The sequence below is a fragment of the Mucilaginibacter ginsenosidivorax genome, assembly GCF_007971525.1.
GTDB lineage: Bacteria > Bacteroidota > Bacteroidia > Sphingobacteriales > Sphingobacteriaceae > Mucilaginibacter > Mucilaginibacter ginsenosidivorax.
The window spans coordinates 2933104-2990774 of sequence record NZ_CP042437.1 but is presented as its reverse complement, the minus strand read 5'-3'; the positions used below and the strand labels follow the sequence as shown (position 1 = coordinate 2990774).

The 57671-nt window shown below is 43.1% G+C and carries 46 protein-coding genes and 1 tRNA gene (1 of these 47 running past the window's edge); 23 read left to right on the top strand and 24 right to left on the bottom strand.

All coding sequences use genetic code 11. The features are described from left to right. A protein-coding gene (locus FSB76_RS12405) for a TonB-dependent receptor (protein ID WP_147053881.1) crosses the window boundary here: on the bottom strand, window positions 1–2660 show its 5' portion. Its footprint begins 76 nt before the window's first position; the window shows 2660 of its 2736 coding nt (coding positions 1–2660); the start codon lies at window positions 2658–2660; its stop codon lies off the left edge, out of view. Window positions 2661–3029: 369 nt separating this feature from the next. Here FSB76_RS12405 and acpS point away from each other — a divergent pair, with 369 nt between their 5' ends. Both acpS and FSB76_RS12395 read left to right on the top strand, forming a co-directional pair. Beyond that, entirely contained in the window at window positions 3030–3404 is a 375-nt protein-coding gene (gene acpS, locus FSB76_RS12400) for a holo-ACP synthase (RefSeq protein WP_147053880.1), read from the top strand. After that, a complete protein-coding gene (locus FSB76_RS12395) occupies window positions 3401–4690 on the top strand; it encodes a phenylacetate--CoA ligase family protein (protein ID WP_225976493.1) in 1290 nt (429 codons plus the stop codon). Before acpS ends, FSB76_RS12395 begins: the two co-directional genes overlap by 4 nt. Here FSB76_RS12395 and FSB76_RS12390 read toward each other — a convergent pair. The 13 genes from FSB76_RS12390 to FSB76_RS12330 form a co-directional block, all read right to left on the bottom strand. Further along, window positions 4671–6131: a cation:proton antiporter domain-containing protein gene (locus FSB76_RS12390; RefSeq protein WP_147053879.1), complete on the bottom strand. Its 1461-nt coding sequence runs from the start codon at window positions 6129–6131 to the stop codon at window positions 4671–4673. The two genes, FSB76_RS12395 and FSB76_RS12390, sit on opposite strands and share 20 nt — an antisense overlap. Further along, on the bottom strand, window positions 6128–6493 hold the full coding sequence (locus FSB76_RS12385; RefSeq protein WP_147053878.1) for a 3-hydroxyacyl-ACP dehydratase: 366 nt from the start codon (window positions 6491–6493) through the stop codon (window positions 6128–6130). The genes FSB76_RS12390 and FSB76_RS12385 overlap by 4 nt, the downstream gene beginning before the upstream one ends. A gap of 10 nt (window positions 6494–6503) precedes the next feature. Continuing rightward, the gene (locus tag FSB76_RS12380) at window positions 6504–7136 is read right to left on the bottom strand and encodes a hypothetical protein (RefSeq protein WP_147053877.1); all 633 of its coding nucleotides are present in this window, start codon (window positions 7134–7136) and stop codon (window positions 6504–6506) included. Beyond that, complete coding sequence (locus tag FSB76_RS12375) at window positions 7099–7740, bottom strand: LolA family protein (protein WP_225976492.1); 642 nt, start codon at window positions 7738–7740, stop codon at window positions 7099–7101. Before FSB76_RS12375 ends, FSB76_RS12380 begins: the two co-directional genes overlap by 38 nt. A 373-nt stretch (window positions 7741–8113) precedes the next feature. After that, window positions 8114–8371, bottom strand: a complete 258-nt coding sequence (locus FSB76_RS12370; protein WP_147053876.1) for a phosphopantetheine-binding protein — start codon at window positions 8369–8371, stop codon at window positions 8114–8116. Between the two features lie 7 nt (window positions 8372–8378). Beyond that, a complete protein-coding gene (locus tag FSB76_RS12365) occupies window positions 8379–9629 on the bottom strand; it encodes an NAD(P)/FAD-dependent oxidoreductase (protein ID WP_147053875.1) in 1251 nt (416 codons plus the stop codon). A 107-nt stretch (window positions 9630–9736) separates the two neighbouring features. After that, complete coding sequence (locus FSB76_RS12360) at window positions 9737–10246, bottom strand: acyl-CoA thioesterase (RefSeq protein ID WP_147053874.1); 510 nt, start codon at window positions 10244–10246, stop codon at window positions 9737–9739. Between the two features lie 15 nt (window positions 10247–10261). After that, on the bottom strand, window positions 10262–10924 hold the full coding sequence (locus FSB76_RS12355; RefSeq protein ID WP_147053873.1) for a hypothetical protein: 663 nt from the start codon (window positions 10922–10924) through the stop codon (window positions 10262–10264). 23 nt (window positions 10925–10947) lie between these two features. Further along, window positions 10948–11370 (bottom strand): 3-hydroxyacyl-ACP dehydratase, encoded by a 423-nt coding sequence (locus FSB76_RS12350; RefSeq protein WP_147053872.1) that lies wholly within the window; start codon window positions 11368–11370, stop codon window positions 10948–10950. Window positions 11371–11455: 85 nt separating this feature from the next. After that, window positions 11456–11713 (bottom strand): phosphopantetheine-binding protein, encoded by a 258-nt coding sequence (locus tag FSB76_RS12345; RefSeq protein WP_147053871.1) that lies wholly within the window; start codon window positions 11711–11713, stop codon window positions 11456–11458. Between the two features lie 13 nt (window positions 11714–11726). Continuing rightward, window positions 11727–12944 carry a beta-ketoacyl-[acyl-carrier-protein] synthase family protein gene (locus tag FSB76_RS12340; RefSeq protein ID WP_147053870.1) on the bottom strand — a complete coding sequence of 406 codons (1218 nt, stop codon included), beginning with the start codon at window positions 12942–12944 and terminating at the stop codon, window positions 11727–11729. A gap of 103 nt (window positions 12945–13047) precedes the next feature. Continuing rightward, window positions 13048–13776: a 3-oxoacyl-ACP reductase FabG gene (gene fabG, locus FSB76_RS12335; RefSeq protein ID WP_147053869.1), complete on the bottom strand. Its 729-nt coding sequence runs from the start codon at window positions 13774–13776 to the stop codon at window positions 13048–13050. A gap of 43 nt (window positions 13777–13819) precedes the next feature. Further along, complete coding sequence (locus FSB76_RS12330) at window positions 13820–15388, bottom strand: HAL/PAL/TAL family ammonia-lyase (RefSeq protein ID WP_147053868.1); 1569 nt, start codon at window positions 15386–15388, stop codon at window positions 13820–13822. A 389-nt stretch (window positions 15389–15777) separates the two neighbouring features. Here FSB76_RS12330 and FSB76_RS12325 point away from each other — a divergent pair, with 389 nt between their 5' ends. Together FSB76_RS12325 and FSB76_RS12320 are read left to right on the top strand one after the other, a co-directional pair. Then, window positions 15778–17130: a BamA/TamA family outer membrane protein gene (locus tag FSB76_RS12325; RefSeq protein ID WP_225976491.1), complete on the top strand. Its 1353-nt coding sequence runs from the start codon at window positions 15778–15780 to the stop codon at window positions 17128–17130. Between the two features lie 240 nt (window positions 17131–17370). Then, window positions 17371–17922 (top strand): VOC family protein, encoded by a 552-nt coding sequence (locus FSB76_RS12320; RefSeq protein ID WP_147053867.1) that lies wholly within the window; start codon window positions 17371–17373, stop codon window positions 17920–17922. 66 nt (window positions 17923–17988) lie between these two features. Here the strand turns inward: FSB76_RS12320 and FSB76_RS12315 are convergent, their stop codons facing one another. After that, on the bottom strand, window positions 17989–19122 hold the full coding sequence (locus FSB76_RS12315) for an acyltransferase family protein (RefSeq protein WP_147053866.1): 1134 nt from the start codon (window positions 19120–19122) through the stop codon (window positions 17989–17991). 365 nt (window positions 19123–19487) lie between these two features. On the opposite strand from FSB76_RS12315, the gene FSB76_RS12310 reads away from it, so the two are divergent. Together FSB76_RS12310 and FSB76_RS12305 are read left to right on the top strand one after the other, a co-directional pair. Beyond that, window positions 19488–20510, top strand: coding sequence for an SDR family NAD(P)-dependent oxidoreductase (locus FSB76_RS12310; protein ID WP_147053865.1), 1023 nt, complete (start codon window positions 19488–19490; stop codon window positions 20508–20510). Window positions 20511–20724: 214 nt separating this feature from the next. Further along, window positions 20725–21534: a helix-turn-helix domain-containing protein gene (locus tag FSB76_RS12305; protein WP_147053864.1), complete on the top strand. Its 810-nt coding sequence runs from the start codon at window positions 20725–20727 to the stop codon at window positions 21532–21534. Window positions 21535–21725: 191 nt separating this feature from the next. Here the strand turns inward: FSB76_RS12305 and FSB76_RS12300 are convergent, their stop codons facing one another. The 3 genes from FSB76_RS12300 to FSB76_RS12290 form a co-directional block, all read right to left on the bottom strand. Beyond that, on the bottom strand, window positions 21726–22628 hold the full coding sequence (locus tag FSB76_RS12300; protein WP_147053863.1) for a VOC family protein: 903 nt from the start codon (window positions 22626–22628) through the stop codon (window positions 21726–21728). 294 nt (window positions 22629–22922) lie between these two features. Continuing rightward, window positions 22923–23345, bottom strand: coding sequence for a hypothetical protein (locus tag FSB76_RS12295; RefSeq protein ID WP_147053862.1), 423 nt, complete (start codon window positions 23343–23345; stop codon window positions 22923–22925). After that, a complete protein-coding gene (locus tag FSB76_RS12290) occupies window positions 23342–23899 on the bottom strand; it encodes an RNA polymerase sigma factor (RefSeq protein ID WP_147053861.1) in 558 nt (185 codons plus the stop codon). Before FSB76_RS12290 ends, FSB76_RS12295 begins: the two co-directional genes overlap by 4 nt. 114 nt (window positions 23900–24013) lie before the next feature. Between FSB76_RS12290 and FSB76_RS12285 the strand changes: the two genes are divergently transcribed. From FSB76_RS12285 to FSB76_RS12265, 5 genes are all read left to right on the top strand, one after another. After that, complete coding sequence (locus FSB76_RS12285) at window positions 24014–24358, top strand: hypothetical protein (protein ID WP_147053860.1); 345 nt, start codon at window positions 24014–24016, stop codon at window positions 24356–24358. 106 nt (window positions 24359–24464) lie between these two features. Next, entirely contained in the window at window positions 24465–26897 is a 2433-nt protein-coding gene (locus FSB76_RS12280) for an outer membrane beta-barrel family protein (protein ID WP_147053859.1), read from the top strand. Window positions 26898–27210: 313 nt separating this feature from the next. Continuing rightward, window positions 27211–28296, top strand: coding sequence for an efflux RND transporter periplasmic adaptor subunit (locus FSB76_RS12275; RefSeq protein WP_158642890.1), 1086 nt, complete (start codon window positions 27211–27213; stop codon window positions 28294–28296). Beyond that, window positions 28297–29556, top strand: coding sequence for an ABC transporter permease (locus FSB76_RS12270; protein WP_147053857.1), 1260 nt, complete (start codon window positions 28297–28299; stop codon window positions 29554–29556). Beyond that, window positions 29556–30239: an ABC transporter ATP-binding protein gene (locus FSB76_RS12265; protein ID WP_147053856.1), complete on the top strand. Its 684-nt coding sequence runs from the start codon at window positions 29556–29558 to the stop codon at window positions 30237–30239. The genes FSB76_RS12270 and FSB76_RS12265 overlap by 1 nt, the downstream gene beginning before the upstream one ends. 217 nt (window positions 30240–30456) lie before the next feature. Here FSB76_RS12265 and FSB76_RS12260 read toward each other — a convergent pair whose 3' ends face one another. The 3 genes from FSB76_RS12260 to FSB76_RS12250 are packed head-to-tail and all read right to left on the bottom strand — an operon-like array spanning window position 30457 to window position 32933. Then, a complete protein-coding gene (locus FSB76_RS12260) occupies window positions 30457–31296 on the bottom strand; it encodes a hypothetical protein (protein WP_147053855.1) in 840 nt (279 codons plus the stop codon). Between the two features lie 37 nt (window positions 31297–31333). Then, window positions 31334–31933 (bottom strand): hypothetical protein, encoded by a 600-nt coding sequence (locus FSB76_RS12255; protein ID WP_147053854.1) that lies wholly within the window; start codon window positions 31931–31933, stop codon window positions 31334–31336. A 49-nt stretch (window positions 31934–31982) separates the two neighbouring features. Beyond that, a complete protein-coding gene (locus FSB76_RS12250) occupies window positions 31983–32933 on the bottom strand; it encodes a hypothetical protein (RefSeq protein ID WP_147053853.1) in 951 nt (316 codons plus the stop codon). Between the two features lie 470 nt (window positions 32934–33403). Between FSB76_RS12250 and FSB76_RS12245 the strand changes: the two genes are divergently transcribed. Continuing rightward, window positions 33404–36316 (top strand): sensor histidine kinase, encoded by a 2913-nt coding sequence (locus FSB76_RS12245; RefSeq protein WP_147053852.1) that lies wholly within the window; start codon window positions 33404–33406, stop codon window positions 36314–36316. A gap of 59 nt (window positions 36317–36375) precedes the next feature. Further along, window positions 36376–37014 (top strand): response regulator, encoded by a 639-nt coding sequence (locus FSB76_RS12240; protein WP_147053851.1) that lies wholly within the window; start codon window positions 36376–36378, stop codon window positions 37012–37014. A 123-nt stretch (window positions 37015–37137) separates the two neighbouring features. Here FSB76_RS12240 and FSB76_RS32115 read toward each other — a convergent pair whose 3' ends face one another. The 3 genes from FSB76_RS32115 to FSB76_RS12225 all read right to left on the bottom strand — a co-directional run bounded on the left by FSB76_RS32115 (window position 37138) and on the right by FSB76_RS12225 (window position 39178). Beyond that, on the bottom strand, window positions 37138–37599 hold the full coding sequence (locus tag FSB76_RS32115) for a CAP domain-containing protein (RefSeq protein ID WP_158642889.1): 462 nt from the start codon (window positions 37597–37599) through the stop codon (window positions 37138–37140). A 733-nt stretch (window positions 37600–38332) separates the two neighbouring features. Then, a tRNA-Met gene (locus tag FSB76_RS12230) sits at window positions 38333–38405 on the bottom strand. A 155-nt stretch (window positions 38406–38560) separates the two neighbouring features. After that, window positions 38561–39178 (bottom strand): C40 family peptidase, encoded by a 618-nt coding sequence (locus tag FSB76_RS12225; RefSeq protein ID WP_147053849.1) that lies wholly within the window; start codon window positions 39176–39178, stop codon window positions 38561–38563. A 135-nt stretch (window positions 39179–39313) separates the two neighbouring features. Between FSB76_RS12225 and FSB76_RS12220 the strand changes: the two genes are divergently transcribed. The 10 genes from FSB76_RS12220 (at window position 39314) to FSB76_RS12175 (ending at window position 57571) form a co-directional block, all read left to right on the top strand. Then, window positions 39314–40003, top strand: coding sequence for a DUF6436 domain-containing protein (locus tag FSB76_RS12220; protein ID WP_225976490.1), 690 nt, complete (start codon window positions 39314–39316; stop codon window positions 40001–40003). A gap of 10 nt (window positions 40004–40013) precedes the next feature. After that, window positions 40014–41567, top strand: a complete 1554-nt coding sequence (locus FSB76_RS12215; protein ID WP_147053848.1) for a PAS domain-containing protein — start codon at window positions 40014–40016, stop codon at window positions 41565–41567. Window positions 41568–41950: 383 nt separating this feature from the next. Then, on the top strand, window positions 41951–42775 hold the full coding sequence (locus tag FSB76_RS12210) for a M57 family metalloprotease (protein WP_147053847.1): 825 nt from the start codon (window positions 41951–41953) through the stop codon (window positions 42773–42775). Window positions 42776–42858: 83 nt separating this feature from the next. Then, window positions 42859–45654 (top strand): S8 family peptidase, encoded by a 2796-nt coding sequence (locus tag FSB76_RS12205; RefSeq protein ID WP_147053846.1) that lies wholly within the window; start codon window positions 42859–42861, stop codon window positions 45652–45654. Between the two features lie 148 nt (window positions 45655–45802). After that, window positions 45803–47227 carry an inorganic phosphate transporter gene (locus tag FSB76_RS12200; RefSeq protein WP_147053845.1) on the top strand — a complete coding sequence of 475 codons (1425 nt, stop codon included), beginning with the start codon at window positions 45803–45805 and terminating at the stop codon, window positions 47225–47227. Window positions 47228–47237: 10 nt separating this feature from the next. After that, window positions 47238–48059, top strand: coding sequence for a universal stress protein (locus FSB76_RS12195; protein WP_147053844.1), 822 nt, complete (start codon window positions 47238–47240; stop codon window positions 48057–48059). Window positions 48060–48156: 97 nt separating this feature from the next. Further along, on the top strand, window positions 48157–49263 hold the full coding sequence (locus FSB76_RS12190) for a metallophosphoesterase family protein (protein WP_147053843.1): 1107 nt from the start codon (window positions 48157–48159) through the stop codon (window positions 49261–49263). Window positions 49264–49357: 94 nt separating this feature from the next. After that, window positions 49358–51901, top strand: a complete 2544-nt coding sequence (locus FSB76_RS12185; RefSeq protein ID WP_147053842.1) for a Kelch repeat-containing protein — start codon at window positions 49358–49360, stop codon at window positions 51899–51901. Window positions 51902–52537: 636 nt separating this feature from the next. After that, a complete protein-coding gene (locus FSB76_RS12180; RefSeq protein WP_147053841.1) occupies window positions 52538–54715 on the top strand; it encodes a hypothetical protein in 2178 nt (725 codons plus the stop codon). A gap of 573 nt (window positions 54716–55288) precedes the next feature. Then, the gene (locus FSB76_RS12175) at window positions 55289–57571 is read left to right on the top strand and encodes a GH92 family glycosyl hydrolase (RefSeq protein WP_147053840.1); all 2283 of its coding nucleotides are present in this window, start codon (window positions 55289–55291) and stop codon (window positions 57569–57571) included. The last annotated feature ends 100 nt before the right edge of the window (window positions 57572–57671 follow it).

Genomic DNA, 57671 nt, shown 5'->3' with positions numbered 1-57671 from the left:
ACCGTAGTATGAGTATTTAAAAGATTATTTAATTTGGTGAATACAGTAAAGTGTTTGCCAATTGCCTTATCGGCCGAAAATGCCAGTGTTGATAATGGCTGTTGAATGTAGTTATCGCCATTATTAGGATAAGTAGCTACTAAGGTTTTACCCAGGTATTGGTAGGCAACCTGCGCATTTAATCTGGCCCTGGTGTTGCGGTATAAAAATGACAGGTTAAGGTCATGCACTGCCGCACCGGTTAGCATCCGGTGCTCAATAACAATATTAGGATTGCCATTTACCGATGGATTATTACGATCTATCTTATTGCTGGCCACATCCGAATGGTTGTAAGCATAATTGCCACTCACTCCGTAATTACCCCAAAACTGGGTATAAGCCACCTCGAAACCGGCAACCGTAGCGCTTGGCGGGTTTTGAGGTTTAAAAATTGAATTGGCGCCACTGTTGCTGCTGTATGAATATTCAATAGGGTTGGTTAGTTGTTTGTAATACAGCCCTACAAAAAACTGCTCATCTGCTTTAGGAAAAAGCTCATACCGTAAATCGAAGTTGTTGGATGTGGTGTGTTTTAAATCGGGATTGCCTGTAATTGTAGTACCACCGGTGCTTGGGGGCGATGTTGGCACCAGCTCATAATAAGCAGGCCGGGCAATTGATGAAAAATAAGCCAGCCTTAGGTTGGTTTTATCGTTTAGGATATATTTAAAAGAGATGCTGGGCAGCACATCAGTATAATTTTTATTTACATCAGATGCGTTGGTAACATCCTGCCTTACGTGGTAGCCTTGAGAAGTAACCTCGGTGCGTACTCCGCCAAATATATCTAACCGGGGCAGGCTTAGTTTAAACTCGCCGTAATAGGCTGTAATATTTTCAAATGCATTGTAATTGTTGATATTAAAGTCGCCCGCGCCAAGCGGGGTGTAAACATTCCATTGCGCCGAGTTGATATCTGTAAATGTAGGTTTGCCGCCATTGGCATCAGGCACGGGGCGTAATATATACTCGTCTTCATAATTGTACCTGGTTTTATGGCGATATAGGCCGCCTGCTTTTAATACCAGTGCCGAATTGCTGAAAAAGGTTTTGTAGCTGATGTTGGCTGCGCCGTTATAATCTTTATCGTTATTATGCGCCCATATCCTGTCAATATTATCAAAATAATTAGGTGTTTTGGTATATACCCGTGTAGCCGGATCATAGGTGATCAGCAGGTTGGTATTGATGTCTGCCTGATCTGGGGTTCTTACAAACGCGTCAGAAAAAGCGCCGTACCAGTTAACCTGAAAATGTTTGTCCAGTATATGGTCGCCGGCGATTTTTAAATTTTCAATATACTGGCTGGTAAGGGTTGATTGATATACGGTATTAACAGGGCCGGTGCCTGGTACGGTGCGGCCCCCGTTGCCGCCTGTAATAGAAGTATCGGCAGTAACCGACGCCTCGGCAAGGCGTGTGTAAATAAATACGTTATCTAAAGTGATCTTGTTTTTATCGTTGATCTTGTAATCCAGGTGAGTGTTAAAATTGTTTAACAGTTCGTGGCTGGATATGCTCCGGTTATAAATATTGTTGATACGTGGCCGGTGATCAGGGTCGGCCGGATCTGCATTGCCGTCGTTGCCTTCCGTGTTCGAACCAAAGTAGATATTCTGATAACTATCGCTTACTATCAGGCCCAGTTTCTTTTTAAAAAGTCTTTCGCCATAGGTAAAGCCTATTGTACCGGTTGGCGGCGGCGAAACATTTTTAAAATCGAGGTTTGACCGGGTGAAATCATTGGGTTGTGCAACATAATTGGCCCCGTTTGATTCTGAAGGGCTATATTTCTTGATGTCGGAAGTTGAAAACTGAAGAAATTTCCTGTCGATGAATAATTGATTATATCCTAATGCTGCCGTGGCCGAGATTTCCCGTTTTTCGGGTGCATCCTTGAAAACCAAATTAACGGTACCGCCTATGGCGTCGCCTTCCATATCGGGCAGCAAGGTTTTATCAACTTCAATACGGGCCAACATATCTGATGGCACAACACTTAGCGATACCAACCTTGTTTTGCTTGATGGGCTGGCTATTTTTATACCGTTTATAAGCGTGTTGTTATAACGTGGCTCAAGCCCTCTGATAATGGCATAGGCGTCATCGCCACCTGCGTTGCGTTGAATGGTAACACCGGATACGCGCTGCAAAACGTTTGCCGCATTAATATCCGGCGATTTTTCAATCGCCTTTGCACTAACAACGTTTTTAATATTGTTTGAATTTTTTTCGTTTGAACGGGCGGCCGCTTCAGTTTCGGTAGCCAGTTTGCCGTATACTTTTACGGTTTCAAGATTGTTAAGGCTTTCTGTGAGCGCGATGCTCAGGTTTAATGCCTGGCCGGCAGATAAAGTCACCCTTTTTTCGAATTTTATAAATCCTACATATGACAGCTTAATTTTATACTGCCCTGCTGCAAGGTTTGTTATGGAAAACTTACCTTGCCCATCGGTATTTGCGCCCTTGTCGGTTCCATCTAAATGAACGTATGCGCCGGGCAATGGCTCTTTACTTAAACCGTTCAATACAACGCCGCTTATAGTAGCATTTTGGGCGAATGCAAAAGCTGGAAAAAGGGAAATAACAACTAAAAACAGGTAAATTTTGCGGGCCATATCACAATTTTGCTGCAAACTACCCGGGCAATCTTGTATTAATTCTGAATAAACCGCCCCCGGAAAATAACTTAACCTAATGATAATTACACATTAATAAACGCGGGAATTAAACGCAGATGTGGTGATTTTATAATACAACAACGTAACCTTAGTTTAACAGATATTCAATTTTTTTACAGCGCGTTAAGAGGGAGCGCACTGGGCTTGTGTAAAATATCAACATTGATTAAAAGGTGCAATAATGGGTATCTGTGTTATTTATATAGCCCAAATGACAAACCAAATATTATTTTTGTAGATAAGGGGCGAACCTGCAAAAAGGTTGCGCATTTTTAAAAACAAACTTAAACTCATAAAAACTGATTGATGGTTGCCGGTGTTGGGATAGATATGATAGAGATTGACCGCGTGGCTGTCAAAATTGAAAAGGGCGGCGGTTTTCGCGAACTGGTGTTTTCGGAAAAAGAAATAGCTTATTGCGAACTTAAGACTAACAAATACCAGCATTATGCAGCACGTTTTGCTGCAAAAGAAGCATTTTTTAAAGCATTGGGCACAGGCTGGTTAAATGGTACAGCATTTAACGAAGTTGAGATAAGTAACAATGCCGATGGTAAACCCGAACTTACACTCATTGGCCAAACCGGCGAATTATTAAGAGAGCAAGGCCCAATGAAAATTTCCGTATCATTAACCCATCTTAAGGCCATCGCATCGGCCGTTGTAATTATCGAAAAGTGACAGATCAAACCACATTTATATCGCAGGAACAAATAGTAACCATGCAGGAACAAAAACTGCAGGAATTGCTGGCATATCTTAACATCCATTCGCCTTTTTATAAGGAGTTGTTTGATGCCAACAACGTAAACATAGATGATATTAAAACGCTGGATGACCTGAAACTGATCCCTACTACGGTAAAGGAAGATCTGCAAAAACGTAATGACGATTTTATGTGCGTTAGCCGCGACCAGATCATTGAATACAGCTCAACATCGGGCACATTGGGCAGCCCGGTTACTATTGCCCTTACCGAAAATGACCTTTTACGCCTTACCTATAACGAATATAGCTCCTTTACCTGCGCAGACGGAAAGCCCGACGATGTTTACCAGCTCATGCTCACGCTGGACAGGCAGTTTATGGCCGGTTTAGCCTACTACTCTGGTATCCGCAAAATAGGCGCGGGCATTATTCGCCTGGGGCCTGGGGTGCCATCGTTACAATGGGATACCATTTTGCGGCTTAAACCTACGGCCATTGTTGCCGTGCCATCGTTTGTTTACAAGCTTATTCAATACGCGGAGGAGCACGGTATCGATATCAATTCAAGTTCGGTAAAAAAGGCGGTTTGCATTGGCGAGAATATCCGTAATACCGATTTTTCGCTTAATATCCTCGGTAAAAAAATTACTGATGCCTGGGATATCAAACTATACTCTACTTATGCATCAACCGAAATGCAAACGGCGTTCACTGAGTGCGGATACGGTAAAGGTGGCCATCATCAGCCCGAATTACTGATAGTGGAGCTGCTGGATGAAAACAACCAGCAGGTTGCCCCTGGCGAACCAGGAGAAGTAACCATTACAACATTGGGTGTTGAGGGTATGCCCCTGCTGCGCTATAAAACCGGCGATATTTGCCTGTATGATGATGCGCCGTGTGAATGTGGGCGAACCACCTTACGTTTATCGCCAATTATTGGCCGTAAAAAGCAGATGATCAAATTCAAGGGCACCACGCTTTACCCGCCGTCGCTTTTTGATTTGCTGAATGGGATGGAAGAGATATTGGATTTTGTAGCCGAGGTTTACTCCAACGAAATTGGTATGGACGAAGTGCTGCTACACATCCTGCCGGTAAACTATACCGATGAGTGCGACCGGAAGATACGTGCCAATTTACAAGCCAGGCTAAGGGTAAGCCCGCATGTTACCTATGTACAGTACGATGAAATTCAGAAGATGCAATACAAGGAATCGGGCCGCAAACCGTTTAAATTTATCGATCGCCGGAAATAAAAATATCTTCGGGCAATTCAGTCGGTAGTTCTTCTTCCGACGGCGATTTGCCGAAGATCTTATCCAGCAGGTTTAATATCGGTACGGTCATAAATGTAGTTACCAGGGCCATAATCACCAATATGGCAAATACTTCTTTGTTTAATACGCCAAGGTCGTAACCAATATTCAGTACAATCAGCTCGACAAGGCCGCGGGTGTTCATTAACGCGCCTATGGAAAGGCTATCTTTCCAGCTTTGGCCAACAAATTTGGCTGCCGATGCACTGCCTGCAAACTTGCCGGTAACAGCCACTAATATAGTTAAACCGCAAATAGCCCATAGGTAGGGCGTATCCAATAAGCCAATCTGTGTACGCAAACCGGTAAAAACAAAAAACAAAGGCAGCAATAAAAACAGGGCTACATCTTTTATACGCTCCACAAACACCCCGCGAAAGGTAATGTTATCGGGCATTACGATGCCGGCCATAAAGGCCCCAAACAGCGCGTGGATGCCTATACTTTCGGTAGCGTATGATGAAATAATGAGCGTTAAAAAAAACATAGCCACCGGCATACCCACGTAACCCGGCCTGATGTTGCGGCTATAGATGCGCTTTAAAAGCGGTTTTACGCCCTTCAGCATAATCAATACATAGGCAATGGCCATTAGGGCTGTATAAACAAAACTCATTACCGAGCCCGCCTTAACCACTGCTATTACAACCGTAAGCAGGCACCAGGCGGTAATATCGTCGGCAGCGGCGCAGGTAATTACCAAAGCGCCAAGGCGTGTTTTGTTAATGCCCCTTTCCTGGCAAATACGTGCCAAAACCGGGAAGGCAGTAATGCTCATGGAAATACCCATAAACAAACCAAACGAAAAAAAAGGCACCCCTGCAGGCGCCAGCGAACGATAGATAAAATAAGCCAGCCCAATGCCCAATGTAAACGGAATGATAATACTGGCGTGGCTAATGACAATGGCATCCTTGCTTTTGCTTTTAATAGCCCGCAAATCAAGCTCCATGCCTATCACAAACATAAATATGATTAAGCCAATCTGGCTTAAAAACTGCAACGATCCTAATGATTGGGCCGGAAAAACAACATGAGAGAATGCCGGAAAAAACCGGCCTACCAGTGATGGGCCTAAAGCTATCCCTGCAAATATTTCGCCTATAACGCGGGGTTGCCCCATTTTTTTACACACCCAGCCTGCCAAATTACCCGCTATTATGATAATGGCTATTTGCGCCAGTAAGGTAGCCAGGGGGCCGGTAAGGTTTTTTATCAATCCATCGGTAAACTGGTGCAGGGCACTTTTACTGCTCGCCGCCAGTTTAACTATGTTACGTCCCTTTTCAAGCTCGCTGCCGGCCGTTAATGCCAGGTATATTAAAAAGGAAAATCCGCCTATGAGGATAATGTAAAAAAATATATTCCTGAATTTCTTCATTTTTTAAATACCCCTTTAAATTTAAAAAAAACAGAAGACTCATGCTGAATTGTAGCATCTACCTTTAACGAACCATCATCGGTGGTGGTATAGGTTATCTGCATATTGGCTGTGCTGTTTACCTGCGGGTTTAATATGGCTAAAAACTTCATTTCGCCGGCTTTAAGCAGTTTTGTTTTGGTGCCAATAATGTTTTCCAGCACTTCTTTTACCATCTGCATCATGCAAACCCCCGGCACAACCGGCTGGCCGGGAAAATGGCCTTCAAAAATCTGGTGACCCGCATTCAGGGTGATAGTAGTTTTTGAGGTATTACCATCGGTGTTTGGCGCGGTAAACTGAAAAAAGGATTCCTGGAGCATATGTTTCAGCTTATCTTTCTATTTTTTTTAAACCGATGGTAAATTTAAAGTTTTTATGGTCGATACCTATAGTATCGGGTATGCCATTTTTATAGCTGGTCATGGTAGCAACGGCAACGGGTTTTCTTTTGGATGATTTTTCCATTCGTAAAAGGGTATCACCGGCCATGTTGGTGATATAATAGTTGGCGCCTTTTTCCTGCGGAAGCACATAATATAGATGGGTGCTATCTTTAAGCATGTACCGCTCATGGCTGCCCTCCTGGCGCATCAATATCAAATCAAAATCCTTTCTTAGCGTTTTAATTACAGGGCCCTTATCCATTTGCGGAATGATGGAGTATACTTTAAAGCTCCCATCTTTCATGAATGCGAAATCAAAGAATTTTACACCCATCTCGCTGGAAAATACAATGCGGGTGCTGCTATCCGGCATCGCCTTCATCAGTAGCAGGCCGCTTAAATGATGGCTGGTTACATTTATTTCGGCATTGTATAATACCACTGAAAATTGGGGGCGAAATTGGTAGATATGATCAAAATTACCCGTAGCGGGCTTCAGGTTTTTGTAAACCGAAGAACAGCCGGCAAAAGCAAGCAGGCAACTACTTAGCAGCAAAAAGCGCGTCAGGCAGGTTTGCATTAATCTCTTTATTTATAAAGTGAATGGTAGTATTATCGCCGGATGGCTCCTGCATATCAATATTACTTACCGAGTTGTCTTTTTTATCAACCGAGATATTGATTGATTTAAAAAAATCTTTTATCCCCTTTGATAGCGGCGCCAGCTCTACCAGGTAGCTTCCCTTGCTTTCAAACACTTTTACTTTAAAATCGGGGTTGCTCAGGATAGATCCCTGCACACAGTCGATAATGATCTTGTTGATTTGCTGGAAAAGTTTGTTGGATTTGGTGTTGATTTTATTTTCCTTCTGCTCATCCTTTACCAAAATATTGTCTTTGTTGATGATCATCAGGTATTTGGATGGCTGGGTATATTCCATCCGCACCATGTTATCCTTTTTAAACCAGAATTTTCCTTTGGATGTGATCTTTTCCGATAGCATGCTCAGGTTTTTCTCCTGCACAAAATCACTTTTAATACTGGTAGTTTTTTGGGCGGTAGCCGTAAACTGGGCTTTAAATGCCGACAGATCTGTAAGCTGGGTATAACCGGCATGCTGCGCATTGGCGTTAAATGCGGCGGCAAGTATGGCTACAGTAAGTAATAGTTTGTTTATTTTCACTACTAAAGGCAATTATTATTTAGATAGACACCAGGATTGTAAAATGGTTTGATTGGGAGTATTCCTCCATGCTAAAAAAGCAAAAGTCTGTCATTCTGAACGTAGTGAAGAATCTATTCACCGACACTTATAGTCGTCTGAAAAGTCCTCGAATAGATGCTTCGTACCTCAGCATGACAGTTTATAAAACGGAAGTCATCCCGAACTTGTTTCGGGATCCCACAGGAAAAGTGACTCGCATGATGTACACTTAGCGTATGGGGTGCTGAAACAAGTTCAGCATGACATTGGGAATTAAATCGTAGCAGTTATTGTTGTTTATGACTGATAACAATCCCCTGTCTTAATTCTTGATTCTAATCTCTTGACTCTGTTATGCTGCCTGGTTAGCCGTAATATACTCGGCCATGGTGCGCACCGACTGAAATACTTTGGGGCCGTCTTCGGCTTTTGAAAGTTTAATTTTATAAATACTCTGCATCAAAACTATCAGCTCCAAAACATCTATCGAATCCAATCCTAATCCATCGGCAAACAACGATTCATCATCGCCGATATCGCCGGGCTTAAGGTCTTGCAGGTTTAACTGGTCTATGATCTGTTCTTTCAGATCATTCATTAATTTGTCCATTTTATAACTATACAGGCGAGTTAATTTGCTCCCCTAACTTAATAATTCGCGCTAATTTTTTTATTGCCGTATCATGATTTTTAACATACGGGTTCTGCTGGTCCCACACATATCCTGCCAAAACAGAACAGATCTGGTTTTTAATCTCGGGAACAAAAGTACCCGAAAAAAAGATGGTATCCAGCGTCCCTTCGTACCAGGCATTTACGTACGACCGGAAAACATCCACGCCTTGCATCACCTTTTCTGTGTATTCGGTTTCCCAATCAATATCTTCGCCGTTTAGCTTGCGGACAACCAATTTGGCAGCATTTTGGCTGGATACAGTTGCCAGCGTAACACCCGATGAGAAGATGGGATCTAAAAACTCGGTTACATTGCCGGTAAGCACAAAGCCTTCGCCGTGAAAAGTATTGGTGGTGCTGCTCCAGGCTTGTAATATCCTTGGCTCAAAAACAAATTCAACATCTTTAAAGCGCTCGCTCAGGTAGGGTTCTGCGGCAATTAAGCTGCGTAGTTTAGCTTCGTCATCTGCGCCTTCGTAACCTGCAAAAAAGTCCGGATCGCCTACAAACCCCAACGAGGTTACGCCGCTGGAGAAAGGTATAATCCAAACCCAAACGCCGGGTTTATGTACCACTATGGTGATGCGGTTAGGTTCTTCAAACAGGTTGCGCTTTACATCTACCGTATGTGTAAATAAAGCCTTGCGTTGCGGCAGGCCCGATGGTTTATCCAGGTTAAATAACTTGGGGATAACCCGGCCATAGCCACTGCCGTCAATAATAAACCGGGCCTCAATTTGGGTTTGGTTGCCATCAATATCTTCAACGGTTGTTATCGAATCAGAGCCGTTGAATTTGATATCGGTAACCGTAGTTTCATAATGTACCGGGATACCCATGCTTTCGCAGGTATCGGCCAGGGTTTTATCAAATTCAGAGCGGGGCACCTGCCATGTCCAGTTCCAGCCATCAGTAAACTGATCTGAAAAGAAGTAATCGCAGATGACGCCGTTTTTTACAAACTTGGCTCCGAATTTTTTCTGAAATCCTTTTGCCTCCACTGCTTCAACAAAGCCGGCATCGGTTAATGCTTCCATGCAGCGGGGTAACAGGCTTTCGCCAATTACAAAACGCGGAAATTTTTGCTTTTCAACAATTTTAACTTTAAACCCTGCTTTATTCACAATAGAAGCAGCCACCGTACCCGCCGGGCCGGCGCCAATTACCAACACATCAACTTTTTCTGTATTCATCAATTTTACTCTTTTGTGTCTTATTCTGAGGCCCGATTTCTGTGGTCGGAGGTCTGGGATCTGTAGTCTGTTTATTGTTTCCGACCTCCGACCCCAGACCCCAGATCTCAGAACCCATATTTCTTTTTCCACTCTTCAAAAAACACCGGATTGGTTAATTGAAGCATAAAATTATCGCGCTGTAAAAATACCTGTACGGTTGAACCTGTAACCACTACCTCGCCGGTTGCTGCGTTTAACAGCCGGTAGTTAAAATTTAACCGGGCTGCTTCGCTTGGTACGTATTCGGTTTCAATAATTACGTTGTCGCCGTAACGCAAAACCTGTTTGTATTTACAATCAATACTTACAATAGGGGTTACGTATTGGTTATTGTAAACTGTAAGGTAATCAATGCCATATGCTTTTCCAAAAGCCTCCCTGCCATCTTCAAAATAGCGTACATAGTGCCCGTGCCACACAATACCCAGCGAATCAACCTCGCTAAACTTCACACTTATCTCGGTGGCATTTATCAGTGTTTTTTGCAATTCTTCGTTCTGTTTACTGCCGATACATTTTCGTGCCGGCGTCAATTTTGTAAAGGATGAATCTGTGCCGGCAAAGGCGCAGATCATCCTTGTCAGTGCTTTTTATTTCCAGCTGTTGTAATCAGATTTTACATCTTTCATTACATTTAAAAACGCTTTTGCCCAGTAGTTTTTAAGGCCGAAACCGCCTGGTTTTCCTTCATAATATTTGGTTAGCAAAACTGTTTTTGTTTTCATATCAACAAAGGTTATCCAAACACCGGCTTTATCAATGCCTTTGTTCATGCCGCTTACAAAAAATATATAGCCAATACCTTCTTTGTTCTGGAAATCGTAACCCTTTACAATAGCGGTAATTTTTGCCTCATCCAATAATTTAAAATCGCTCGGGTTGTCGGTGTAAAGTTTATCAAACTTTGCCTTGGCGTTTGAAGCTTTAGCTACATCAAGCGCATAATCAACAGAACTGTGGTGGATTGATTCGGCCACATCATATTTCTTTTGCTCGGTAACAAAAAGGCGGTTCCATCCTACGGTATAATCGTCTCTGAATTCCTCAGGTGTTATATCGTCTTTTTTTCCGATACCCATTACCTTGGCTTCAGCCGTACCTATAAATTTTGTTTGTGTAAAATCAAGTCCTAACCAGGTAATTTTAGCACTGCCCGAAAAAATATCGGCTTTTGTGCTTTGCGCCAAAGCAGGCAGGCTGCTTACAACTGTTAGTAAAAAGGCTATCAGCCAGGTGTTTTTTGTAGGTTTCATTTTGATGATTTAGATTAAATTATTTATTGTTGAATTATAAATACTTTCATCTGGCACTGCGCCAAAGTTTCTTCGCCGCGTTTTACCTTCCCCGATATCAGTGTTACATCAAATATTTGATTATCAATAACGATTTCCGTTTCTAAGATATCATTTATTTTAGGCAAAGAAAACACTTCGAGGTTTTTAATAGCACCAATATAACCTATAGCATCGGCTTTTTGGCTGTTTTGGGCCAGGTATCCGGCACGGGCGGCGGCCGTTTGCGCTATGTTTTCTACCAGCCCTCCCGCGCTAAATTCGCCATCCTCAACCAGTACGTTATCTGCTTTTATACAAAATTGGGTGCGGCTGCTTTTATCATCCGTCCAGGTCAAATGATCTATCATCACAAAAGGAAATTTTTGCGGGATAAGGTCGGGAGTATTGGCAGGAGGTACAAACATATTAGCAGGTTTAACAGGTTTTAACAGTGGCTCAGGTAAAATCAGTAAAGGTTTTGCAGATCAGCATCTGCAAATTGCGCAATTATTACACCAATTCGCCGGCGTTCACCTTGGTATTAACATATTCATAAAAATCCTGGAAAGTGATAATGCCGACAAAATCTTCGGGCTGCACCTTAAAATTGAAATTGCTTTCAATTACAACAACCAGGTCTATATAATCCAGGCTGTCAAGTTCAAGGGTATCTTTCAGGATGGCTTCAGGCGATATTTTCGCCACACCAATTTCAAATTCTTCTGCTAAAAAAGCATTTGTTTTTTCTATAATTTCTAAAAACTGCATAAGGGTAGGTTAATCAATATTTTTTAATAATCAGCGACGAATTTGTTCCGCCAAAACCAAAAGAGTTCGACAAAAATACGTCAAAATTCCGTTCGATGGTGGTGGTAGCGATATTTAACTTAACCGAATCCTCGTCGGGGGTTTCGAAGTTGATGTTTGGCGCGATGAACGAATTTTGCATCATCAGCATAGAGTATACAATCTCGCTTGCGCCGGCCATCCAGCACTCGTGGCCTGTCATAGATTTGGTTGAGCTTACCAGCGGCTTGCTCGATCCAAAAACCTCGTGGATAGCTTTGGCCTCACTGGCATCACCCGCAGGGGTTGATGTGGCATGGGCGTTTATGTAATCAATATCGGCCGCGGTCATACCTGCATCCTTCAGGGCCATAGCCAATGAGCGTACCGGGCCGCCAACGGTAGGGTTGGATATGTGGCCGCCGTTTGATGAAAACCCATAGCCAATAACCTCGCCCAAAATAGTTGCGCCACGGCGTTGTGCCGATTCCAGGCTTTCTAAAATCACGGTAGCTGCGCCGCCGCTTGGCACCAGGCCATCCCGGCTTTTATCAAACGGTCGCGATGCCTTTGTTGGCGTAGCTTCCTGGGTAGAGAAAGCCGAAAGCGCATCAAAGCTACCCATCGAAAAATGGTTAAGCTCCTGGGCGCCGCCGCAGATAATACCTTCCTGCAGGCCGCTTTTAATAAGATGATAGCCAAGGCCGATAGCGTGCGAGCCGCTTGCACAGGCTGCGCTTACCGTGAGGTTGATGCCTTTTAATTTGAATATGGTGGCCAGGTTCATGCTCACGGTGGAGTTCATGGTTTGGAAAACCGCTCCCGAGCCTACCAGCATAGTATCTTTTTTTACGCGGATGATATCGGTACAATCAATAACCGGCTTGGCCGAGCTATCGTTACCGTAAAGGATACCTATTTCATTTTGATCGAGGTAATCCATATCGATGTCTGCCTGGGCCAATGCTTCAATGGTGGCCATATAGGCATACTCGCCCTGTTCGGGCAGCATAATGCGTGAACGCCTGTCGAGCTTTTCTTTTAAGTTGGGCCGGTCGACAAAGCCGGTTAAGCCAGACCGGTAACCAAACTCCTTGCGCATAGAATCGAGTAAAATGCCCGATTTGCCGTGGAAAAGCGAGTCTCTTACCTCGTCCTGGGTTTTCCCAATGCACGAGTAAATCCCCATCCCTGTAATCACAACTCTATTCATAACGCTAATACCGGCTTAATCATTTAACAATTCCCTTAAAACTAAATAAATTTATTTAATCCTGAAATATTAATGTGTTTGTTTAATATGAACAAATGATTAATTATGAATAAAGGCCGCCATTAACAGAAATTACTTCGGCAGTAATATACGAAGCTTCGGGCGATGCTAAAAAGCCAACCACGCTGGCCACCTCTTCGGGGGTGCCGAAGCGTTTAATGGGGATCATGGATTTTAGCTCTTTTTCATCCAAACCGTCGGTCATATCGGTTTTAATAAAACCGGGGGCAACTGCATTAACGGTAACACCGCGACGCGCAATTTCCTGCGCCAGCGCCTTGGTTGCGCCAATTACACCCGCCTTGGCAGCCGAGTAATTAACCTGGCCAGGCAAACCTTTTAAGCCCGATAAAGATACCACATTAATAATGCGGCCATATTTTTTAACCAGCATGCCGTTTAAAACAGCCTGGGTTACATAAAAGAAACCGCCTAAACTGGTATTTAATACACTGTCCCACTGCTCATCTTTCATCCACATCATCAGGGTATCATCCTTAATGCCGGCATTATTTACCAGCACTTCAATGTATTTTTCAGTATTAGTTTCAACCCAGCCGCCTAATACAGCGCGGATATCTTCTTTGCTGGATACGTCAAATTTCATTATCTCGCCATCGCCGCCGTTTTCTTTAATTGCAGCTAACGTATTGTCGGCTTCTGCCTGGTTGCTTTTATAATTAATAAGCACGTAATAGCCCATGGTGGCCAGTTTATAGCAAACGGCGCGGCCTATTCCTCTTGATCCGCCTGTTACTAATGCACATTTCATCGTCCTGGTGTGTTAATTTTTTACGTAAAGTATATGCTTGCAATTATAAAATGTGGGAGTTTCTCTTTTTAATGAGGTGCACGTGCTCGGCTTTTTCAAAGTATTGCTTCACGTTCACCATATCCTTATACTTTGGCTTATCCTCAATAAACTTAGGGAATATGGCACGCAGATCGGTGTAAACGGTATGGGTTGTGGGCGACAGCTTTTCGCTGCAATCCAGGTGATCAATAGCTTGTAAAATAGCCATCATTTGTATGGCCAGCACTTCAAAGGTATTGTCGATAACGCGCTTAGTCATCAATGCGGCGTTGCAGCCCATGCTTACAATATCCTGGTTATCATTATTATTAGGGATACTGTGCAGGTACATTGGGTACGATAGGGTCTGGTTTTCGGCAGTGGTTGAAGTGGCAGTAAACTGCATACCCTGCATCCCGAAGTTAAAGCCCAGCACACCCAGGTTAACAAACGGAGGAAATTTATGGTTCAGCTTCTCGTTAAGCAGGTAGTTTAACTGCCTTTCGGAAAGCATACACAATTTGGTAATAGCTATTTTCAGTTTATCCATAGCCAGGGAAACATAGTCGCCATGGAAATTACCGCCGTGGAAAATGTTTTTGGCCTCGTGGTCAATCACCGGGTTGTCATTTACAGAGTTCAGCTCATCTGTAACAACGCGCTCCACTTCAAAAATGGTATCGTAAACCGGGCCCAAAACCTGGGTTACACAGCGCAGGGAGTAATACTCCTGTACCTTATCCAAAAAAACTTCCTGGTTAAGGTTATCGGGGTTATACAGGTGTTCCGACCGATCGCGGATCATTTTGCTGCCGGTAAGCACATCGCGCATAATGGCAGCAACCTCGTTTTGGCCCCGGTGGTGTTTTACCACGTTAAGCTCGTAAGAGTAATGATCATCAAAAGCCTGCACCACCTCGTTAATCATAGACGACAGCACGATTGACCATTCCAGCAGTTTTTTGGCCTGGATGATGTTTACCATGCCAATACCCGTCATGGCCGATGTGCCATTAATAATGGCTAAACCTTCGCGGATTTTTATAGATAGCGGCTCGATGCCCAGTTCTTTAAACAATTCGGCAGTGTCGTGCTGCTCGCCTTTATAGCTTGATTCGCCTTCGCCAATTAAAACCAGTGCCAGGTGGGCCAGTTGCACCAAATCGCCGGATGCGCCTACGCCGCCATGTTCAAATACATTGGGGGCAACATCCTTATTAATTAATTGGGTAAGCAGTTCGGGCAAATCGGTATGCACGCCCGACCGGGCCTGCATAAAGCTGTTAAGCCTGGCAATCATCAGGGCTTTAACCAGCAGGGGCTGCATTAAATTACCACCACCCGAAGCATGGCTGCGGATAAGGTTGTATTGTAACTGCAGCAAATTTTCTTCGCTCACCTTATACTGGGCCATTGGCCCGAAACCGGTGTTGATACCGTATATGAGCTTGTTTGAAGAGAAACCCTGCAAAAACTGGTAATTAACCTCAACATTCTTAACAACCGATGCATCCAAGCCAACTTCCTCGCCATCAAACAAAATCTTAGCAAAATCATCGGCAGTAAGGTACCGCGCCCCTATATGTATCATGAACTAAAATTATTATATTAAAAAAGAAACTTCATTAAAAATTCACACAAAAAACGTCCGAAAATAGGATAAATATTTCAGATATGATACTATTTAAGTTCTTTATTGATGCCCCACCAAACGCAAATAAAGCATATAAATAACCGTTTCGGGGTTATTAAACCGTTTATGTAAATACGCAGACGATAGAAGTATTCAAAACGTTACACGGCAATAACCAGCGTGTTTTGGACTAAGTTATCAACAGGCAATGCTAAAGCCTACACCACATAGGTTTGTACTGGCAGTTTTAATATCAAACATTTCAATGGTTTTCAGGTTTAAAAATTGGCCCCTGTGTTAAAGGGCCAGGATAAGTAGTTGAAGTTTAACATTTTTCAATCCCGATAGTGCAGCAAAACAACATAAACAAAAGGTTTTACATCGTATTCAAAATTTTATTATTACCGGTATTGGTGGCCATACAAAATTATGCTTACGCGCAGGAGGTAGTTGTTCACGACTCCCTGAAAAGAGATTCAATAAAACATCATGCCGATTCGGTGAAGTTTCAGAAAAAAGCCAATGATATTTCAAAACAGTATGATTTTGGTAACCTGGTAACAGCTGTTTTACACCCCAAAAAGAAGCCCGATTCTGTTTTCAAAAAGCCTTCGGGCATAACGGTTATTCCCAATATTGCATCTAACCCCAGTATTGGGTTTCAGCTGGGTATAAAGGCCGTGGCAGGGCGTAAATTAGGGGGCGATCCGAATACGCTATTATCGGTTGCGGCAACTTCAATATCGTATACCACAAAAGGGATTCTTTATTTTTATATCAACCATAACGTTTATACCCCAGGCAACAAGTGGAATTTTCAGGGTAATATAGTGGCGGCCAAAAGTGTTACACCCGATTTTGGTTTGGGAATAGGCCAGCCAGATCCGGGAGGCAGCGCAGCCGACCAGGCGCTTGTTAACGCAGGTCGTAAAGGCCGTGCATACCATTCCATCTATTTAAACCTGCGCGAAAAGGTATATAAGGAAGTAGAGAAAAATCTGTTTGTAGGTGCCGGTGTGTCGTTTGATATCCGTACGAAGATTCAGGACAAAGCAGATACCACCAACCATTTAACGCCGTATAATATTTACAGTGATGAGCACGGATTTAAGCGGGATAGCTATCGGGCTGATGGTTTGCTTTTTAACGTTCAGTACACCACCCGCGATAATCAGAACCGTGCCTATAAGGGAATTTATGCCGATGCGGGTTTCCGGGTTAACCAAACCTGGATGGGTAGCACCAAAAGCGCTGTACAGTTTACTACCGATTTCAGGAAGTATTTTAGCTTATCGTCAGAAAACCCGGAGCATGTTATTGCCTTTTGGAACTGGGGTTCGTACCTCATTAGCGGCGATATACCCTATCTTGAATTGCCCGGTACGGCCAAAGATGGCAGCTTTCGCAGCGGCAGGGGCTACACTACCGGTTATTTTAAGGGTACCAGGTTTAACTACAGCGAAGTGGAATACCGTTTCCCTATCCTCAAAAATAAATTCATAAGCGGGGTAGCCTTTTTTAGCGAGCAAACCGCGAATGACGAAGCCGGAACCAAGCTATTCCAAAAATTTCAGCCTGGCGGCGGTGGTGGTTTGCGGGTGCTGTTTAACAAAGCTACCCGCACCAATTTGTGCCTCGACTATGCCTTTGGCAAGTTTGGCTCAAAAGGCTTCTTTTTGGGTTTGAACGAGGCTTTTTAGGGGTTTTACAACACCACTTCTGTCATCAGGAGCTTATCGAAAGAGACTGCTTAAAGCTCTTCCCTTTAGGCTTCAGCCAAATACTTATCACCTGTTGTAAACTCCTTGCATGCGCAGTTTTAAAAACTTTGGTCTCCCGCCGGTTTTCGTTCTTCCTCCATTAAAAATTAATTTCAATACTGCTGACATAGGGCTGTCATTGCCTACCGGTAATTTCGTTAAAAATTAAAACGGAAAATCATGAAAAGCTTCGGTTCGCAAAAAATCAAAACGGTACCAGATGATTATACATCAATAACGCCATGGATCATATCGCCATCATCGGTCAATTTAATTGCCTTTTTGATAGCGGCATTTGATGCCAGGGAAGTTCCAAATAGCAGGATTACCAATGATGAAGGCGTAATTATACATGTGGTAGTGAAAATTGGAAACGCCTTGGTTATGTTATTTGATTCAAGAACGGATTGGGCATCAACGCCGTCGTTTTTGAATTTGTATGTGGACGATGTTGAAAGCGCCTATCAAAAAGCTTTAGAACTGGGCGCTAAATCGGTTACCGACATAACTACGCTTTATTTTGGAGAAAAGGTTTGCCGGGTTTTAGATCCCTTTGGCAACCTTTGGTGGATTAATCAACGCGTTGAAGAGGTTGATTTTACCAACCCGGCAGAAATTGGGCAAAGAGCATCAACCCCTGAAGCGATAGAGGGAATTGCCTATATTCAAAAATCATTAGATGGGGCCCTGAAAACCCAGAAGCGGTTTTTCGAGAATAAAGCTGCAAACTAAAAACAAAAAGGGGGATACTTCGTAAGTCTCCCCCTTTATAATTGATGCAGTGCATAGCATTTATCTTTATGCTTTTTTTACCAAAAAACGTTTCCTGAGCCATTCGCGAACAGGTTCATCGTACAGTTTAAGGCAGGCATAAGCAATGGCTATGCTGCTAACCAGCACAACCGAGCCAATGCAAAGGCTGTAGCCCATGGGTACTTTATTATCAATAACCCAGGCGGTGTACCAATAAATTAAAGGGTAGTGGGTTATATAAATGGGATAAGAAATATCGCCAAAAAACTGGCACACTTTTGTGGCTGTTTTGCCAGTAAGCTCGCCGCCGGCACCAATGGCAACAATAAGCGGGAACATGATAATAATAACAAATGCTTCGTATAAACCGTTCATCCAAAGGTGTTCGGTGCCGCCAATTCTGGGGATAGCCAGTACAATAAAAACAAGTATGCTACACACAGCGAACGCGCTTTTAATATGGATAAGCTTTCCTAAGCGCGAAAGCAGTATCCCGGCAAAAAACGGGTAAAGCAAACGGGTAAAGCCTATGCTCATCTGCTGTTTATTGATACTCCAGCCACCTATAACATCGCCCTGCGGCCCGGTTACCAGGTAGTTGATAAGCAAGCCGGCAAATATGGCCACAAATATGGCAAGTACTGTTTTTGAAAAGTGGCGCACAATTACCGCGTACAAAATATTGGCTATGTACTCAAAAAACAACGACCAGGCCGGGCCATCCAGCGGGTGCATCTCCTGCCAGCCGCGTATATCCATTGATATGGGTATCGGGATTAGTGTACAACCAATAACCATAACCAGCAGCATTTTCCAAACGGGCGTGGCGCTTATCAGCGGGAACACCGTAGGCGATGCCTGCAGATAAAAAAATATGGCGCCAATAATACTGCCCATGATAACCATTGGCTGCAACCGGATAAGCCTGCGTTTATAAAAATCCCATTGACCCATTTTGCCCCAACGATCATCATAAGCATAGGCCACAACAAAGCCCGAAAGCAGGAAAAAGAAATCGACAGCAAGGTAGCCGTGATTAATGATCTGGGCAAAGCGGCTGCCACCATTATTGGCCTCCAGAATATGGAAGGTTACCACTAACAGGGCGGCTACACCGCGCAGTCCGTCTAAAATTTTATAATGGCTTTTTGATTCGAGGTACGCAGGAGTTTGGGTCATTAGTTTAAGCGTGTTAAAGGTTTTGTATGGCTTTGGCCGTGCCAACGCGGCACGAATTATAAATATGCTTTATTTTATTGAAATACAAGAAGAAATGTAATGTTATAACCGGTTTATTGAACAGGGGTGCCCCTATGCGTTTTTGTGACGCAATGATAAATAAAACTTTTAAATTGACAATAGGGCTAATGATGTTGTTTTGCATGCGATGGAACAAAAGTGGGCTTTAATAAAGCAAAGCACAAAAGGCCATTTGTTTCGCTCCTGTTTTTTTTGACGTTTTAAACAAAGCGGTTTGATGTTTTAAACAAACCTGCTTTTTCCTGGCTCCCTTAGTTTTGTCTTGAAAATAAAATTAAAAAACGATGAACTTAAAAGACAATTATAACGGAGCCCTACAGCAACCGCTCCAATCGGGGTTTAATGCAACATCTACTGTTCATGATGTTATAAAAGGGATTGATCTTAATGGCAAAACTGCCATTGTTACGGGTGGTTATGCGGGCATTGGCCTCCAAACGGTAAAAACACTGGCTGCGGCCGGCGCAACTGTAATGGTACCGGCCCGCGATATCAGTAAAGCCGCTAATAACTTAAAAGGAACTGCCAATGTAATCATTGAAGAAATGGACTTGCAGCAGCCCGAATCCATCGATGCGTTCGCAGCAAAATTCCTCGCGGTTCATGATGCCCTGCATATCCTGATTAATAATGCCGGTATTATGTGGGTGCCACTGCAACGGGACGGGCGGGGATATGAGTCACAGCTATCTACCAACCATTTGGGCCATTTTCAGTTAACGGCCAGGCTTTGGCCCGCTTTGCGGAAAGCAAATGGCGCCCGTGTGCTTAATGTATCTTCTTTTGGCCACCAAATTGCGCCGTTCAATTTTGACGATCCCAATTTTATCAACCGCGATTACGAAACTTTACAGGGCTATGGGCAATCAAAATCGGCCAATAATCTTTTTGCGGTAGAGCTTGACCACCGGGGCAAGGCTTTTAATGTGCGCGCTTTTTCGGCGCACCCCGGTTCGGTAATCGGCACCGACCTGGGCCGTGTAGCACCTATGGCTTTATTTCAGCAAATGGGCACCCATGACCAGGATGGTAACATTAAGCCGGAAGTGGCAGCCAAGCTAAAAAATATTGACCAGGGCGCTGCTACATCGGTTTGGTGCGCTACCAGTCCGCAATTAAATGGCATAGGCGGTGTTTATTGTGAAGATGCCGATGTGGCCGAGCTTGACGAGGGAAATATTAATCATGACTACAGTGATCCTTCATCCCTGAGGGGTGTAAAACCATACTCGGTAAACGCCGAAAATGCACGAAAACTGTGGGCATTAAGCGAAGAAATGACCGGGGTATTATTTAGGGCTGATTGATAGGGGGAATTTGCCGCCAGGACGGCAAGGAGAGATGCAATCCGGCTGGAAATTTTATTTGTTCATTAATGGCGTCCAGGCCCCTCTTTACGGCGAAGCCGAAGAGACGGTGGCCCTCGATGCGTCGGGGCCTGGTGAGTAGTCGGCATCAGATATCCGATACATCACCAATAGCTTTCCGGGCTGATTTATTTTGTAAATTTACTTCGATCATATGGAATTTGAGACGCAATATATCAGCCCCGATATTAAGCTATCGCTTTTTAGCGGGAAGTGTTTTAAAACAGAAGTGATGTTTGAGCATCACATCCTGGTTTGGTTTATTTCGGGCGAAACAAAAATTATACAGGCCGAGGCCAGTTATATTTTTAACGCAGGCGATATATTTTTGATTCCGCGCAATCAGCTGGCAACGGTTATTAATTACCCAAAGGATGGCCAACCGCATAAGGCCGTGGCTATGCACCTCACGACAGAGAAACTTAAGGAGTTTTATTCCAGACATAAAGCCGTTGGCAAGGTACAACCACTGCAAAAGGTATACAGGTTTACCAGGCACCCTTTACTTGAAAGTTGCCTTGCATCGTTAATCCCTTATTTCGATCTTGGCGAAAGCCTGCCTGCCGACCTGGCCCATATAAAAATTGAAGAAGCCATCAGTATCCTCCGGGCAATTGATAAAAGTGTGGATGGCTTGCTGGCCAACTTTGCCGAGCCCGGCAAAATAAATCTTGCCGACTTTATGGAACATCATTATATGTTTAATATGACCTTAGATAGGTTTGGCTATTTAACCGGCCGCAGCCTGGCCACATTCAGGCGCGATTTTAAAAAAGTGTATAATACCACACCCCAAAAATGGCTGACAGAAAAACGGTTAAAACTGGCCCACTACCAAATTGCCGAAAATAAGCGCAAACCCAACGATGTGTATCTTGAAGCCGGTTTCGAGAACCTGTCGCATTTTTCATATGCATTCAAAAACCTGTTTGGCTATCCGCCCAATGGTTTGCTTCAAAAATAGATTGCAAAAACGGGAGCCCCGGATGTTTCAACCCTGGGGCTCCCGTTTTCATGATAGCGGCCAACTAACTAAACCCGGGCCACTTCACCTGTTTTACCGGCTTTTCATTTCGCACACCTGGCGGGTAATTACTTGGGCACGCATCAGCCGATGATTTATTAGTGTTGATATATTAAGGTAATTGGAATTGGTTACTTACCATTATAGGCCTGCTGCAGGGTTGCTACCTGAACTTTCTTCATCGTCATAAAAGTTTCCGTAACCCGCGCAATTTGTTCAGGGCTACCGTTTTTGAGCGCATCGAACATAACGGTAGAGGCCACCTGCCACGATACGCCGTATTTATCTTTTAACCAGCCGCATTGCCCGGCTTCGCCATCAGCGGAAAGCGCCGACCAATAGTAATCAATCTCTTCCTGGGTTTCGCAGGGGATTAATAATGATACGGCATCGTTGAAATTGAAACCATGCGAATGGGCGCTATCCATAGCGGCCAGCCAGGTTTTATCAATATAATAATCGGCAAACAACAGCGTGCCTGCTTTATCCGGCCCCATATCTTCCGGGCGTAATGCCGTGGTGCCGCGTTTGCTATCTTTGAACACTGCGCAATAAAAGTCGATTGCTTCATTGGCTTTACCTGCAACCGGTGGGGTAAACAACAGCGAAGGGACTATTACGGGCCTTTCTTCACCGGTGGGGTTGGTCAGGATCAGTTGCCAGGATACTCCATATTTATCTTCAACCCAGCCATAACGTTTGCTAAAAGGGTAACTATCCAATGGCATCATTATTTTGCCGTTTTCGATAAGTTTATTCCATATGTCGTCGATATGCTTGTCGGCATCCGGGTTGCGCGAGGGATCAAAATTAACCATAAATGAAATGGACGGATTGATACCAAGTTTGTGCCCGGTACTAATGCCAAAGAACGACTGGCCTGCAATAGTAAATTCTACTACTTCACATTCGCCACCAGGCATCGGGAAGTGATTGGCATAATTGACGGCCGAATCGGGCATGAACGATGCGTAAAATTCAGCCGCTTGCTTTGCATCCTGGTCGAACCAGAGGTGTGGTTTGATGGGTAACATAGGTAAATGGTTTTGGTGTTGATATAATTTAAAATTTTAAGCACTAATTGTTTTAATGGTAGCTACTTAACTATCTCAAAATTAAATGATTTTTTGCTGCACGGGCATAGGCATCCGGGACAATTTACGGGGTGTATTGCGACAGGATTTAACGCGCTATTGTCCTGTTATACTACATCAGATCCGGTATTTTTCATTCAGGCTATATAACGACCAGTAAGCAAGGGGCAAAAAAAACGGCACATTACCCCAATCGGCACAATGGTGTTGTGAACCTGGAATGGATTATTGCTTTTAGTTTTTTATGATTTTTTCTTTTACCAGTTTTTGATCGCCAAACAGTATTCCTAAAAACAGTATTGCACCTAAAATAACAATCCATTTAAATTTAAAGGCAACTGCAAAAAGCTGGTTGCTCGCGTTGGTATTAACAAATGCCAGCAATTCATAAAATGCCGCGAAACCGGTTGCCAATACAACTAAAGACACCAAATAAAATCGAATGTCTTTTTTCCGGTTGATTTGTGCCTGTAAACGTGCTTTAACTTTTGAAGCAAAATTATAGGGTAAGCCCTCTTTGGGTTCTTCTTTAAGTTTTTCAAACAGCAGCTGGTACTGCCCCAGGTTTGTTTGCTCATCTGCCGATAGCGAATGGCCGGGTAAATTTAGGTCGCCTTCCAGCAATCGCTGTATTTCTTCGTCATTTAGCTCTTTCATAATGGCTCATTTTTGGTGTCTTTTTCTATTTTTTCCTTCAACAGTTTTCGAGCCCTGAACAAATTGCTCTTTATAGTACCTTCGGGCGTACCGGTAATCTGCTCAATCTCCTGTACCGAAAATTCATTCAAGTGGTACAATGTTAGTACTGTTCGGTAGGCCAGCGGCATTTGTGCTATCAGTTGGTTAATATATTCGGAAATGTTTTTTTTTGTTAAAACCTGCTCAGGGTTTTCATTGGTAAAGTAATAGTTGTCTAAATTTTCCGGGTAATCGTTCTGCCGTTCCTTTTTATATTTTTTTGTATAATCGATGGCAGTTAAATAAGCAATACGGGCTATCCAGGTAGAAAGCTTCGACTCAAATTTAAATTTGGGCAGGCTATGGTGTACCTTAATAAAAACTTCCTGGCAAATATCCTCCTTATCCTGCAAATCCTGTACAATGCGGTTAGTTACAAAGAATACCAGTTTTTCATATTCTTTTACCAATAGCTCAAAGGCGCGGAAATCTCCCTTAATTATCCTGGATATAATTTCCCTTTCATTTAACATATTACAGTAGTCAGCCGGTAGCGCAAAACGGTTGCAAAAAATAATAAAAAATAATTGCAACCGATTATCTTATTTTGCTGACTACTGTATCAAATCATTTAAAATAACAACATCATGAAACAGTTACTTCCTTTTATCATCCTCATAGTGTTTTTCATCATATTAGCCGTTTTGATTATTGCCCTGTTTAATCACAGGCTCAAGAACAGGATACTGGATGCCGGTCCGCTGAATGAAAGCTCGGTTAAATTTTTAGCACAGCTCTCGGGCTTTGGTACCGAATCATTAAAGTGGGGCATCATCCTGTTTTTTGCCGGTATAGGTTTGGTAACAATGCAATACATTCCTTACAGTGCCGAAGATTCGCCCCTGCCATACGGCGTCGAAACAATCTTTATTGCCGCCGGTTTCCTGACCTATTATTTAGCCATTCAACGAAAAAAAGGCAGGCAGCAATAGGCCCGGCTAACACATCCAATTAATTTTTTACATCCTTTAAAAGCGCTTTACAGCACTTAATGGATAACTACATCCCATATTTTCTACCATTAAAATTTTTATCACAATGAAAACTAAACTTAATTCCATCTGCATAGTATTAATTATCAGTGTATTATTAATGCTCAATAAAGCTACGCTGGCGCAATCGGCACCAGGAGCATATCGCTTATCCGGTAAAATAATTGATTCTGTTAGTCATGAACCGTTGTCATTCATCACCGTTAGGTTAAAAGACGAAAAGGGAGAGCCGGTGCGGGCTATGGTGACAAAAGATAGCGGCCTGTTTGTTTTTTCGGCATTACAAAAAATGCGTTATCATATAACCATTGTGGCTGTAGGCTATCGGCAAAAAGCTGTTGCTGTTGATCTGGCTGATAACACCAGCCTGGGCAACATTTACCTTGCAGCACAAGTTACCTCGTTAAAAGAGGTGGCAATTACTGCCGACAGGCCCATCATTAATCAAAAGGCCGATAGGGTTGTTTATGACCTGAAAGCTGACCCGGAAAGCAAAGGAAGCAGCGTTTTAGGCATGATGCATAAAATTCCCTTTATCTCGTTAGATGGCAGCGACAATATTTTGCTAAAAGGAAATTCCAGTTATAAGGTGCTCATTAATGGCAAACCTTCGACCATGGTGAATGGTAACCTGACTGCCATACTCAGAAGCATGCCCGCTTCTACCATCCGGAAAATTGAAGTGATCACCATACCTCCGGCTAAATACGATGCCGAAGGCCTGGCTGGTATTATTAATATCATCACCGATAAAAAAGTGAACGATGGCTATAACGGAACACTGAATGTAAATGAAAGCGGGCCAACCGGCGGGCCGGGAGTTGGCGGTTCATTTACCGCTAAAATGGGCAAATTTGGTGTTTCGGCATTTGGCGGGGCAAGTATATATAATTCTCCGCAAACCAGTTTTTCCAACAACAGGACAAGTTCAGGTGAATCTGCCGGAAATTTGCAACAGGAGGGTTTTGGTAAATCAAATAATAAAAATGCCTATTTCGGCACACAGTTAAGTTATGAAATCGACTCGCTTAAACTCATCTCCGGTCAGTTCAATATCAATGGGAACCGTTCAAACGGCAGCAGCAGCCTTTCTTCTGCTTTAAATGGGGCCAATATACAACCGCAACATTATGACCTTACAAATAATAATACAGGCACATCTTATGGTATTGATGCAGCGCTTAATTACCAGTTGGGCTTTAAAGCTGTAAAGAACCGCTTGCTGACATTTTCTTATCAATATAGTACAAACCCCAGCGATCAGAATACAGAAATCAGCTTTTTAAACCAGGTTAACCAGGCAGCGCCAAATTATAAACAATATAATCACGAAAAATTCAGGGAGCAAACCGTTCAGGTAGATTTTGTGACACCGGTAAAAATGGTAAATATGGAAGCCGGAGTAAAGGCTATATTCAGAAACAATGCAAGTGATTTCAGGTACAACTCATTAAACCCTGCCAGCGGCGAGTTTGAATTGAACCCATCGCTATCAGACTTGTATACCAATACTCAAAATGTGTACAGCGCATACAACTCTTACCAGGTTTCATTAAAAAGCTGGAACATTAGTGCCGGGGTACGGCTTGAGCAAACTGTGATACGGGCCGATTTCACTTCATCCGGGTCTGTTGCTGATCAAAATTACCTTAATGTTGTTCCGTCATTTGCAGTAAGCAAGAATTTCAAGAACGAGAGTAGTGTCAATTTCGGTTTTTCCCAACGGATAAGAAGGCCGGGAATAAACAGGCTGAACCCATATATCGATAACTCTAACCCTAATATCGAATCAACCGGTAATCCAAACCTTCGTCCGGTGGTGTTAAATGATGTGCAGGCGGGTTATAGCAACAACAAAAAGTTATCAGTAAATATCGGGCTTGATTATTCGTTCATGAACAACCTCGATCTTAAAGTTACTCATTTTAACAATGCAACACAGGTAACCAGCACCACTTATGCCAATGTGGGCAAGGCCCAAAGCCTGGGTGCTAACTTTAACATGGGTTACCCTGTAAGTAAATGGTATAACGTGAATTTAAATGGCAACCTGATGTACCTATGGTTATCTGGCCCAAATGATGGGGTTATTGTCCATAACAACCGTTACATCTATTTCCTTGCTTTATCTAATGCCTTCCAGGTTAGTAACGGCTGGCGCATTAATGCAGATGTGAATGTAATAAGCCGCAACCCCAACGGCCTGCAGGGAACATCAAACGGGATGGTGAGTACAGCATTTGGAGTGAACAAAGAACTGATTAAAAACAAGCTGGGTTTTGCTGCAGGGATCAAAAACCCATTCACCAAATACCGCAACAATCAAAATCAAACCTTTGGGGCAGCCTTTTCACAATACAGCACCAACCGAGACTATTTCCGGTCCTTTAACATTAGCCTGAACTATAATTTTGGAGGTTTAAGGGATGGTATCAAAAAGAGCAAAAACGAGATCAGGAATGATGATCTGTCGAATTAAAAAGGAGTGGTCACAAAAGCACGTTCGCCTTTGCAGATAGCTGCTCCATGGTTGATGTGTTTAAGGTTATAGCTTACAGGAAATGACGAAAGTCAGTTTTAATAATGACGTGTTTCACATCCCCGCGCTTAGGTAAATGCTAAGTTTGTAGTACCCGATGGATGGAATTTATTCCTGTTTCGGTAGATATGCATGAAGCGTCTTTCGGAGATGACAATTGCACATTATGGAACCGGGAGGCCCGGTTCCATTTTTTACGGGCTGCTTACCGGTTGTTATTTGCGATGGCCGAAGATGTAAACTTATAGTCAAAATGAAACTGGTTAATTACCGTATTCCTCTTTTATTTTTAATTGGTGCGTGCTCGTCAAAAAAAGATCATACCAGGGCAGTTATAAAAGATATTACTGTGTCGCTGTACGCTTCTGCAAATGTTAAAGCAAAAGATCAATACACTGTGTTATCAACCGTGCCCGGTATTATAAAACAAATTAATATAGGCCCCGGCGACCTGGTAAAAACAGGAGATATACTTTTTGTACTGGAAAGCCGGGAAGCCGAGCTAAACGCGGCCAATGCCCGCCAGGCTTTAGATTTTACAACATCAAACAGCCGGGTCAACTCCGAACGGGTTCAGGAAGCGATGTACCAGGTGCAAACAGCTAAAGAAAAATACCAGCTCGATTCGGCCAATTATTATCGTCAAAAGAATTTATGGGAGCAAAACATAGGCACCCGGTTAGATTTTGATCAGCGCCACCTTGCATTTACCACATCGAAAATAAATTACAATGAGGCCGTTGCAAGTTTAGCGCAATTGAAAAAGCAACTGGAAAACGATTTACAGCTATCTAAAATAAATTATAGTATCTCAAAAAAGCGGCAAACCGACTATTTAGTTAAGAGTGACATTGACGGAAAAGTATTTGATGCAATTAAAAATAAAGGCGGGCTGATTACCACACAAACGCCGCTATGCATTTTAGGGAAACCCGATCATTTTTACCTGGAGATGGATGTTGACGAAAAAGATATCACAAAGGTTAAACTCCACCAGCAGGTTGAAATTACGATGGATAGTTACAAGGGACAAACATTCCTGGGGGAGGTTAGTAAAGTTTACCCCATAATGGACGAGCGGTCGCGCACATTTAAGGTGGAAGCCGTGTTTTTGAACCCTCCTGCAAAGCTTTATCCTAATTTAACGGCCGAGGTTAATATAGTAGTTAGCGTTAATAAAAAAGCCATTCTTATTCCCAGGAGCTACCTGGATAAAAACAATTGTGTATGGCTAAAAGGCGATGTTAAAAAAAAGGTAACAACGGGTGTGCAAGACGAGGCAAACGTGCAGATATTGTATGGCCTGGATACGCTGGAAACCATTTATAAACCCGATTAAATGAAAACAGCGTTGCTCTTAAATATCGCCCTTGCCTTATTAATGGCGCGCCTGAAACAATCAATTGTGGCGGCGGCCGGCGTTACCTTTGGTATTGCCATGTTTATAGCCCTTATTAGTTTCATGACCGGCTTAAACAAAATGTTAGATAGCCTGATTATTAACCGCACCCCTCATATCAGGCTATATAATGCTATTGCCCCTTCAAAAACGCAACCCATTAACCGTGCAGCCGAGTTTACCGGTTTCCGGAATTTTATCCTGTCGGTAAAGCCTAAGGACGAGGGAAAACAGATATATAATGCCAACAGTATCATTAAAACCATCCGGGCAGATGAGCGTGTAGTTGACGTGGCCCCTAAAACAAGTACCACAGTATTTTTTAACAGCGGTACTATTCAGCTATCGGGTGTAATTGATGGGGTTGATGTTGATCTTGAACAAAAGCTGTTTAACTTAAATGACAACATTATTGAGGGCACTATATCCAATTTGAATACTGTGAGTAACAGTATAATAATTGGCAAGGGACTTGCAGATAAGCTAATTGTTAAAATAGGCGATGTAATACAGGTTACCACGCCCGACGGAGACCGGGCCATGCTGAAAATTGTGGGGATTGTGCAATTCGGGATAGCCGAAGTGGATGATGTGCAAAGCTTTACATCGATACAAACGGCGCAAAAACTACAGGGTAAGCCGGCAAATTACATAACCGATATACAAGTTAAACTAAAAGATATTGCCCTTGCACCGGCAGTTGCCAGGGAATATGCCCGTTTATTTGATGTAAGCGCAACCGATGTGCAAACGGCCAATGCACAGTTTGAAACCGGCACTACTGTACGAAACACCATTGCCTATAGTGTAAGTGTTACCTTACTTATTGTTGCCGGCTTCGGGATATACAACATATTGAATATGCTCATCTATGAAAAAATGGACGCCATAGCGATATTAAAGGCCACCGGCTTTTCGGGCAGCGATGTTAAAGCTATATTTATTCAACTGTCCATGGTGTTGGGGGTAGTTGGCGGCATCATCGGGTTAATATTAGGCTATTGTTTGTCGGTTATTATCAGTCATATTCCGTTCGAAACTTCGGCATTGCCAACTATTAAAACTTACCCGGTAAATTTTGGCCTTATCTATTATTTAATTGGTATAAGCTTCGCGCTGGTTACCACTTATTTTGCCGGCCTGTTTCCGGCCCGTAAGGCTGCAAAGATTGACCCGGTTGCTATAATAAGGGGGAAATAATGGATACACCGGTTTTACAGGCAATTAATATTAATAAGTATTTTTTAGATCCGGTACGCTTTCGCGTACTTACGGATATCAACTTCAGCATCAACCGGGGTAGCTTTGTTTCAATTACGGGCAAATCTGGTTGTGGTAAATCAACCCTGCTTTATGTCTTATCTACTATGGATACTGATTATGAAGGCGAATTGCTGTTGGATAATGAAACTCTCGGTAAAAAAAACAATGCCGAGCTGGCCATTGTCCGCAATCAAAAGATAGGGTTTGTATTTCAGTTTCATTACCTCATCCAGGAGTTTAATGTGCTCAAAAACGTGATGCTGCCAGCCATGAAACTGGGTAAATACGCCAACGAAGTAATAGAAGAAAAGGCAATGCAGCATTTAAAAACCCTGGGAATATATGACCAGGCGCTCAAAAATGCCAGCCAGCTTAGCGGCGGGCAAAAGCAGCGTGTAGCAATTGCGCGCGCGCTAATCAACGACCCGCTAATTATTATGGGCGATGAACCTACCGGAAACCTGGATAAAAAGAACAGCGATGTTGTTTTTGAAATTTTAAAAGACATTTGTCTGCAAAACAAGCAAACAATCCTGGTAGTAACCCACGACCCGGATTTTGCAAAACGCGCCGACCGGACCATCAGGATGGAAGACGGGAAAATTATATCAGAACTTTAGCCACCAAATAAATATTTAACGCTCGCGGTTTTTTCGCAGGTATACGGTATATTCCTGGATGTTTTTTGAAGTGTACAGCCTGACAAAAAGCCTCAAATCAGAAGATTTGAGGCTTTTATTTCGATGTAGACGGGAGAGGACCAATCTAAAGCTTTTTTGAGGGTTTGGCAATGATTCAAGATTACGTTGCAAATACTCCCGGGTAGTCTGCCAGTGCTTAATCTACCAAACTACAGATCTCTGTAACAGTGGACCTTCGGGTAGAGATAAAAGGCTTGCCCTGGAACATCTGGTATCCTGTTGTAAAATGTTGTATCTCTCTTTTAAGAACTATTCCACTGGCATTATCAATGGTATAAGTTCCTGTTGAATGCGTGTTTAATTTATCATCGTTAGTTGTTTTAATAAATGCAAGTACAGTAACCGCTTTGTTATTGCTTTGCAGCCAATATTCGCCAACTGTTTTGCCCCGTATATCTGATACCGTATCTCCCCATCTCTTACTGGGCTCAAGGTCTTTCAATTTAGCGATGTCGACTATTAAAGGAAATTTTTTTCCTACCGTAAGTTCCTCGCGTTCTAAACCTGCAAAACTCATGATTGAATCAACAACAGATACCGGCGCGCTCTTTTGTATGCCTGCTACGTTGCCTTGCCCGTCAAGTATATAAATGTCTTCAGCGCCAACAACCGCACGAAGCGCCGCGGATAGCTGGCCCGATGTGTCTGCCGGTTTGTTTGAACTAAAGTAAAAATGATCTTTACCCGAGTTTATAGTATCGGTTATTTGAGTGGTTACCACTTTAGCCTTAAGTGAGTTACCGTATGATGCTTCAAAATTGTATGTTTTTGTCACAGCAGACGACGAACTTATGTTAACGCTGGCTGTACCGTTTTGCAGTGTGCTTTCTGATTTTACAATAGTTTGCTTAAGATAAGTTTTGCCGGCAACCGGTTTAGGCGCCTCGTTGTTTTGCTGGGCATATACATTGAAACCTGTAAAAAGAAATAATGCTACCGCTATTTCTTTCCTGCCAATTGTATTAAAAATATTCATTGTCTGTTACTGTTTGATGATTTGTATATTATTTTTATTACTTGGTCCTGCTTGTATCAAGTGGTGCGTTGACGGCACATCCGCAGCTATACGGTTTGTACCTGTACCTTATAATGTACCTCGTTTTTACCTTGGCCGACGCCGGTTTTACAATCTTAGGCTTAATTGCAAGCGTATGTTTTATGCTGGCTTTTAATGGCTTTTTATGCTTATGTACAGCCGGTTTTACTTTTGGCTTTTTCTTTGGCACCAACGGCGGGCAACAACAACAGCACTGCCTGTCGGCCAGCGCTTTTTTAAGTTTTGCTATATATTCTTCGTCAGCATCGCTAACCCTTTTATTATTACCGGGATCTTTTTTAAACGAGGTAATTAAATAGGGCGGTGGTGGTGCAAATGATCCTCCTTCGGGCAGGGGCGGCATAATTTCCATCACCGTTTTTACCAGAAAATTGGGCGGCAAAATGGAGGGTATATCCGATATTTTTTCCGGTAGCAATTGCGGCGCGGGTACGTTCCAATCAGAGTGGCTGGGGACAGGGACTTTCCAATCGGAATTATTATTGACTTGTGAGTATGCCAACTTAGCGCCTGTTGTCAAAAACAATATAGGTAATATGTAATTAAGTTTTTTCATGTTTTAAGTACTTTTTTATAGGTTATGGTTATTAACACGTTGGTATACGTTATTTTGACACAAGCCTGCTTACCGATAAAGGATAGCCCATCATAAATATCATGCTTACCCTATCGCCCGAGTACGAAGTGACTAAGTTAGAGGCTCCTATGCTGAATGAAAGCGGGTTTTTAAATGGACGGAAACCGGCCGACAGCCCAAGGTTAGTACCGTACCACTCGGCATTTAGATTTACGCGATAAATAATTTCGTAAGAAATACCTGCGAATACCGATGTGCCGTGTAAGCCTTTATCATTTAAAACATCGGCCGGGCTTTTATCGCGGAAGCGGCCCGTGCCAAAACCAATAGTATATGATAATGCAGATGCCCCAGGCGTTTTTGAAGGTAGCCCTTGCACAGCATGGCTGAACGCCGCATAAAAAGTTGATGACGGCGAATCGGACTCGCGTTTGTTGGCAAAAAGCTGCAAGCCGCCTACCGAGATGCTGCTACCACCGGGCAGCAGCCTGCTTATGCTAAAATTGCCCGAGAAATCTTGAAATTTATGAACATCAGTCATATTGAGGCCTAAGGCGATGTTTACATACTTTATCGGGTCGCCAAAGCTAAGGCCGCCAAAAGCTATCAGATCAGCTTTATTATTTCGGTACTGTTCCGGATAAACGCCGCCCAGGCCGCCATAAATATAAGTGCCGTTACCGCCAAATCCGGTAGGAGACATCAGGCTTGTTGGTGCACCGTTATTATAAAGTGTTTTTTTGCGCACTACTGCCCCCTGGTTATGAAACAATGAGTCGAATTTCGCAGACATCGATCCTTCAAATGAGGTTTGAGCCAGGAGGGCGTTAGGTTTAACGCAGCAAAGGATCATGATAAAGATACCTGTCCTGGCTATAAAATTACAACCGTTTAATAAATTGGAGTTTGGGTAACAGCCAGATGGAGCTTTTTTTTGTCCAAATTGTAAGATCTTAAAATAGGGTGTTTTTCGGGTCATTGTCATAGGGTTTATGCGTGGTGTTGATTGATATTAATTAGCGCATTTTGCAACGCCGCCGAGCATCCTGACATCTTGCCAAATAGCCCTTCTACAAAAGCCACGCTGTTTTATCCAACGCGGCAAAATTTTTAGAACTAACTAATCTGTAACAATTGTCGTCTGCATTATTAAACAGGCGTTTATGTTTATTCAAAAATAGCCTTGCAGCCAAATGGTAACCATAACATCTTTGGGGTATTTTATGGAGCTAACCGCGCTATTAACAATTAAGAAGGTTTCCTATTGGGGGGGGGTAATAAAGGAGCTTTATTAAGCTACAAATTGCATTTTATTCCTATAAGTAGTAAAATAGAGATAATTTTCTTAAATTAGACGTTGATGCCTAAGTCAGCGAAGTGCACCTCACTTAGTCGCGTCGGGCCCTAAAAAATTTTCATCGGGTTAATTAAGAGACTTCTACTCTAATCATGAAAACATTATTTCGCGTACTTGTAGGCGCGGTTTTGCTTGCTTGCCGGCTTGGTTGTGCTCAAGCGCAATCGCTTTTTAACGCCCAGAAGCTGAATATGCCTAAGCCATTTAACAGAGCGCTTTTTACCAATATTGCGCGAGACGAACGAGGCTTTGTTTATTTTACTACCAATCATGGTATCTGGCGTTTTGATGGCACCGATGTGCAACCTTTTAGCTTGCCCAACATAACGCTTCCCCCTAACTTGCTGATAAAGTTGTTATTTTGTTACCAAAACTTTATTTTTCTAAGGTATAATAACGACCCCGATCTAATTTACTGCTATGATTATACTAAACTCAAACTTTATAAAATTAGAGTAAAGGACTTTAACTGTTTTATAATAAACAATTTTAACCATAAGCTGAATTTGCTTTCAAAAAACGGGCAAATATTCGTTTTCAATAAAGCAGGTTTCTTGCAAAAAGGCCTTAATCTACAACATTTAAGAGGGTGGAATAATGGATCAGGTATAGAGCAATACCTTATTGACGAAAAAGGTAAACTATTTTTTTTTGTTAGAAATAATGTTGCGACCGCAGAACCCAATTTGATAAGAACCGGAAAGGGCGATTCAGTGCTGGTCAACGGATCGTATAAATACCGGATGCTTTATGATAAAAGTGGTCAGTTTGTTGGATTACCCTTTTCCACCACCAAATATCTTGTCGCCCGATATCCGCTTGGTTTTATAATTTATGATAAGCGATCGCTTAACAAACTGTATGAATATCAGGGCAGTAATTATATTTGTTGCTTTAAGGCAAAGGACAGTATAGTAGTGATATGCCGCCAGCCCGATAAAAAAATGCTTGCATCGCCTTTTTTTAGGCTATACTGGGGCATAAACCAGTTTTCTGATCTGAAGGCGGTTGAAGAATGTACCACGGCTGATGAGTATTTAGGCCTCACACCCGATAATTTGTTTTTGATTACGCCCGGAAATCCCCGATTGAGTGATACGGTTGCCAGCAATAAGGCGATGCGTTTTTTTAAAGACAAGAGTATTAGGGGTATTTATAATGACAGTTTAAGGTTTTATATTGGCACGTATAATGGGGGCACCTACCTTTTTGGTAAAAACAGCTATAAGGCGCTGCCTTTTACTACGTATGCAATACAGCCAATTAACAAAAGGCATGTAATGCTTGGTACCGAGGGGGGATCTGGTTTTGTTGTGCTTGATACCTATACAGATATGTATGAATTACTGCCCAATCCAAATCGGGCAAGCATGGTTATTAATAAATTAATAAAATATCAAGACGGTTTTTTGGGTGCTGTCAGAAACTCTTTATACCTCGCAAAAAAAAACGAACTTAATCAATGGAGCTACACGTGTTGGTTTACTGATAAAAGGCTGGGTATCATAAAAGATGTTGCCTTTATTAATAATCACCTTTGGCTGGCAGGCGAAGGTGGATTATTCAGGATGGACAAGGCCGGGCTTACTAAAATAAAAATCAGCAATGCAGACTATATGCCGGTATATACCATCCTGCCATATAAGAACACTATATTGCTGGGCACCTTAGGTAAGGGGATTATTAAAATTGATGCGGGTGGAAAGGTAATAGATAACATTGGTTTTGAAAAAGGCCTGGCAGGCGATTTTGTTTATTCTTTGCTCGAAGTTGATGGATTGCTTTTTGCCGGTACTAACGAGGGAGCAAGCGTATTTAATATCGCCAACATGCAGGCTCTTCCATATCCGGATAACGACGAGTTTGAAGAAAATTATACTCAGGAATTTAACCATTCGGCAATATATTATGACCCAAAAGGGCGCCAGGTGGTTATGGGCGGTTTACATGGTTTGGCCTTTTTTAGTATCGATTATTATAAATCATTACTTTCCAATAACGCCGACAAACTGATATTGTCCTATTTAAAAAAGAGCACAAATGGCGTAGCCCTGCCCCAGGTTGATTTATTTGCCAATGCGGCTAACATAATTAATGTAAAGCCCGGCGAAAACACGGTTTCCCTTAAATTTGCAGGGCCCGCCAAGCAAAAGGATATTTTGTTCAGGATAAGGGAAATTTCAGATACCTGGCGTACAAACAAACTTTCAGACGAGATAAATTTATATTCACTTCCACCAGGTACTTATACGTTTCAAGCCCGGTTTCCTACCAATACTAAACCAAAGCAGTGGCTAACAAAAACAATTGTGGTATGGCCATCTTTCTACCAGTCATGGCCGTTTAAGGTCATGATAGTATTAATTGTATTGCTGTTGATTTATCAGGCTTGGGTATCGCGGATAAAAAAACTAAAAAGGGAGATGGAACTGCGTACTTCTATAGCCAGCGACCTGCATGACGAAATTGGCAGTAACCTTACCCGTATATCGCTGAGCAGTGAATTAATGCATATAAAACAATCTACTGATAGTGAGATTATTCGGAACATTTCAAACGATAGTAAAGATGCAATAGCATCTATTTCGGATATTATTTGGTCGGTCGATGCGCGCAATGATAACCAGGAAGATTTGCTATCGCGCATGAAGGAGCATGTGCATTTTATGCTGGGCGATTTCCCTGAAATTAGCTTTGAGGTGAGCGGATTTGAAAAGACCGGCAATTTAACGCAACTTGTAAGGCAAAACGTATACCTCATTTTCAAGGAAGCCATAAACAATATCGTCCGGCATAACAACGCTACTCCGGTTTGGATCACATTAAATAACCAGGCGTGGGGCATGACTATCATTATTAAAAACACAGTTAATGCTAAACCTGGCAGTTATCACACAGGGCAGGGTTTAAAAAACATGCAAATGCGGGCAAAGCGCATAAAGGCAAGTTTGGTAATTACACCTGCTGATGATTTTTTTACCGTTATGCTTAAAACACGGCGGTGATAAAATTATACCCCAAATATGTTATATGATAAAACTGTGTTTTTTGCAAAATTTGTTTGATGATCAAGGTTTCAATAATTGAGGACGATGTGCTTATACTCAACAGCCTGGTGCAGTATATGCAAATGCAGGATGATTTGGAACTGCTTGATAGCTTTACATCCGTGAGGAGTTTTATGTCTTCTTTAACAGCCGCGCCCGATGTGCTGTTGCTTGATATTGAACTGCCAGAAATAAACGGGTTGGATGGGGCATTCCTGATTAAACAAAAGTTTCCAAATGTTAACATTTTGATGCTTACTGTTTATGAAGATAAGGACAGAATATTTAAAGCACTGCAAGCAGGCGCCACCGGGTACCTTTTAAAAAGCATGCCTTTATTCAAGATCAAAGAATCTATAATGGAGGCCAGCAACGGCGGTGTACCCATGAGCCCGATCATTGCAAAAAAAGTCATAGCATATTTTTCAAGCAACAAGCAAACCGATAATAACCAGAGCCATGAAGGTTTGACCGCTCGTGAAGTGCAAATTGCTAACTTGTTAATAAAAGGCGATACCTACAAGCAGATAGCCTATCAACTTTTCATCTCGCCTGATACTGTACGGCAGCACATAAAAAATATTTACCGCAAATTGCAGATAAACTGCCGGGTACAATTAATTAACGAGTTAAGCAAAAAAGGGTATAGTCAGTAATAATACTTGCCGCATGTTTTTACAGAAGCGGCGGCATAGTTTTAATTGTGATGGAAGTTGTCATAGCTGGCAGCTTCCTTTTTTTACAAGCCAGGTTCTGTGGGTGGGCAATAAATGCGCTATTTATTCTGCCACTTTTAGGTCGCCCTTTTTAATTTGTTCCTGTTCAGCCTCCGAAAATACTACACGGCCGCCAAAATCCATAACCCAGTACCCATTTACCATGGCAAGGCCAATTTCTTTAAATTTAGGGTTCATCAGGTTTTTACAATGGCCCTCGCTTTTAAACCAGTCCTCAAAAACCTCAGGTAAACTTTCCTGTCCTTCGGCAATATTTTCGCCGGCCACAAATGATTTGAAGCCCTGGTAATTATAGCCTGCCTTAATAATACGGGCGGTTGCATTGCGTCCATCTTTACTTATATGGCTGAAATAATTAAGTTTGGCCATATCGGCGGCATGAAGGTAGGCCGCTTTAAAAAGGCTGTCATTCCAGCTGAGGGGTTCGGCAGGTCCCATTTCAACAATTCCACATTTGCAGCCAACAGCTCGCTTTTTGTTGGCAATTGCGAGGGCTAACTTCATGTAGTTTTCCTGTATAATTGCAGTTGCCACATTATTCAAGCTGTCATTTGCAAGCAAACTGATTGCGACTGAATTTTTATTTGCGCGGGGCGACCTATTTTGCGAAGCGCCGGCGCTCTTCAAAATAGTAGTGCCGGATAAAATTTCGCCAACTCTATAATTCTTAGTATTTGAATTTTGGGGGTTAAAAAAAAAGATCGGCCAATAAAAAGTACTAACTAACAACAATAAAGCAGCTACTATATAAATATACCATAGCCTGCCCCGAAGCTTTGCCACATTTATACCCATGATAGATGCTGTGGCGGCAGGCTTAATAGTTTTTGCTACTTCACAAATATTTCTTAACGGAGTGATACTAAACGACAACATGCTGTATAGAATGCGTTAAATTGCTGAAATACAAATGTATACAATAATAAGATAATTTGGTCATACAGGACTCCTGCAATATAATCGTTTTTAATTTTTGTAGCACAAGTGCTTGTTAAAACTAAGATTTTCCAGTGGCGGTGTACTTAGGTTCTATGAGATCGTTTGGACGACATATGGAAGGACGTGGTTAAACTGACTGTTAGGTAATTTGAGAAATTGATAATGACGTCTGCAGCATTCACAGAGGCACGGTTTTAATAGAAGATTTTCCCTTTTGTGCCCTACCGGATCCCTCAAAAAAAAACTTGTCAAATAAAAAAGCCTCAAATTTTTCAACTTGAGGCTTTCATTTTCAATGTAGCGGGAGCAGGACTCGAACCTACGACCTTCGGGTTATGAGCCCGACGAGCTACCAACTGCTCCATCCCGCACTGTTTTGATGGGCTGCAAAGGTATGATAACTTTTGATATTGAGCGCCAAATTCAACAATAATATCCCCGGATATTTGTATTCGGTTCGTTTTAAGGTTGTTAATTATTGGGGAAAAGCCGCGGTGGATGCTTAGATGCGGCAATAGCCTCAAGCCTAACGCGAAGCAGTTTCGGGGTAAGCTTCGGCCTGGTTATTATCAGAAAATACGCGGATGGTACGCATATAACGCCCCATATAATAATCATTCATGGTTGTCAGGGTTACACCATTTGCCTCGCCCGATGTGGAGTGGATAAACTGGATTGGTTCGCCGGGCATAGATACAATAATGCCGATATGGCCGGCCCTGCGGGTATGTTTTTTGGTGCCGGTAAATAATATCAGGTCGCCAAATTTGGCGTCTTTTAAATCAACCCCACCCTGTACATCGGTGAAGTCGACCGAACTCCTGGGGATAGAAATACCAAAATGATTAAATACGTAGTTAACAAAGCCCGAGCAATCAAAACCTTTTTCGGGATTGGTTGATCCAAACCTGTAACGGATGCCTTGCAGCGATTTTGCAAAAGTTATCAATTCCTCGGGGCTGGCGCACCCTGTTGAAATGGCTGTATCAATAACAGGCCTGGTATATGTAGTAAAATGCTTATGCCTTTTTGCCGATTTGGTTGTTTTATGATTTTTGCGGACCGCCCGGCGTGTAGCATGCGCAGAGCCATTGGCCGAAATAAGGAAAAATAAGAGGGTAAGGGTTCCCAGATAAAATCGCATCCGTAATGATAGGAAAAAAAAATGTTTTTATCTTTTTTTTGTATTTTTTTTGAAAGTTAGGGAAACTGGAGAGTCTTTGATCGGCTAAATAAATTACAGTTACCTGTTTTATCAAATATTTGAATTGCCGGTTGGATGTGGCGTACTCATTTTCATGCTGATTATATCGGCGGCGAACTATCTTATTATAATAAGCAACTTTTAAACTATCCCTACGTAAAAAACGGGATGAAAAAGCTGGTGGTGGCTATTTGGTTGATTTTTTTATTTGGCGCGGCCGTAGCTCTATTCTGGTACAATGAATTTGTTTATCAGTTGCCAACCCCGGTCCCCAAAAACTATACGCCGGTTTACCAGGGTCAGTTTATTAGCTTGGGAGGGCAACTAAAAAAAGAAAATAAGCAACCTGTTTTTCTGCATTTTTTTAACCCCGATTGCGCCTGTTCAAGGTTTAATATAACTGTTTTTAAGTCGTTGGTAAAACAATATGGCAGCCAGGTAAAGTTTGCAGTAGTGGTATTAAATAATAGCTATTATACGGCCAGGCAAATTCAGGATAAACTGGGTTTAAATATCCCCGTAACATTTGATCAATCTATCGCCAGGGCATGTGGCGTTTATTCTACTCCGCAGGTAGCGTTGCTAAATTCCCGGCATGAATTGTATTACCGGGGCAATTATAACCGCAGCAGGTATTGTACTAATGAAAAAACAAACTACGCAGCAATAGCTATAAAAGGAATATTAGGGATGCAACCTAAGCTTGCTTTTAACCAACTTGCGCTCCGGGCATACGGTTGCCGGCTTCCTGATTGTAATAAATGATTATTTAAGTATGCACAACCAACTTTCATTACCTGGCCAGCCCGATGCACTCCTTTTGGATGTAAAAGAACGGTCGGATAAAATAATGAATTATTTTTTGGTCGCCTATTTCCTGGTGGGGCTTTTTTTAGCGGGTTTTTACGGTACCTGGCTCATTGGCATCGGAGTTGGAAGTATTTGCCTGGTTGCCTACTATTCTACAAAAGCACTGCTGCCGGGGTCAACCTTGTACCAATATGTTTTAAGTGCTGTGTTTGGTTTGTTTATGGCGCAGTTTATTTACCAGATGCACGGTATGTTTGAAATGCATTTTTTTGCTTTCGTTGGCTGCGCCGCAATGATCACCTATCAAAACTGGAAACTTCAAATTCCTATAATTGTGGTGGTTATTATTCACCACGGGCTATTCAGTTATCTCCAGGATGCCGGCCTGCCCGATATTTATTTTACTCAACTTAGCTATTTTGATCTGCTCACATTTGGGATGCACATATTTCTGACTGCGGTTATCTCTTTTATTTGTGCGTTATGGGCATTTCAGCTCAAAAAGTATAGCGAATTGCAGGTGGCCCAGAGCATAAAAATGACCGAAATGCAAAAGGAGGTACAGTTTACACTTGAGCGAAGGCAGCTATCTGAAGAAAAAAACAGGATTTTGGAAAGTATAGGCGATGCGTTTTTTGCTGTAAACAATGATTGGACTGTTACCTACTGGAACAATACGGCAGAAAAGGTGCTGAAAACGTCAAGGAATACCATTTTAGGAAAAAATTTATGGGATGTATTTGCAGGGTCGGTAAATTCCGAATCATATAAGATGTATCATGAGGCAATGGCTCTTAAACAATATGTGCACTTTGAAGACTATTTTACCCCATTAGAAAAATGGTACGACATTACCGCATACCCCACTGAGGATGGTTTATCCGTATTTTTTAAAGACATTACCGAACGTAAAATAGCAAACTTGTTATTACTTGAATCGGAAAAAAGATACAGTGATTTATTTGATTTAAGCCCCTTGCCCAAATGGGTGGTAGATATTGAAACCTTGCGATTTTTGGACGTAAACGCCGCGGCCATAAAAAAATATGGCTACAGCCGGGAGGAATTTTTCTTGATGACGATAAGGGATATCAGGCCGCCGGAGGATATCGCAAAGGTGGAGCAACTCATAAATGGGCCTATGAACTCAGATGGGTTAACAAAAAGAGGAACATTTACCCATAAAAAAAAGGATGGCGAGCTTATCCAGGTTGATATTCAAAGTAATGGTATGAATTACCGGGGTAAAAAAGCCAAACTAATTATAGCCCACGATATTACCGACCAGTTGAAACACATTACTGAAATTGAAAAGCAAAACAAAAAACTCAAAGAGATATCATGGATCCAGTCGCACATTATCAGGGCGCCGCTTGTGCGGATAATGGGGCTAATCCCGATTATAAAAAACCTTGCGCCGGATGATCCGGAAAGAGAAAAGATATTGGAATATTTAGACTTGTCGGCAAATGAACTGGACGACGTGATTAAAAATGTAACCCAAAAAATAAGTAGTTAATTGCGAAGAGGAGCAAATATTGCTACTGACCAAACCCCGGCAAAAACAAATAAACAGCAAAGTTAACCACAGGCCGTCCCGAAAGAGACAGGCCTTTTTTATTTATGGGATATTGCAGAGGCAGCTTTTTTATTACCGGTAGTTAGTAGTAACCCGAAAGGTAACTATTGGCTTATATATTTAATCGTTAGAAAAATAATTGCCAATCTTTGCTTTTTAGAAAAATATAAATTAATTTACGCTTAACTAAAAATTAAGATTGTAATTGTATACAATTAAACGAATAATATAATTACCCGATAAGTTATATTATTTGAAATGCTGGCCAGCCGATTGAGTTTTTAGGAAAACCTTACGAACATTAACTTAACACACCAACACACATGAAAAACAAGGTATTATTAACAATTGGCCTTTGTGCCGTTATTGCTGCGTCTGTTTTATTTTCTTGTACTAAAAATAACAGCCAGCCGGCAAAGCAAACAACAGCGGTTTCGGCAGATGTATTAAAAAAAATAGGTGACCTTGGCTTTAGTACCGATGAAGTAAGAAAGCAGGGGGATAATTACCTGGTAGAAGGCGATATCCTTTTAACCGAGGCTAATTTATCAGAAGTAAGTACAAGCCCCAATTTGCGCATTGCCGAAAATGAGCAGTACCGCACCACCAACCTGGTTAAAAGCCTCCCACGCACAATTACCGTGTCGGTTTCAAACCTGCCAACGGTTTATGCTACAGCAACAAGCGCCGCTGTGGCGCGCTATAATGCCTTAAACCTTACCATCAAATTCCAGATTGTAAGCAGCGGAGGTAATATACAGGTAATTGGTTTTAACCAGGGGCCAAGTGGCGGGTATATTACCCTGGGTTCGTCCGGCTTCCCAACATCGGCAGGTGACCCTTACAATCAAATTCAAATGAATACCAATGCGCAGGCATACGGTACCAACCCCGATGTAAATTACTTAACTTCGGTTTTGCAGCATGAAATAGGCCATTGCATAGGTTTCCGTCATACCGATTACATGAACCGCGCGTTTAGCTGCGGAGGAAGCCGTTCAAACGAAGGCAGTGCCGGTATTGGCGCCATTAACATTCCTGGTACGCCAACCAAGGCCGATGCAGGTTCATGGATGCTGGCCTGCTCGTCAGGTACCGACCGTACTTTTAATTCAAATGATGTAATAGCTTTAAATTATTTATACTAAAACATTTTATCAGGTAATCGGGTACTGTCTTATTCGCAATAAGGGAGGGCTTTGCCCTCTCTTATTGTTATTTAACTTAAAGCATGGCTAAAAAGTTACTGCCTATTATTTTTTTTATTGTTTGTTTTAAATATTCCTGGTCGCAGCAAACCGTGGGCGACAAATTTATTAAAGACCTTTATTCGGCAGCAACTAAACCAGCATTAGCCGACTCTGTTAATTTTTATATCGTTAAGATCAATAAACGGCCATTTACGCCTTCTGCGAATGGACGCGTTATAAAAAGACTTTCATACAATTATTATATTGTAGCATCAAACAACCCCATCCCGCAGAATGCCGATTTTGAAATAATAGCGCCTGCAAATTCCCTGTGGAAGGCATCAGATAACCTTGCTCTGGCCAGCCAAAAGCATCCCAAAAGCAGCAGCAAGATTGCTGTTAACATTACACTGAGCAATATAACGGCCATCAAGGAGGTAGAAAAGTATGGCAGGATAACCGGCACATATGGCAATAGCGTAACAACCAGTATCCCCATTAACAAGCTAAACGAATTATTACAGCAGCCCTATGTTGTTTTTGCAGATAATACCCGCAAGGCGCACGCCGAACTGGCAATCAGCGACATTGACCTGGGCGCAAATACCATTAGCACAATACAAAGCATTTACCCCGGTATTAACGGCCAAGGCATTAATGTAAGTGTTAAAGAAGATAAATATGATAATGACCTTGATCTGCTCGGTCGTACTTTTGCATCTTTCCCGTCATCGGCCATAACTTCCGGGCATGCTACTACCATGGCCACGCTTATTGGCGGTAATGGCAATTCATTCATAAAAGGGCTTGGCGCTGCACCTGCGGTGCGTTTTACCTCTGCCGATTTCATCAACCTGTTTCCCGATAGTACAGCTGTTTTTAAAGCCTTTGATATTGGTTTGCAAAATCACTCGTATGGCACGGGAATTGAAAATTATTACGGTGCCGAGTCTGTTGCATATGATGAGCAGGTATGGGCAAATGACAGCATTGTACACGTGTTTTCGTCGGGCAATGTTGGGCTCAACGCGCCGGCTACGGGCGTTTATAATGGTTTAACAGGCGTAGCCAATTTATCGGGCGATTTTAAACAGGCTAAAAATGTACTGGTAATTGGTGGTACCGGGCGCACAAACCTTCCCGAAGATTTAAGCTCTGGCGGGCCGGCCTATGATGGCCGTGTAAAGCCCGAGCTGGTAGCCGATGGCGAAGACGGAACATCCGGCGCAGCGGCGCTTGCGTCGGGAACTGTAGCCCTGCTGCAGCAAGCTTATAAACTAAAGCACGGGAGCTTACCTCCGGCTGCTTTAATTAAAGCGATACTGATTAACTCGGCCGATGATATAGGCAATACTTATGTCGATTTTAAAACCGGCTACGGCAAACTAAACGCTCTGGAAGCCATGCGTACCCTACAGGATAACCGGTTTAACAGCGGCACAGTTGGTAATGCGGCCCAAAGCGATTTTTCGGTAGATGTACCCACGGGCACAAAAGAATTAAAAGTATCCATAGCCTGGACAGATCCTGCCGCCACGCTAAATGCACCCACCGCGCTGGTTAACGACCTGGATCTGTCAGTTTCCGGCCCCGATGGAAAAATTATTTTGCCCTGGACGTTAAGCAGCTTCCCCTCGCTCGATTCGCTACATAAGCCGGCGCAAAGGCAGATAGATACCATAAATAATACCGAGCAGGTTGCTATTGCAAACCCCGCAGCTGGTATTTACACTATACAAGTAAAAGGTCGCAAAGTGCCGTTGGGTCCGCAAAAGTTTTATATGGCTTACCAGGCCATCCAGGCAAATAAATTCGAGTGGATTTATCCGGTTGCTGCAAGCCAGCTTTTTGCTGCCGGCGATAATTACCTGCGCTGGCAAAGCTCCTTTGATACGGCAACGGGCAGGCTAAGCATCAGCTATGATCACGGAGTTACCTGGAATGCTGTTAATAACGTAACACTGAAAAATAATTATTATAACTGGCAGGCCCCGGATGTATTCAGTACGGCCATGCTTAAAATGGATATCGGTAACAACTCGTTTTTAAGTGCCGAATTCAACATCTCGGCCCCTGTAGCGCTAAGTGTTGGTTATAACTGTGCACAAGGTACGTTGTTGCATTGGTCGCCGCAGCAGGGCAGCACAGGTTACGTGGTTTACACTATAAAAGATGATGTTTTGCAAAAGCTACGTACCGTAACAGATACAACGGTTATTATCCCCGCAGGGCAACAAACCTCCAGGTATTTTGCTGTAAGCGCAACCGGCAATGGTTTTGAAGGGTTAAAAAGCTACACCATTGATGTTACCACGCAAGGCGTTGGCTGCTATGTGAAAACATTACTGGCAAACGTTACAGGCAATAAAGTTTTGTTAGATCTTTTCCTGGGCAGCACCGTAAACCTAAAATCCATTACCTGGGAAAAAATGACCGGCCCGGCTTCCTTTACATCAATCGGCACCTCGCCGGTAGTGGCAAACCAGCTCGGTTACCAGTTTACAGATGCCGCGCCCAAACAGGTACAATATTACCGGGCCAAACTAACCACCACCGATAACCAGCTTATTTATACCGATACCGTAAAAGCCGTTGTGCTGCAAAACAAACAATTTGCCGTTTACCCAAACCCGGTTGACAAACAATTCACCGTTTTAAGCGGCGACATCAATAATTACGATTTCAAATTATACGATGCCGGCGGCAAACTCAGCATAACCCAAACGCTTAATAACCTGCAAAATACCGTACCTGTAAACCTTAACCCAGGCATTTACATGTATGTAATTTCTTTAGCCGGGCATGTGGTGTATAACGGTAAGCTGATAAAACTGTAGGTGTTTAGTGTTGATGCCGGTAAAGATCATAAACAATTAAATAACAAACAATTAACCTGAAATTGGTATTAAAGCAATGTTTGAAGCTGTTATTTGAGAGCAGGTTAAGAAGCTAAATAAGCCTGCCGGGGTACAAACATAATTTGATATGCATATTTCAATACTTGCAGCCACACTTCCTTTTATTGGCCAGGTTAATTTAAGCGGTTATTTACTGGTTGTTTTTATCGTCTGCATCCTGGCTGTTATTGGTTTCGAGTTTGTGAATGGCTTTCATGATACAGCAAACGCGGTAGCAACTGTAATATACACCAGGGCCTTAAAGCCTGTATATGCAATCCCATGGTCGGGCTTATGGAATTTTTTAGGCGTGTTTTTGGGCGGTGTAACGGTAGCCATGGGTATTTTAAAACTGGTGCCGCTTGATGCCCTGATGACTTTGCCCGTAAGCGTAGGCGCCTGCCTGGTGCTATCGGTATTGCTTGCTTCCATCATCTGGAACCTGGGTACCTGGTACCTGGGTATTCCCTGCTCCAGCTCACATACCATGATTGGCGCTATGATTGGCGCCGGTTTGGCTTTTACCTGGTACTATCACGGCCCGGGCGTAAATTGGGGTAAAGCCGAAGAGATAGGCATGTCGCTTATTTTATCGCCCATAATTGGTTTTGGCGCTGCGGCCCTGCTCATGTTGTTTTTAAAGCATGTAACCAAATCACATGCCCTGTTCCATATCCCAACCGGCGAAAATGACAGGCCGCCAATTCTGATCAGGCTTTTACTTATTACTACCTGTACCCTGGTTAGCTTTTTTCACGGCAGTAATGATGGGCAAAAGGGTGTTGGCTTATTTATGCTTATCCTGATAGCCTTTTTACCAGCCCGGTTTGCTGTTAATCATCATATTGGTAATGATAAAGTTTTGGCGGCATTTAACCAGGCCAGCATCGTGATAACTAAAAACACCACAACAAGCAATGCACCCAAAGGTGAGTTTATCAAACTGGCAGCTATAATTGCCCAGGCAAAAGCTTCGCTGGCCGAAAAAAATGAAACCGATGTTGCCAAAACTTATAATTACCGTAAACAGGTAGAGGGAACTGTAAAAGCAATCAGGATGGTGCTTAAAGATAATGCGATAAAATTAGCGGCAAATGACCGCGGAGCGCTTACCACGGCTGCGGATGAGCTGGAGCATGTTACAGATTTTGCGCCGGTGTGGGTAATCGCTATAATTTCAATATCGCTTGGATTGGGTACCATGATTGGCTGGAAGAGGATTGTGGTTACCATTGGCGAAAAAATTGGCAACGAACATTTAAGCTATGCGCAAGGTGCCTCATCCGAAATTGTTGCCGCATCAACCATTGGCCTTAGTACTGCATTTGGTTTGCCGGTGAGTACTACACATGTGCTGTCAAGCGGCATTGCCGGCGCTATGGTTGCTTCAGGCGGTAAAGGCAATCTCAATAATAAAACAATAAAAAATATTGCGATGGCCTGGGTGCTTACTTTACCGGTAGCAATAATTTTAGCATCTTTATTATTCATGTTTTTCCATTTGTTTATTTAAAAGGCCGAAAATGAAACAGATTCTTGTTGCTTCCGATTTTTCAAAAAGCGCTGCCAACGCAATGGCTTACGCAATGGAGCTGGCCGTTGTTTTAAACAGGGATGTTTGCGTTATACATGCCATACACCCTACCGAAGGCATTAACAACAGCACTTACAACGCTATTTTTATTGAAGATTACTATAACAACAAAAGGGAGGCTTTAAAGGAGTGGGCCGCCGAATTTACCCGGCAGCAGGTTTATGCTTCGGTTAAGGTAAGCACGCTTTGTGATGTTGGTTTTTTGAAAACTGTGATAACCCGTTATGTTGATAAAAACCCTGTAGAGCTTTTGGTGATGGGTATAACCGGTGCAACAGGTATTGCGGGTATTGTGGGCAGCAACGCAAGCATGATGGTAAGCAGGGTGAAAACGCCTACCTTAATTATCCCGCTGGAAAGTAAGTTCTCCAGGGTGCCGGTGATTACGCTGGCCACAGATTTTGAAACCCGCCTGTCTGCCGAAGATGTAAACGCTTTAAACGAGATGGTACAGGCATTTGCGTCCGCTAAAATGCAGGTGCTTTATGTAGCCGATAAGCCTGACGATAAACATATCAAGACAGGGGAGGCCAAATTAAGCAGCTTAATAAAAAACGCCGAACTTGATTTTAACTATATTAACAACAGCAGCGCCATAAACGGCATTGTTGATTTTGTGCAAACGCACGAAACCGATATCCTTTGCCTGGTTAAACATCATCATAACATTGTTTACCGGTTATTTACCCGGAGTACGGTAAACCAGGTGATGAACAAATCAGTAAAAGCTATCCTGGTGCTACACGAATAGCGGGCTCCATAAACCGGGAGTACAGGGCGCTTAAACTTTTGTTCACCTTCAATTTATATTTGTTTGGTATGTTTGGCCTTTTGATGATTAACGCTAAATGATAATATCCCCTAAATATACCACCCCCGTTTTTAAAAAAGATCAGCCCGACGATACCTATAAGTTTTTGCCGCCTCCGCCACCGTCGGGAAAGTACCCATACCATTTAAATGTTAACGACATATTGCCCGGCATAGGCGATAACCGCATGATATTTCATGTAGTGGGCGATACCGGCGGCTTTCGCGATCCTGATTTTCAGAAAAGGGTGCCCGATGCCATGGCTTCGCAGTATCAAACTTCGGCGGCGGCAAACAAGCCTTCGTTCCTGTATCAACTGGGCGATGTAGTGTATAGCCATGGCGAAGAAAAATATTACAAGAGCCAGTTTTTTGATCCCTATAACAATTACCCCGGCCCCATATTCGCCATAGCCGGCAATCACGACAGCGACATAAACCCCAATGCCGATAAGCCATACCAAAGTTTGGATGCTTTTGCTGCTGTTTTTTGCGATACGCACCAACGGGCAATACCATTTGCCGGCGACAGTCCGCGGAAAAGCATGGTTCAGCCCAATATTTACTGGACGTTGGATACCCCGTTGGCAACCATAATTGGGTTGCACAGTAACGTGCCCAAATATGGCGTAATAACGCCCGAGCAGCGGGATTGGTTCCTGCAGGAATTAAAGTCATCGGCACAAAACCATCCGGAAAAGGCATTGTTGGTTAGCATTCATCATGCGCCGTACTCGGCAGATGTTAACCACGGTTCCAGCTCGCCCATGATCGAATTCCTGGAGGGCGCATTTACCGAAACCAATGTTTGGCCCGATATGGTTTTTAGCGGGCACGTACATAATTACCAGCGTATCAGCAAGCGTTATCCTAATAGTATTACCGTGCCATACATTGTAGCCGGCGCAGGTGGCTTTGACGAGCTGCACCCCGTAGCCCATACCGATGACGAACGTTTTAGCGCCGAAAGCGAAGTTCTGAATGGTGCCAAACTGGAGTATTCATGCGATACCCGGCATGGCTTTGTTAGGGTAACATTGGAGCGCACTAACAGTGGGTTAATCCTGTGTGCGGAATATTATACGATACAGGATAAAGAGGCAATTCTTGTAGATGCCTATAATAAGCTGGTGCCGGGGAGGTAATAAAGAAATTCCCCATTTAGCATACTCAAAAAAAACATATTTTAGCACTTGCGTTCATTCCCCTGGTCCCGGGGATTTTAGACAAGTGTATTCAATGACAAAAGCGAGCCGGATTTTATTACTGCATCCCTGGGTATATAGGATTTTGGTTTTTGCTGCCGCCCTTGGCTCATGCTTAAAATTACAGGCACAGGGCTTGCAGTTCAACTCGAACGACAGTTTAATGGAAAAACGGACGTCCTATTCCGTTTTTAAACAGGAAAACCCCCAATTTAATGATGAACTAACCATCGCCTTCCAACTGGCTTTGTGGGATAATTCGCACCTGGGCTATGTTTTAAACCTTGCCGACGGTAAAAACAACTCCTATAGCCTCAGTTATATTTATTTAAACGGTACCCCTTACTTAAATTTCAACATCGATAGTAAGAGCAATAAGATCACTATCCCGCTAAGTGCCGCCCGGCTATCAAAAAGAACATGGACAGCCATCAAAATCAAGCTGGACTTGCTTGGGGATAAAGCAACAGTGTGGGTTAACGGTAAACCGTATGGCGCTTCGGGCTTTGGTTTCGCCGGCAGCATCAGCCCGGCTATTACTTTTGGCAAAAACTCCCGTTACTCCGATGTGCCCAATATGGCCATCCGCAACCTGGAAGTTGGCGATGCCGCTCAGCGTTATTCGTTCCCTTTAGATGAGTGGGAAGGCCAAAACGTGCACAGCAGCAATGGCGACGGGATTGGCTTTGTGGAAAACCCGGTTTGGCTTATTAATGAATCATACTTCTGGAAGCCACTGTTGTCAAAAAGCTTTAACGAGGTTGTGGGCCTAAACTTTAATCAGCAAAAACAAAGCATGGTGCTGTTTGGCAGCAACTCGGTAACGCAATATAATGTCAGGAATGATGAGGAATCATCTAACCCCTATCAAAACGCCTTGCCTATGCCCTTGTTACTGGGCAAAAGCATTATCAATCCCAAACAGAATAAGTTGTATGCGTATGAGGTAAACAATGCGCGGGGTAGGTTGTCGGGTATGGCATCACTTGATCTGAAAGACCTAAATTGGGAGGTTAAAGGGAACGCTGCCTTGCCATCGCAACGGCATCACCACAACGTGTTTTACGATAAAGATTACCATGATCTTTATTTATTTGGCGGCTATGGTTCGTTCAGGTACTATAATGATTTTTTTAAATTTGATACCCTAAAACAGGTTTGGCAGCCGGTGGTTTTTACCGGCGACCATATCGATCCGCGGTTTTTTTCGGCCTGCAGCGCTGCCGACGCGAATAATAACGTGTATATATTCGGCGGCATCGGCAATCAATCGGGCAGCCAGGTTGTAGGTGGTATGCATTTTTATGATTTGTACCGGGTTAACCTAACCAACCATACCATAAAAAAACTTTGGGAGATTAAGCCTAAGGAAGAAGCTTTTGTACCGGCCAATAACATTATCCTGTCAAAAGATGGGAAATATTTTTATGTGTTGTGTTACCCCCACGAGCGGCCTAAAACCAGCTTGAAGCTGTATAAATATGCTATTCAAGATGGATCATACGAGGTTGTAAGCGGCGAGATCCCGGTAACATCCGAGCGGATTGAAACCGATGTTAACCTGTTTTTTAATAGCGACGCTAACGAATTTTATTGCACCACGCAGGAGTTTACTTCGCCTGTAAAATCGGGTATCAAAATTTATTCGCTGGCATTTCCCCCGGTAAGCTATGCCGCTTATTTAAAATCGAAACAGGCTAAAAGCACAACAACCGGTTTGTATAGCTACGTTGCCGGGCTGGCGGCGGTACTGCTTGTGGCCGGTGTAGCATTCATCTACCTGAAAAGAAAAAAAGCCAAACCGGTGCAGGAAACTGCTGATTTAACCCAGGATGAAAGTGCCTTGGAAATTATGGGCAACAAGGTTAATGCGGTTTATTTGTTGGGCGCATTTACGGTTTATGATAAAAACGGCAAGGATATTACCTACCTGTTTAGCCCTAAAATTAAACAGCTATTTATTTTGATTTTACTGAACAGCCGCGATAAAAACGGTGTAACCTCCAGGCGTATTTCTACCACCCTTTGGGCCGATAAAGATGTAGCCAAAACAAAAAACATCAGGGGCGTTACCTTAAATCACCTGAGAAGTATTCTTGCTGATTTGGAAGGGATTGAGCTGGCTTACGTCAACGATACGTATAGCTTTACTGTTTCGGACGCCTTTTTTTGTGATTATTTTGTAGTGCAAGCCAGCCTTAACAACGGGCAGGGGGCAGCTGCATTGGAGGTCCCTCATTTTGATTTGATTGCACGTGGCGGCCTGCTGCCGGCTATGCCCGATGTTTGGCTGGATGATTTTAAAGAGGAATACGAAGAAGCGTTAATGCCAGCTTTGCAGCCTGTAATAAAAAACACCTATGATGAGGGACACTTTAAAAAAGCGCTGGAGATAAGCCGGCTGATTTTAAATATCGACCCGTTTAGCGATGCCGGCATCAACTATAAACTGAAAGCCATCAGGCGCACCAGGGGTATTGAACACGCCCGCCGCACCTACGATGATTTTATAGCTGAATATAAAAGATCGTTGGGAATTGATTACCCTATCCCGTTTGATAAAATTTGCGGTAAATAGGGGGCGGCTAAAGTCGGGAAGTGTTAGGTTAAAAGTCCCGTAGGAGGCTGTTAAAAAGCGATTAGAAAATGGCCATTATTGATTGTTAAAGCCAGGCTGAACGCAGAGGTGTGGAATGTCGTATATCGGATGGTGGCGACGACTCACCCCGGCTACGCTGCGCTGGCCGACCCTCTCTCCGGCTACGCCGCAAAGAGGGTTATAGAGGTTTATATTTAGTAAGTTATTGATTGTTAATGCTTTGTAAATTAACCCTCTTTCCACCGTAGGTGAAGAGAGGGTGGCCCAGCGCAGCGTCGACCGGGTGAGTCGTAGCCGGCGTTCAAATTGAATGTTTATAATGCAGGGCCAAATCCTGATAAATATCTAAAAAAGCAACAAGGTAATTTGATAGCTATCCACGATAACATTTTATCATGTCAAATTTAAGGGTCGCCGTAAGTTTTCATTTTTTTTGACTTAGAACTCAAGACTTTCGACTTAAGCCTTCCCGCCATTTCACGGTTAATAAAGCGATTAATTTTAATGGGTTAATGAAATTTAAACCGGGTTAACCCATTTATTAACCCTTGTTTTAATACCACCTATGCTATCATTGTGTGGTATTAAGCAGCATCTACCGCCCTGCACCTATCTATGAAAAACATTTTTGTTTCTTGTTGTTTAACTATGCTGGCGTCTGCCGTTTTTGCCCAGCAGGCACCGGCACCGTTAAAAGAGAAAACCGCTTTCCAAACCGCCAGCCCCTGGATGCCCGAGATTGACGTCCGCAGCGACATTGCTATTGTTTACGGAACCAACGACCATCCCGGCATGACCTTTGAACAGCGCGTACAAACCTGGCGCGATCACGGCTATCAAACCAACTTCATGACCGGCATAGCCTGGGGCGATTACAAAGATTATTTCCTGGGTAAATGGGATGGTAAAAACCACCTGGGCGTTGGGCAGGTTACCCAAAAGGGCGATACCATTTTTCATGGTAGGGATATGCCGTATGTAGTGCCCGATGCCTCGTTTATCGAGTATATGAAAACAGCGGTTATCAAAAGGGTAATTGATGTTGGCATCACCAATATATTTTTAGAAGAACCTGAATTTTGGGCGCGTGCTGGCTATAGCGCGGGTTTTAAAGCCCAATGGCAAAGCTATTACGGTTTCCCCTGGAAGCCACAGGATGCATCGGCCGAGAATACTTACTTATCCAGCAAATTAAAGTATCACCTGTATTATGATGCTATTGAAAAAGTATCATCTTACGCTAAAGCCTATGGCAAAAGCAAGGGCTTAAATATAAAAGTGTTTATCGCCACGCATTCGCTGGTTAATTATTCATCGTGGCAAATTGTTAGTCCCGAGGCAAGCCTGGCTTCGTTGCCCGGTATTGATGGGTATATAGCCCAGGTGTGGACGGGCACCTCGCGCGAGCCGACTTATTTTAACGGCCTGCAAAAAGAACGCGTATTTGAAAACGCCTATCTGGAATATGGGTCGATGGTATCCATGACCGCGCCGACGGGCCGCAAAATGTTTTTTTTAACCGACCCAATTGAAGACAGGCAAAAAGACTGGAGCGATTACAAGCGAAATTACCAGGCTACCTTCACCGCAAAACTATTGTACCCAACCGTATCTGATTACGAGGTGATGCCCTGGCCCGAGCGCATTTATACCCATCCCTACAAGGTTGCCAATAGTAACGAAAAGATCCTGATCCCTCAGTACTACTCAACTCAAATGCAGGTGATGGTTAACGCCCTCAATAGTATGCCTCCATCAGCCAATAAGGTGACCGGTGTAAACGGCATTGGCGTGCTGATGAGTAATACACTGATGTTTCAACGCTTCCCTACACATAACGGGTTCGAGGATCCGCAGTTCTCCAACTTTTACGGCCAAACGTTGCCCCTGCTAAAACATGGCGTGCCGGTACAAACCGTGCATATGGAAAACCTGGGCTATGCGGCATCGCTCAAAAATATCAAAGTACTGGTGATGAGCTATGCTAATATGAAGCCCGTATCGGCACAAATTCATCAGCAATTAGCAGCCTGGGTAAAGCAAGGCGGCGTGCTCATTTATTGCGGGCGCGATGATGACCCTTATCAATCTGTAATGGAATGGTGGGATACTAAGGGCAATAACTTCAAAGCGCCGTCGCAGCACTTATTTAAACTACTTGGTGTAAACCCAACTGCCGACAGCCAAAAGTTTAACGTTGGCAAAGGCGCGGTATATGTGTTGAGGCAAAACCCTAAAGAATATGTGCTGCAGGCAGCTAACGATGGTAACTATATCGGCACCGTTAAACAAGCCTATGAAAAAGATGCCCATGCCGGCGCTTTAACCTTTAAAAATAGCCTGTACCTGGCCCGTGGGCCTTACGATATTGTAGCCGTAATGGATGAAAATGCCGACAGTAAACCTTATACCGTAAAAGGCCCGGTAATTGATCTGTTCGATCCGCAGTTACCGATTTTGGCCGAAAAGGTGATCAATCCCGGCGAGCAGGCCTTGTTATACAATGTTGCACGGGTAGCCAATAAAAACATACCCCAGGTATTAGCTTCGGCTTCAAGGATCTATAATGAAAAAGTTGCAGCCGGCAGCTATTCTTTTATAGCCAAAAGCCCTGTAAAAACGCTTAACAGCGCGCGGGTTTTATTGCCGGGCCAGCCAAAGCAAATTGTTATAACCGATAGTAAAGGACAAAATATTACTGATGTTAAAACATCATGGGATACCCCGTCAAAAACCTTATACCTGGGTTTCGCCAATAGTCCCGATGGTATAAAGGTTGAGTTGAAATGGTGAAAAAATACTTTTTGAGAGAAAGTTGATTAATACTTCCGTGCGTGAATTTTCATGCGCGGGAGTTTTTTTACTTATGGCAGATTGCCATATTCGCACCGGAAAGAAATTATTAAAAGCTGTCTAAAAACAATAGACGATTATTGAGTGGCACAAGGTCAGGTGAAACGCAGAGGCGGGGAGATGTGGTATATCGCATGGCGGCTACGACTCACCCGGTCGAGGCTACGCCCGACCACCCTCTCTCCGGCTAAAGCCGCAAAGAGGGTTTTAGAAATTTATATTTTTTAATTTATTGATTATAAGGATACTGTAATGTTAAACCCTCTTTCCATCGCAGGTGAAGAGAGGGTGGCCCAGCGCAGCGTCGGCCGGGTGAGTCGTAGCCAACGTTCAATCGGATGTTTATATATTCAAATAAGTGATGGCGTGTATAAAGCAATGACATTTTTATTTAATCATTTTTAAAAAGACTTTTAAAACAAATAACAAAACAAATACATCCGACGATATCAACAGCAGCTTTTATAATAGCCACTGTTGCTTTCATCGCTCTTAAAAAACAAACTCCGATTAATGAAAAAACTACTTTTACTGGCACTGGCCTGTTTACCGGCAGCTACAATTGCCCAGCAAAGCGCCAGGGTAACAGACCCTGTTGAATTGATTAACCCGCTGATGGGTACAGCATCCAAACCGTCCTTATCAAACGGAAATACATACCCGGCCATTGCCCTGCCATGGGGCATGAACTTCTGGACACCGCAAACCGGTAGAATGGGCGATGGGTGGCAATACACTTATGATGCCGATAAGATCCTCGGTTTTAAGCAAACCCACCAGCCATCACCATGGATGAACGATTATGGTATGTTTTCCATTTTCCCGGAAACCGGCAAGCTAAAGCTGAACGAGAAAGAGCGGGCCAGCTGGTTTTCGCACAAGGCCGAAATTGTTAAACCCTACTACTACAGCGTTTACCTGGCCGATTATGATGTAACCACCGAAATTACACCAACCGAACGTGCCGCAAGCTTCCGCTTTACCTTCCCCAAAAGCGATAGCTCGCATATTGTAATTGATGCTTTTGACAAAGGATCATACATAAAAATTATTCCCGGTGAGCAAAAGATTGTAGGTTACAGCACCAAAAACAGCGGCGCTGTACCGGCCAACTTCAAAAACTACTTTGTTATTTATGTAGATAAACCTTTCGCGCTGGCATCGGCATGGCACGATTGGAAAAAGGACGACGGCCAGCTGGAATACACTGGCGACCACGCGGGCGCGGTGATTACCCTGAAAACCACCAACGGCGAGCAGGTACATTTAAAAGTAGCCTCGTCATTTGTAAGTATTGAACAGGCCGAGCTTAATTTAAAGCGCGAACTGGCCGATGATAAATTTGAAGTTACCTGCCAGAAAGCCAAAGACACCTGGAATAAAACCCTGAGCAGGCTGAATGTAGAGGGCGGCACTGTAGAGCAAACCAAAACATTTTACAGCAGCTTGTACCGGATGCTTTTCTTCCCTAACAAGATGTACGAGATAGATGCCAAAGGCGAGAAAATTCACTACAGCCCTTTCAATGGTAAGGTGATGTCCGGTTATTTATTTGCCGGTACAGGCTTTTGGGATACATTCAGGGCCTTGTACCCGTTCCTGAACCTGGTTTACCCGTCTATCAATAAAGAGATGCAGGAAGGCCTGATAAATGATTATAAAGAAGGCGGCTGGCTGCCCGAATGGTCGAGCCCGGGCTATGCCGATTGTATGATTGGTAATAACTCGGCCTCGGTAGTAGCCGAAGCTTACCTGAAGGGTATGCGCGGTTATGATATTGAAACATTGTACCAGGCACTTAAACACGGCGCTAACAACGAGGGGCCAAATGCAACCGGCCGTAGGGGAGTGCAATATTACAATACCCTTGGCTATGTGCCCTACAACGTTAAAATAAATGAGAATGCCGCCCGTACCTTAGAGTATGCTTATGATGATTTTGCCATTTACCAATTAGGGAAAGCTTTAGGCAAACCAAAATCAGAAATTGAGATTTATAAAAAACGCAGCCAGAATTACCGTAACATTTTTGATCCGCAAACTAAACTGATGCGCGGTAAAAACCAGGATGGCACTTTTGAAACGCCATTCAATCCGTTTAAATGGGGCGACGCCTTTACCGAAGGCAACAGCTGGCACTATAGCTGGGGCGTTTTTCATGACATACAGGGCCTGATAAACCTGATGGGTGGCAAACAACAATTTGCAGCCAAACTCGATTCAGTATTCAGCATGCCGCCCACGTTTGACGATAGCTATTATGGTGGCGTTATTCACGAGATCCGCGAGATGCAGATAGCCAACATGGGGCAGTACGCGCATGGCAACCAGCCCATACAACACATGATTTACCTGTACAACCACGCCGGCCAGCCATGGAAAACCCAATACTGGGCCCGCGAAACCATGAATAAACTGTACAAAGCTACCCCCGATGGTTATTGCGGCGATGAAGACAACGGGCAAACATCGGCCTGGTATATTTTCTCGGCCATGGGTTTTTACCCTGTAACGCCGGCCAGCGATCAATACGTGTTAGGAGCGCCCTTGTTTAAAAAGGTAACCATTAATTTAGAGAATGGTAAAACGGTTACCATTACCGCGCCCAACAACAGTGCTGCCAACAAATATGTAAACAGCCTGACTATTGATGGCAAGCCCTACACCAACAACTGGGTGAGCCATAAAGGCCTTTTAAGCGGTGCCGAATTGAATTTTGATATGATTGCCACCCCCAATAAAGAGCGTGGCACAAAAGACGCCGACGTGCCTTTTTCGATGAGCAACGAAAAATAACTCCCAATATTGTATAGGTTTAAAAAGGGCTTGTGTTTTCACGAGCCCTTTTTTATTAACCTTTTATTTTTCAGTGAGTTAATGAATTGTAACATTTTGT

Excerpts from the sequence above, each read along its gene's own strand:
- FSB76_RS12265 (WP_147053856.1), top strand. The coding sequence starts at position 29,556 with ATGGATACACCGGTTTTACAGGCAATTAATATTAATAAGTATTTTTTA.
- FSB76_RS12390 (WP_147053879.1), bottom strand. The coding sequence starts at position 6,131 with ATGAAGAAATTCAGGAATATATTTTTTTACATTATCCTCATAGGCGGA.
- fabG (WP_147053869.1), bottom strand. The coding sequence starts at position 13,776 with ATGAAATGTGCATTAGTAACAGGCGGATCAAGAGGAATAGGCCGCGCC.
- FSB76_RS12300 (WP_147053863.1), bottom strand. The coding sequence starts at position 22,628 with ATGTTACCCATCAAACCACACCTCTGGTTCGACCAGGATGCAAAGCAA.
- FSB76_RS12225 (WP_147053849.1), bottom strand. The coding sequence starts at position 39,178 with ATGCGATTTTATCTGGGAACCCTTACCCTCTTATTTTTCCTTATTTCG.
- FSB76_RS12355 (WP_147053873.1), bottom strand. The coding sequence starts at position 10,924 with ATGAAACCTACAAAAAACACCTGGCTGATAGCCTTTTTACTAACAGTT.
- FSB76_RS12320 (WP_147053867.1), top strand. The coding sequence starts at position 17,371 with ATGAAAAGCTTCGGTTCGCAAAAAATCAAAACGGTACCAGATGATTAT.
- FSB76_RS12365 (WP_147053875.1), bottom strand. The coding sequence starts at position 9,629 with ATGAATACAGAAAAAGTTGATGTGTTGGTAATTGGCGCCGGCCCGGCG.
- FSB76_RS12285 (WP_147053860.1), top strand. The coding sequence starts at position 24,014 with ATGAAACAGTTACTTCCTTTTATCATCCTCATAGTGTTTTTCATCATA.
- FSB76_RS32115 (WP_158642889.1), bottom strand. The coding sequence starts at position 37,599 with ATGAAGTTAGCCCTCGCAATTGCCAACAAAAAGCGAGCTGTTGGCTGC.
- FSB76_RS12270 (WP_147053857.1), top strand. The coding sequence starts at position 28,297 with ATGAAAACAGCGTTGCTCTTAAATATCGCCCTTGCCTTATTAATGGCG.
- FSB76_RS12380 (WP_147053877.1), bottom strand. The coding sequence starts at position 7,136 with ATGCAAACCTGCCTGACGCGCTTTTTGCTGCTAAGTAGTTGCCTGCTT.
- FSB76_RS12210 (WP_147053847.1), top strand. The coding sequence starts at position 41,951 with ATGAAAAACAAGGTATTATTAACAATTGGCCTTTGTGCCGTTATTGCT.
- FSB76_RS12345 (WP_147053871.1), bottom strand. The coding sequence starts at position 11,713 with ATGCAGTTTTTAGAAATTATAGAAAAAACAAATGCTTTTTTAGCAGAA.
- FSB76_RS12255 (WP_147053854.1), bottom strand. The coding sequence starts at position 31,933 with ATGAAAAAACTTAATTACATATTACCTATATTGTTTTTGACAACAGGC.
- FSB76_RS12280 (WP_147053859.1), top strand. The coding sequence starts at position 24,465 with ATGAAAACTAAACTTAATTCCATCTGCATAGTATTAATTATCAGTGTA.
- FSB76_RS12350 (WP_147053872.1), bottom strand. The coding sequence starts at position 11,370 with ATGTTTGTACCTCCTGCCAATACTCCCGACCTTATCCCGCAAAAATTT.
- FSB76_RS12200 (WP_147053845.1), top strand. The coding sequence starts at position 45,803 with ATGCATATTTCAATACTTGCAGCCACACTTCCTTTTATTGGCCAGGTT.
- FSB76_RS12315 (WP_147053866.1), bottom strand. The coding sequence starts at position 19,122 with ATGACCCAAACTCCTGCGTACCTCGAATCAAAAAGCCATTATAAAATT.
- FSB76_RS12245 (WP_147053852.1), top strand. The coding sequence starts at position 33,404 with ATGAAAACATTATTTCGCGTACTTGTAGGCGCGGTTTTGCTTGCTTGC.
- FSB76_RS12290 (WP_147053861.1), bottom strand. The coding sequence starts at position 23,899 with ATGTTAAATGAAAGGGAAATTATATCCAGGATAATTAAGGGAGATTTC.
- FSB76_RS12310 (WP_147053865.1), top strand. The coding sequence starts at position 19,488 with ATGAACTTAAAAGACAATTATAACGGAGCCCTACAGCAACCGCTCCAA.
- FSB76_RS12305 (WP_147053864.1), top strand. The coding sequence starts at position 20,725 with ATGGAATTTGAGACGCAATATATCAGCCCCGATATTAAGCTATCGCTT.
- acpS (WP_147053880.1), top strand. The coding sequence starts at position 3,030 with ATGGTTGCCGGTGTTGGGATAGATATGATAGAGATTGACCGCGTGGCT.
- FSB76_RS12330 (WP_147053868.1), bottom strand. The coding sequence starts at position 15,388 with ATGATACATATAGGGGCGCGGTACCTTACTGCCGATGATTTTGCTAAG.
- FSB76_RS12195 (WP_147053844.1), top strand. The coding sequence starts at position 47,238 with ATGAAACAGATTCTTGTTGCTTCCGATTTTTCAAAAAGCGCTGCCAAC.
- FSB76_RS12340 (WP_147053870.1), bottom strand. The coding sequence starts at position 12,944 with ATGAATAGAGTTGTGATTACAGGGATGGGGATTTACTCGTGCATTGGG.
- FSB76_RS12360 (WP_147053874.1), bottom strand. The coding sequence starts at position 10,246 with ATGATCTGCGCCTTTGCCGGCACAGATTCATCCTTTACAAAATTGACG.
- FSB76_RS12240 (WP_147053851.1), top strand. The coding sequence starts at position 36,376 with ATGATCAAGGTTTCAATAATTGAGGACGATGTGCTTATACTCAACAGC.
- FSB76_RS12180 (WP_147053841.1), top strand. The coding sequence starts at position 52,538 with ATGAAAAACATTTTTGTTTCTTGTTGTTTAACTATGCTGGCGTCTGCC.
- FSB76_RS12175 (WP_147053840.1), top strand. The coding sequence starts at position 55,289 with ATGAAAAAACTACTTTTACTGGCACTGGCCTGTTTACCGGCAGCTACA.
- FSB76_RS12205 (WP_147053846.1), top strand. The coding sequence starts at position 42,859 with ATGGCTAAAAAGTTACTGCCTATTATTTTTTTTATTGTTTGTTTTAAA.
- FSB76_RS12385 (WP_147053878.1), bottom strand. The coding sequence starts at position 6,493 with ATGCTCCAGGAATCCTTTTTTCAGTTTACCGCGCCAAACACCGATGGT.
- FSB76_RS12185 (WP_147053842.1), top strand. The coding sequence starts at position 49,358 with ATGACAAAAGCGAGCCGGATTTTATTACTGCATCCCTGGGTATATAGG.
- FSB76_RS12275 (WP_158642890.1), top strand. The coding sequence starts at position 27,211 with ATGAAACTGGTTAATTACCGTATTCCTCTTTTATTTTTAATTGGTGCG.
- FSB76_RS12370 (WP_147053876.1), bottom strand. The coding sequence starts at position 8,371 with ATGGACAAATTAATGAATGATCTGAAAGAACAGATCATAGACCAGTTA.
- FSB76_RS12215 (WP_147053848.1), top strand. The coding sequence starts at position 40,014 with ATGCACAACCAACTTTCATTACCTGGCCAGCCCGATGCACTCCTTTTG.
- FSB76_RS12220 (WP_225976490.1), top strand. The coding sequence starts at position 39,314 with ATGTGGCGTACTCATTTTCATGCTGATTATATCGGCGGCGAACTATCT.
- FSB76_RS12190 (WP_147053843.1), top strand. The coding sequence starts at position 48,157 with ATGATAATATCCCCTAAATATACCACCCCCGTTTTTAAAAAAGATCAG.
- FSB76_RS12260 (WP_147053855.1), bottom strand. The coding sequence starts at position 31,296 with ATGAATATTTTTAATACAATTGGCAGGAAAGAAATAGCGGTAGCATTA.
- FSB76_RS12295 (WP_147053862.1), bottom strand. The coding sequence starts at position 23,345 with ATGAAAGAGCTAAATGACGAAGAAATACAGCGATTGCTGGAAGGCGAC.
- FSB76_RS12250 (WP_147053853.1), bottom strand. The coding sequence starts at position 32,933 with ATGACCCGAAAAACACCCTATTTTAAGATCTTACAATTTGGACAAAAA.